This is a genomic window from Mesorhizobium sp. M0410 (genome assembly GCF_040321435.1).
Classification (GTDB): domain Bacteria; phylum Pseudomonadota; class Alphaproteobacteria; order Rhizobiales; family Rhizobiaceae; genus Mesorhizobium.
Genome location: NZ_JAMYRN010000008.1, coordinates 1 through 53,989 on the forward strand (window position 1 = coordinate 1; position 53,989 = coordinate 53,989).

Annotated in this window: 58 protein-coding genes, 2 tRNA genes and 1 pseudogene (1 of these 61 cut by a window edge); 26 read left to right on the forward strand and 35 right to left on the reverse strand. The window is 63.0% G+C overall.

What is annotated here, in order from left to right:
- Window positions 1–95: 95 nt before the first annotated feature.
- A tRNA-Arg gene (locus NKI63_RS13225) sits at window positions 96–172 on the reverse strand.
- Window positions 173–222: 50 nt separating this feature from the next.
- Window positions 223–528 (reverse strand): ETC complex I subunit, encoded by a 306-nt coding sequence (locus NKI63_RS13230; RefSeq protein ID WP_352479279.1) that lies wholly within the window; start codon window positions 526–528, stop codon window positions 223–225.
- 160 nt (window positions 529–688) lie between these two features.
- Between NKI63_RS13230 and NKI63_RS13235 the strand changes: the two genes are divergently transcribed.
- Window positions 689–765: transfer RNA gene (locus NKI63_RS13235), tRNA-Pro, on the forward strand.
- A 124-nt stretch (window positions 766–889) separates the two neighbouring features.
- Here the strand turns inward: NKI63_RS13235 and NKI63_RS13240 are convergent.
- Window positions 890–1,717 (reverse strand): alpha/beta fold hydrolase, encoded by an 828-nt coding sequence (locus NKI63_RS13240; protein WP_352479278.1) that lies wholly within the window; start codon window positions 1,715–1,717, stop codon window positions 890–892.
- 129 nt (window positions 1,718–1,846) lie between these two features.
- Between NKI63_RS13240 and NKI63_RS13245 the strand changes: the two genes are divergently transcribed.
- Window positions 1,847–2,848 carry a GlxA family transcriptional regulator gene (locus tag NKI63_RS13245; RefSeq protein WP_352479277.1) on the forward strand — a complete coding sequence of 334 codons (1,002 nt, stop codon included), beginning with the start codon at window positions 1,847–1,849 and terminating at the stop codon, window positions 2,846–2,848.
- Between the two features lie 198 nt (window positions 2,849–3,046).
- Here the strand turns inward: NKI63_RS13245 and hdaA are convergent, their stop codons facing one another.
- Genes hdaA through NKI63_RS13260 form a run of 3 tightly spaced genes read right to left on the reverse strand, consistent with a single transcriptional unit; the run spans window position 3,047 to window position 5,494 of the window.
- Window positions 3,047–3,748: a DnaA regulatory inactivator HdaA gene (gene hdaA, locus NKI63_RS13250; RefSeq protein WP_352507944.1), complete on the reverse strand. Its 702-nt coding sequence runs from the start codon at window positions 3,746–3,748 to the stop codon at window positions 3,047–3,049.
- Window positions 3,749–3,753: 5 nt separating this feature from the next.
- Window positions 3,754–4,965: an AI-2E family transporter gene (locus NKI63_RS13255; RefSeq protein ID WP_352752867.1), complete on the reverse strand. Its 1,212-nt coding sequence runs from the start codon at window positions 4,963–4,965 to the stop codon at window positions 3,754–3,756.
- Window positions 4,937–5,494, reverse strand: coding sequence for a CDP-alcohol phosphatidyltransferase family protein (locus tag NKI63_RS13260; RefSeq protein WP_023677645.1), 558 nt, complete (start codon window positions 5,492–5,494; stop codon window positions 4,937–4,939). Before NKI63_RS13260 ends, NKI63_RS13255 begins: the two co-directional genes overlap by 29 nt.
- Window positions 5,495–5,731: 237 nt before the next feature.
- Between NKI63_RS13260 and NKI63_RS13265 the strand changes: the two genes are divergently transcribed.
- The 5 genes from NKI63_RS13265 (at window position 5,732) to NKI63_RS13285 (ending at window position 9,278) form a co-directional block, all read left to right on the forward strand.
- A complete protein-coding gene (locus tag NKI63_RS13265) occupies window positions 5,732–6,388 on the forward strand; it encodes a glutathione S-transferase family protein (RefSeq protein WP_254820264.1) in 657 nt (218 codons plus the stop codon).
- Window positions 6,389–6,602: 214 nt separating this feature from the next.
- Window positions 6,603–7,667, forward strand: a complete 1,065-nt coding sequence (gene purM, locus NKI63_RS13270; protein ID WP_352472623.1) for a phosphoribosylformylglycinamidine cyclo-ligase — start codon at window positions 6,603–6,605, stop codon at window positions 7,665–7,667.
- Window positions 7,664–8,371, forward strand: a complete 708-nt coding sequence (gene purN / locus NKI63_RS13275; RefSeq protein ID WP_254820266.1) for a phosphoribosylglycinamide formyltransferase — start codon at window positions 7,664–7,666, stop codon at window positions 8,369–8,371. Before purM ends, purN begins: the two co-directional genes overlap by 4 nt.
- Before the next feature lie 49 nt (window positions 8,372–8,420).
- Window positions 8,421–8,753, forward strand: coding sequence for a hypothetical protein (locus NKI63_RS13280; protein WP_352507891.1), 333 nt, complete (start codon window positions 8,421–8,423; stop codon window positions 8,751–8,753).
- Window positions 8,754–8,762: 9 nt separating this feature from the next.
- Window positions 8,763–9,278 (forward strand): SixA phosphatase family protein, encoded by a 516-nt coding sequence (locus NKI63_RS13285; protein WP_352507892.1) that lies wholly within the window; start codon window positions 8,763–8,765, stop codon window positions 9,276–9,278.
- A 108-nt stretch (window positions 9,279–9,386) separates the two neighbouring features.
- Here the strand turns inward: NKI63_RS13285 and NKI63_RS13290 are convergent, their stop codons facing one another.
- The 7 genes from NKI63_RS13290 to NKI63_RS13320 form a co-directional block, all read right to left on the reverse strand.
- Entirely contained in the window at window positions 9,387–9,620 is a 234-nt protein-coding gene (locus NKI63_RS13290; protein WP_352507893.1) for a DUF680 domain-containing protein, read from the reverse strand.
- A gap of 377 nt (window positions 9,621–9,997) precedes the next feature.
- Entirely contained in the window at window positions 9,998–12,199 is a 2,202-nt protein-coding gene (locus NKI63_RS13295; RefSeq protein WP_502900472.1) for a cation:proton antiporter domain-containing protein, read from the reverse strand.
- Between the two features lie 171 nt (window positions 12,200–12,370).
- Complete coding sequence (locus NKI63_RS13300; protein WP_352507895.1) at window positions 12,371–13,069, reverse strand: DUF2270 domain-containing protein; 699 nt, start codon at window positions 13,067–13,069, stop codon at window positions 12,371–12,373.
- Window positions 13,070–13,125: 56 nt separating this feature from the next.
- Entirely contained in the window at window positions 13,126–15,234 is a 2,109-nt protein-coding gene (locus NKI63_RS13305) for a molybdopterin-containing oxidoreductase family protein (RefSeq protein WP_352507896.1), read from the reverse strand.
- Between the two features lie 69 nt (window positions 15,235–15,303).
- Window positions 15,304–15,711 carry an SMI1/KNR4 family protein gene (locus NKI63_RS13310; RefSeq protein ID WP_352507897.1) on the reverse strand — a complete coding sequence of 136 codons (408 nt, stop codon included), beginning with the start codon at window positions 15,709–15,711 and terminating at the stop codon, window positions 15,304–15,306.
- Window positions 15,712–15,847: 136 nt separating this feature from the next.
- Window positions 15,848–17,725 (reverse strand): ABC-F family ATP-binding cassette domain-containing protein, encoded by a 1,878-nt coding sequence (locus NKI63_RS13315; RefSeq protein ID WP_352689603.1) that lies wholly within the window; start codon window positions 17,723–17,725, stop codon window positions 15,848–15,850.
- Between the two features lie 464 nt (window positions 17,726–18,189).
- Complete coding sequence (locus NKI63_RS13320; protein WP_023677659.1) at window positions 18,190–18,369, reverse strand: hypothetical protein; 180 nt, start codon at window positions 18,367–18,369, stop codon at window positions 18,190–18,192.
- Between the two features lie 132 nt (window positions 18,370–18,501).
- Between NKI63_RS13320 and NKI63_RS13325 the strand changes: the two genes are divergently transcribed.
- The 3 genes from NKI63_RS13325 (at window position 18,502) to NKI63_RS13335 (ending at window position 21,318) form a co-directional block, all read left to right on the forward strand.
- Window positions 18,502–18,675: a hypothetical protein gene (locus NKI63_RS13325; RefSeq protein WP_352507899.1), complete on the forward strand. Its 174-nt coding sequence runs from the start codon at window positions 18,502–18,504 to the stop codon at window positions 18,673–18,675.
- Between the two features lie 94 nt (window positions 18,676–18,769).
- Window positions 18,770–20,851, forward strand: a complete 2,082-nt coding sequence (locus NKI63_RS13330) for an ATP-dependent helicase (protein WP_352507900.1) — start codon at window positions 18,770–18,772, stop codon at window positions 20,849–20,851.
- A 164-nt stretch (window positions 20,852–21,015) separates the two neighbouring features.
- Complete coding sequence (locus NKI63_RS13335; RefSeq protein WP_352452964.1) at window positions 21,016–21,318, forward strand: DUF982 domain-containing protein; 303 nt, start codon at window positions 21,016–21,018, stop codon at window positions 21,316–21,318.
- 12 nt (window positions 21,319–21,330) lie between these two features.
- Here the strand turns inward: NKI63_RS13335 and NKI63_RS13340 are convergent, their stop codons facing one another.
- The 3 genes from NKI63_RS13340 to NKI63_RS13350 all read right to left on the reverse strand — a co-directional run bounded on the left by NKI63_RS13340 (window position 21,331) and on the right by NKI63_RS13350 (window position 23,076).
- Window positions 21,331–22,119, reverse strand: a complete 789-nt coding sequence (locus NKI63_RS13340) for a GGDEF domain-containing protein (protein ID WP_352649748.1) — start codon at window positions 22,117–22,119, stop codon at window positions 21,331–21,333.
- Between the two features lie 130 nt (window positions 22,120–22,249).
- The gene (locus NKI63_RS13345) at window positions 22,250–22,549 is read right to left on the reverse strand and encodes a hypothetical protein (RefSeq protein ID WP_352752883.1); all 300 of its coding nucleotides are present in this window, start codon (window positions 22,547–22,549) and stop codon (window positions 22,250–22,252) included.
- A gap of 14 nt (window positions 22,550–22,563) precedes the next feature.
- Window positions 22,564–23,076, reverse strand: coding sequence for a DinB family protein (locus NKI63_RS13350; protein WP_352457652.1), 513 nt, complete (start codon window positions 23,074–23,076; stop codon window positions 22,564–22,566).
- A 76-nt stretch (window positions 23,077–23,152) separates the two neighbouring features.
- Here NKI63_RS13350 and NKI63_RS13355 point away from each other — a divergent pair, with 76 nt between their 5' ends.
- The 5 genes from NKI63_RS13355 (at window position 23,153) to NKI63_RS13375 (ending at window position 26,956) form a co-directional block, all read left to right on the forward strand.
- On the forward strand, window positions 23,153–23,863 hold the full coding sequence (locus tag NKI63_RS13355; RefSeq protein ID WP_352752885.1) for a glutathione S-transferase family protein: 711 nt from the start codon (window positions 23,153–23,155) through the stop codon (window positions 23,861–23,863).
- Window positions 23,864–24,328: 465 nt separating this feature from the next.
- Window positions 24,329–24,964 (forward strand): 5,6-dimethylbenzimidazole synthase, encoded by a 636-nt coding sequence (bluB, locus tag NKI63_RS13360; protein WP_352507903.1) that lies wholly within the window; start codon window positions 24,329–24,331, stop codon window positions 24,962–24,964.
- A 263-nt stretch (window positions 24,965–25,227) separates the two neighbouring features.
- A complete protein-coding gene (locus tag NKI63_RS13365) occupies window positions 25,228–25,416 on the forward strand; it encodes a DUF1905 domain-containing protein (RefSeq protein ID WP_352507904.1) in 189 nt (62 codons plus the stop codon).
- 242 nt (window positions 25,417–25,658) lie between these two features.
- Window positions 25,659–26,081, forward strand: coding sequence for a nucleoside-diphosphate kinase (ndk, locus tag NKI63_RS13370; RefSeq protein WP_023677669.1), 423 nt, complete (start codon window positions 25,659–25,661; stop codon window positions 26,079–26,081).
- A 266-nt stretch (window positions 26,082–26,347) separates the two neighbouring features.
- Window positions 26,348–26,956: a class I SAM-dependent methyltransferase gene (locus NKI63_RS13375; protein ID WP_352689598.1), complete on the forward strand. Its 609-nt coding sequence runs from the start codon at window positions 26,348–26,350 to the stop codon at window positions 26,954–26,956.
- Between the two features lie 74 nt (window positions 26,957–27,030).
- Here the strand turns inward: NKI63_RS13375 and NKI63_RS13380 are convergent, their stop codons facing one another.
- On the reverse strand, window positions 27,031–27,300 hold the full coding sequence (locus NKI63_RS13380) for a hypothetical protein (RefSeq protein WP_254820285.1): 270 nt from the start codon (window positions 27,298–27,300) through the stop codon (window positions 27,031–27,033).
- A 193-nt stretch (window positions 27,301–27,493) separates the two neighbouring features.
- Entirely contained in the window at window positions 27,494–28,261 is a 768-nt protein-coding gene (locus NKI63_RS13385; protein ID WP_352821774.1) for a YbaY family lipoprotein, read from the reverse strand.
- A gap of 195 nt (window positions 28,262–28,456) precedes the next feature.
- On the opposite strand from NKI63_RS13385, the gene NKI63_RS13390 reads away from it, so the two are divergent.
- Together NKI63_RS13390 and NKI63_RS13395 are read left to right on the forward strand one after the other, a co-directional pair.
- A complete protein-coding gene (locus NKI63_RS13390; RefSeq protein WP_352507907.1) occupies window positions 28,457–29,257 on the forward strand; it encodes an HvfC/BufC family peptide modification chaperone in 801 nt (266 codons plus the stop codon).
- Between the two features lie 5 nt (window positions 29,258–29,262).
- Window positions 29,263–29,755: pseudogene (locus NKI63_RS13395) on the forward strand (DoxX family protein).
- Window positions 29,756–29,773: 18 nt separating this feature from the next.
- Here NKI63_RS13395 and NKI63_RS13400 read toward each other — a convergent pair.
- From NKI63_RS13400 to NKI63_RS13420, 5 genes are all read right to left on the reverse strand, one after another.
- On the reverse strand, window positions 29,774–30,244 hold the full coding sequence (locus tag NKI63_RS13400; protein ID WP_352689597.1) for a molybdenum cofactor biosynthesis protein MoaE: 471 nt from the start codon (window positions 30,242–30,244) through the stop codon (window positions 29,774–29,776).
- 3 nt (window positions 30,245–30,247) lie between these two features.
- Complete coding sequence (moaD, locus tag NKI63_RS13405) at window positions 30,248–30,505, reverse strand: molybdopterin converting factor subunit 1 (protein WP_352507910.1); 258 nt, start codon at window positions 30,503–30,505, stop codon at window positions 30,248–30,250.
- Between the two features lies 1 nt (window position 30,506).
- Window positions 30,507–31,103, reverse strand: a complete 597-nt coding sequence (gene pgsA, locus NKI63_RS13410) for a CDP-diacylglycerol--glycerol-3-phosphate 3-phosphatidyltransferase (protein ID WP_254820290.1) — start codon at window positions 31,101–31,103, stop codon at window positions 30,507–30,509.
- A 100-nt stretch (window positions 31,104–31,203) separates the two neighbouring features.
- Complete coding sequence (uvrC, locus tag NKI63_RS13415) at window positions 31,204–33,282, reverse strand: excinuclease ABC subunit UvrC (protein ID WP_352752888.1); 2,079 nt, start codon at window positions 33,280–33,282, stop codon at window positions 31,204–31,206.
- The gene (locus NKI63_RS13420) at window positions 33,279–34,055 is read right to left on the reverse strand and encodes an SDR family oxidoreductase (RefSeq protein ID WP_352752890.1); all 777 of its coding nucleotides are present in this window, start codon (window positions 34,053–34,055) and stop codon (window positions 33,279–33,281) included. The genes uvrC and NKI63_RS13420 overlap by 4 nt, the downstream gene beginning before the upstream one ends.
- Window positions 34,056–34,474: 419 nt before the next feature.
- Between NKI63_RS13420 and NKI63_RS13425 the strand changes: the two genes are divergently transcribed.
- Window positions 34,475–35,125, forward strand: coding sequence for an outer membrane protein (locus NKI63_RS13425; protein ID WP_254820293.1), 651 nt, complete (start codon window positions 34,475–34,477; stop codon window positions 35,123–35,125).
- A 77-nt stretch (window positions 35,126–35,202) separates the two neighbouring features.
- Here the strand turns inward: NKI63_RS13425 and NKI63_RS13430 are convergent, their stop codons facing one another.
- A complete protein-coding gene (locus NKI63_RS13430; protein WP_352479252.1) occupies window positions 35,203–35,799 on the reverse strand; it encodes a glutathione S-transferase family protein in 597 nt (198 codons plus the stop codon).
- A gap of 642 nt (window positions 35,800–36,441) precedes the next feature.
- Between NKI63_RS13430 and NKI63_RS13435 the strand changes: the two genes are divergently transcribed.
- Window positions 36,442–36,747 (forward strand): hypothetical protein, encoded by a 306-nt coding sequence (locus tag NKI63_RS13435; protein ID WP_352821780.1) that lies wholly within the window; start codon window positions 36,442–36,444, stop codon window positions 36,745–36,747.
- A gap of 458 nt (window positions 36,748–37,205) precedes the next feature.
- Here the strand turns inward: NKI63_RS13435 and NKI63_RS13440 are convergent, their stop codons facing one another.
- The gene (locus NKI63_RS13440; RefSeq protein WP_352821783.1) at window positions 37,206–37,619 is read right to left on the reverse strand and encodes a DinB family protein; all 414 of its coding nucleotides are present in this window, start codon (window positions 37,617–37,619) and stop codon (window positions 37,206–37,208) included.
- Between the two features lie 177 nt (window positions 37,620–37,796).
- Here NKI63_RS13440 and NKI63_RS13445 point away from each other — a divergent pair, with 177 nt between their 5' ends.
- Window positions 37,797–38,432 carry a TetR/AcrR family transcriptional regulator gene (locus NKI63_RS13445; protein ID WP_352507914.1) on the forward strand — a complete coding sequence of 212 codons (636 nt, stop codon included), beginning with the start codon at window positions 37,797–37,799 and terminating at the stop codon, window positions 38,430–38,432.
- Between the two features lie 38 nt (window positions 38,433–38,470).
- On the opposite strand, the gene NKI63_RS13450 is transcribed toward NKI63_RS13445, so the two are convergent.
- The 5 genes from NKI63_RS13450 to NKI63_RS13470 all read right to left on the reverse strand — a co-directional run bounded on the left by NKI63_RS13450 (window position 38,471) and on the right by NKI63_RS13470 (window position 42,058).
- Window positions 38,471–39,223 carry a sulfite exporter TauE/SafE family protein gene (locus NKI63_RS13450; protein ID WP_352507915.1) on the reverse strand — a complete coding sequence of 251 codons (753 nt, stop codon included), beginning with the start codon at window positions 39,221–39,223 and terminating at the stop codon, window positions 38,471–38,473.
- A gap of 125 nt (window positions 39,224–39,348) precedes the next feature.
- A complete protein-coding gene (locus NKI63_RS13455; RefSeq protein ID WP_352507916.1) occupies window positions 39,349–39,801 on the reverse strand; it encodes a hypothetical protein in 453 nt (150 codons plus the stop codon).
- A gap of 124 nt (window positions 39,802–39,925) precedes the next feature.
- Window positions 39,926–40,774 carry a 23S rRNA (adenine(2030)-N(6))-methyltransferase RlmJ gene (locus NKI63_RS13460; RefSeq protein WP_352689593.1) on the reverse strand — a complete coding sequence of 283 codons (849 nt, stop codon included), beginning with the start codon at window positions 40,772–40,774 and terminating at the stop codon, window positions 39,926–39,928.
- Window positions 40,771–41,382 (reverse strand): hypothetical protein, encoded by a 612-nt coding sequence (locus tag NKI63_RS13465; protein WP_352507919.1) that lies wholly within the window; start codon window positions 41,380–41,382, stop codon window positions 40,771–40,773. Before NKI63_RS13465 ends, NKI63_RS13460 begins: the two co-directional genes overlap by 4 nt.
- Before the next feature lie 4 nt (window positions 41,383–41,386).
- Entirely contained in the window at window positions 41,387–42,058 is a 672-nt protein-coding gene (locus NKI63_RS13470; protein WP_254820301.1) for a TetR/AcrR family transcriptional regulator, read from the reverse strand.
- An 85-nt stretch (window positions 42,059–42,143) separates the two neighbouring features.
- On the opposite strand from NKI63_RS13470, the gene NKI63_RS13475 reads away from it, so the two are divergent.
- Window positions 42,144–42,611 (forward strand): carboxymuconolactone decarboxylase family protein, encoded by a 468-nt coding sequence (locus NKI63_RS13475; RefSeq protein WP_254820302.1) that lies wholly within the window; start codon window positions 42,144–42,146, stop codon window positions 42,609–42,611.
- Window positions 42,612–42,639: 28 nt separating this feature from the next.
- On the opposite strand, the gene NKI63_RS13480 is transcribed toward NKI63_RS13475, so the two are convergent.
- The 5 genes from NKI63_RS13480 to NKI63_RS13500 form a co-directional block, all read right to left on the reverse strand.
- The gene (locus NKI63_RS13480) at window positions 42,640–43,539 is read right to left on the reverse strand and encodes an aminoglycoside phosphotransferase family protein (protein ID WP_352507921.1); all 900 of its coding nucleotides are present in this window, start codon (window positions 43,537–43,539) and stop codon (window positions 42,640–42,642) included.
- A 119-nt stretch (window positions 43,540–43,658) separates the two neighbouring features.
- Window positions 43,659–44,108, reverse strand: a complete 450-nt coding sequence (locus NKI63_RS13485; protein ID WP_352705339.1) for a DNA polymerase III subunit chi — start codon at window positions 44,106–44,108, stop codon at window positions 43,659–43,661.
- A 38-nt stretch (window positions 44,109–44,146) separates the two neighbouring features.
- Window positions 44,147–45,643 carry a leucyl aminopeptidase gene (locus NKI63_RS13490; protein WP_352507923.1) on the reverse strand — a complete coding sequence of 499 codons (1,497 nt, stop codon included), beginning with the start codon at window positions 45,641–45,643 and terminating at the stop codon, window positions 44,147–44,149.
- An 81-nt stretch (window positions 45,644–45,724) separates the two neighbouring features.
- Entirely contained in the window at window positions 45,725–46,108 is a 384-nt protein-coding gene (locus tag NKI63_RS13495) for a VOC family protein (RefSeq protein ID WP_352821790.1), read from the reverse strand.
- Window positions 46,109–46,181: 73 nt separating this feature from the next.
- The gene (locus NKI63_RS13500) at window positions 46,182–47,348 is read right to left on the reverse strand and encodes a flavin-containing monooxygenase (RefSeq protein WP_352752900.1); all 1,167 of its coding nucleotides are present in this window, start codon (window positions 47,346–47,348) and stop codon (window positions 46,182–46,184) included.
- Window positions 47,349–47,702: 354 nt separating this feature from the next.
- Between NKI63_RS13500 and lptF the strand changes: the two genes are divergently transcribed.
- The 5 genes from lptF to pdxA all read left to right on the forward strand — a co-directional run.
- Window positions 47,703–48,905 (forward strand): LPS export ABC transporter permease LptF, encoded by a 1,203-nt coding sequence (gene lptF, locus NKI63_RS13505; RefSeq protein WP_352507927.1) that lies wholly within the window; start codon window positions 47,703–47,705, stop codon window positions 48,903–48,905.
- On the forward strand, window positions 48,902–49,987 hold the full coding sequence (gene lptG / locus NKI63_RS13510; RefSeq protein WP_352479326.1) for an LPS export ABC transporter permease LptG: 1,086 nt from the start codon (window positions 48,902–48,904) through the stop codon (window positions 49,985–49,987). Before lptF ends, lptG begins: the two co-directional genes overlap by 4 nt.
- A complete protein-coding gene (locus NKI63_RS13515) occupies window positions 49,987–52,404 on the forward strand; it encodes an LPS-assembly protein LptD (RefSeq protein WP_352507928.1) in 2,418 nt (805 codons plus the stop codon). Before lptG ends, NKI63_RS13515 begins: the two co-directional genes overlap by 1 nt.
- 112 nt (window positions 52,405–52,516) lie before the next feature.
- Window positions 52,517–53,443, forward strand: coding sequence for a peptidylprolyl isomerase (locus NKI63_RS13520; RefSeq protein WP_352479239.1), 927 nt, complete (start codon window positions 52,517–52,519; stop codon window positions 53,441–53,443).
- 13 nt (window positions 53,444–53,456) lie between these two features.
- A protein-coding gene (pdxA, locus tag NKI63_RS13525; RefSeq protein WP_352507930.1) for a 4-hydroxythreonine-4-phosphate dehydrogenase PdxA crosses the window boundary here: on the forward strand, window positions 53,457–53,989 show its 5' portion. 487 nt of this gene lie beyond the right edge of the window; only the first 533 of its 1,020 coding nucleotides appear in the window; it begins with the start codon at window positions 53,457–53,459; the stop codon falls past the right edge of the window.

Sequence of the window (53,989 nt, forward strand, 5' to 3'; positions counted from 1 at the left end):
TGCAGACCATCGACAACCCGTTCGGCACGAGGTTGTCACCCATGTCTTAGGTACATTCTGTTACCCATGTCTCCGGGTCGTACCCCTGAAGATATTGGCGATCCCGACAGGATTCGAACCTGTGACCATCGGCTTAGAAGGCCGGTGCTCTATCCAGCTGAGCTACGGGACCGCTGGCCGGCCGCATGACCGGCGGATTGTGCCGGCAGGGCCGGTATGGGATCAATGCGTCCAGGGCGTCCTGCGGTCATAGCGGAAATTCTCCGCATAGGAAATCTGGCGGCGCTTGATTTCCTTCGGCTCCTCGACGCGGAAAGCCAGGCCTTCCTTCTCGGCATAGGCGACCGCCTCTTCTCTTGTGTCGAAGGTCAGCCTGATCTGGCTTCGCATGTCGCCGGACGTGGTGTAGCCCATCAGCGGATCGATCTTCTTGCGCTGCTCCGGATCGAATTCCAGCACCCAATGGCCGGTCTTGGCCTTGCCGGACTGCATCGCGGTTTTGGCTGGGCTGAAAATGCGGGCTGACATGACCACCTCATTGCTGGTTGCAAGCGCACGACCGCGACACCAGATTACTGTTCTCTGGCCATGCACTAGCCCGTCATTACTGCGCAATGCCGCCGGCAGCAAGGCCGATGGCTTTTTACGCTTGCTTTGGTGGGCTGAAATCACTAGGCAACAGACCGTTCGGAGTGTAGCGCAGCCTGGTAGCGCATCTGGTTTGGGACCAGAGGGTCGGGAGTTCGAATCTCTCCACTCCGACCATTCCTCAAAGCGACTCTCTTCGGCAGCGCAAGCGGATCACGCTCGAGCGTGTCTGCCGCCGCCGGTGAGCGTAAGCGACGGACGGACAGCGCGAGCCTGCGCTGCCCGTCCGATACCCAAGCCGTCAGCCCTGGATGAAGGCCAGCAGATCCGGATTGATGATCTCCGGATGGGTGGTGCACATGCCGTGCGGCAGGCCCTTGTAGACCTTGAGCGTGCCATGCTTCACCAGCTTGATCGCAAGCAGCGCGGAATCGGCGATCGGCACGATCTGGTCGTCGTCGCCGTGCATAATCAGCACGGGCACGTCGAGCTTCCTTAGATCGTCGGTGAAGTCGGTCTCGGAAAAGGCCTTGATGCAGTCGTAATGGGCCTTGGCCCCACCCATCATGCCCTGGCGCCACCAATTGTCGACGGCGCCTTGCGAGACCTTGGCGCCCTCGCGGTTGAAGCCATAAAACGGGCCGGCCGGCACATCCCTGTAGAACTGGGCGCGGTTAGCGGCCAGGGCGGCGCGAAAGCCGTCGAAGACTTCGATCGGCAAGCCGCCGGGGTTGCTGTCGGTCTTGACCATAATCGGCGGCACGGCGCCGATCAGCACCGCCTTGGCAACACGGCCGCCGCCGCCATAAAGCGCGACGTAACGCGCCACCTCGCCGCCACCGGTCGAGTGGCCGATGTGGATCGCATCCCTGAGATCGAGATGCGCCGCCAGCGCCGCCACATCGGCGGCGTAGGTGTCCATCTCATTGCCGGTCGCGGTCTGCGACGAGCGGCCGTGGCCGCGGCGGTCATGTGCGATGACGCGGTAGCCCTTTTCGAGGAAGAACAGCATCTGGTTGTCCCAGTCGTCTGAGCTCAGCGGCCAGCCGTGATGGAACACGATCGGCTGGCCCTTGCCCCAATCCTTGTAGAAAATCTCGGTGCCGTCATGGGTGGTGAATGTGCTCATCGTCCTACTCCTTGATGGAAAAGTTGGGGGTAACAGGGAAGCTTTTAGCCCCCTCAGCTGGAAAAATTATAACAGTGCGGTCAGGGTGAGCATTGGCAAAACGGACATTCAACGTGGCAAAACTGACAAATGACGGCTGCGCGTGATCTGATCGAAATCGGCCTCGTCTTGTATCCCGGCGTGCAGGAAGCAGCCGTGCTCGGCCTGACCGATCTTTTCATGCTGGCAAACCGGCTGGCTGTCGAGCGGTCGCCGGACGCGGCGAGGCTTCGCGTCAGTCATTGGCAATTGGAGGACGCGGGCCACACCGTAGTCCGCAGCTTCGACAGCGAGCCCGGCGCCGACAATGAACCAGCCATGGTTATCCTCCCGCCGACGTTGGGGGATCCGATCGCTCGGGAAGCAGCCGCGCCCTATGCCGGCTGGCTCAGGGATCGCCACACGGCAGGCGCGACGCTCGGTTCGGTCTGCGCCGGCGCCTTCGTGCTTGCCGAGACCGGCCTGTTGTCCGGTCGCGCCGCGACGACGCACTGGGCTTATCGCGACGCGCTGGCGCTACGCTTTCCCGATATCCTGCTCGACGCCGACAGGCTGGTCATCGACGATGGCGATATCATTACCGCCGGCGGCTACATGGCCTGGACCGATCTCGGCCTGAAGCTGGTGGACAGGGTGCTCGGGTCACCCGTAATGATGGACACGGCGCGTTTCATGCTGGTCGATCCACCGGGCCGCGAGCAACGTTTTTACAGCCCGTTTGCGCCGCGATTGACCCATGACGACGAAGCGATCCTCAAGGTGCAGCATTGGCTGCAGGCGAACGGCGCGCGCGACGTGACGCTTGGCGCCATGGCCGAGCATGCGGGGCTGGAGGAGCGGACCTTTCTGCGACGCTTCCGCAACGCCACTGGCCTCAGGCCGACCGAATATTGTCAGCACCTGCGGGTCGGCAAGGCGCGCGAGATGCTGGAAACCACGATGCGATCGATCGACCAGATCGCCTGGGAGGTCGGCTATGACGATCCCGGCTCCTTCCGCAAGGTATTCGCCAGGATAACCGGCCTGGTGCCCGGCGATTATCGCCGACGCTTTGGCGTGGAACGAGCCGCGATTGCCGGAGGTGAAAGTTGAGACCTGGCCGCCGCAATGGCGCTACTAGATGCATCTGACGGCAAGCTCGCCGGGCGAGAACCCCAACCACTCCATCCCGGCGAGCCTACTACCTGATTTGATACGCAATCAGGACCGGGATTAGCCGGCAAGCTGTCATGTGCAAGACAGATGCCAGCCTTTTTTCCCAAAATGGGACGGCGGCTGAACTGGAATCCTCTAAATCTCGAACTCGCCCTGCCCTTCGTCCATGGCGCTGACGGTCTCGGCGGCGAGCGCTCGCGTGATCGGCGTCTTGCGCTCGAGCGCGGTGCGGTCGAGCCGCTCGACCACCCGCATTGCGGTGGCCAGCGAGCGTTCGATGCGGCGCACCAGATATTGCACGACATGCGGCTCGACCTCGACCTGCCGATCGGCGAACAGCTTTGTGATGACGCCGGCCAGCAAGAGGTCGTCGGGCTCGTGGATCTCGACGGTAGCCGCCGCCTTCAGCCGCGATGCCAGGTCGGGCAGCCCGACGCCCCAGGCGGAGGGAAAGCGGCGCGCCGTCAACAGTAAGGTCGAGCCGGCGCCGCGCACCGCATTGATCAGGTGGAACAGACCGTGCTCGTCGACCGGGCCGGCATCGACATCGTCGATCAGGGCCGGATGCGCGCCAAGATTTTCGATGCGCTCGCCGATGCGGCCGGCCTCCACTTTGACCGCGTCGGCGCGGGTCTGCCAGATCGAGGCCAGATGGGTTTTTCCGGAGCCGGCCGGCCCGGCCAGCACGACAACCGGCGACGGCCAGTCCGGCCAGCGGTCGACAAGCGCCGCCGCCTGGCTGTTGGTGCTGGAAACGACGAGCTCGTCGCGCGAATAGCCGGTGCCGTGGCCTAGATCGAGCGGCAATTGGCGCGGCGGATCGATCTTGTCCGGCATCTGGCTCAACCGCGCGCGCCCCCGCGGCGGCGCACCTGCAGCGGCGGCACCGGCTCGTCGGCATGGCCCTTGTAGAGCGGCGATTCGAGATAGCGCGCGATGGCGAAGCGCATCAGAACGGCAACGGCGGCGGAAGCCGGAACGGCGATCAGCAGGCCGACGAAGCCGAACAGCGCGCCGAAGGCAAACAGCGCGAACATCAGCCACACCGGATGCAGGCCGACGCTTTTGCCGACCAGCCGCGGCTGCAGGATATTGCCCTCGATGAACTGGCCGACGAAGAACACGCCGGCCACCGCCGCGATCATGGTCCAGTCCGGCCAGAACTGGACGAAGGCGACGCCGACGGCCAGCACCAGGCCGGTCAGCGAGCCGACATAGGGGATGAACGAGATCAGCCCGGCAAACAGGCCGATGAGGATGCCGAAATTCAGGCCCGTCAACGTCAGGCCGGTGGCATACATGGCGCCCAGCACCAGGCACAGCGTGCCCTGTCCGCGCACGAAGCCGGCGGTTGCCGTGTTGATATCCCTGGCGATCGCCCTGACGGTCTTGACATAGTCGCGTGGCACCCAGCTGTCGACGATTGCCACCATGCGGTCCCAGTCGAGCAGCATGTAGAAGGCGACGACCGGCGTCACCACGAACAGGCTGACGACCGAGACCAGCGCCACGCCGGAGCTCCAGATCGAGGTGAAGACGGTGGTCAGGAGGCCGAAGCCGGAGGTCAGCAGCGAGTTCAAGCCTTCACGCAGGCCATTGGCGTCGACGCCGAATTTCTCTTCCAGCCATTTCGGGTCGAAGCTGGTGATCAGGCTCTGCAGCCGGGTCAGATAGTCCGGCAGCTTGCTAGCGAAATCAGCCATCTGCGAGGCGAGCACCGGAACCAGGATGACGACGGCCAGCACCAGGACGACGATAAAGGCGACGAGGATGACCACCGTCGCCATCAGCCTGGACAGGCCGAGACGCTCCAGCCGGTCGGCGACAGGGTCGAGGAAATAGGCGAGCACCATGCCGGCAACGAAGGGCAGAAGGATGCCGCTGAAGACGTAAAGGAAGACGGCGAGGATGATGGCGCTGACCAGCCAGAAGCGGATCTGCCGGCGAAACGACGCCGATGCCGCAGCCTCCGCTGCCGCGGCTTCGGCCTCGGCGTCGATGGACCGTTCGTCAGGTGCCCGATGTTCAGGTGCCGGGTGTGGAGCCTTCGCCATAGCCGCTCATATGCCTCAGCCAAGCCACGAGATAGGCCGCGGCCGAAGCCACGGTCAAGACCCCGGACAGCAATATGAGGGCCGGCCTCAGCGGATCGAGACGGATGTCGAAGGCCAGTTCGCCCAGCACCACTGCCGCCAGTACGATCTGAATCGCGGTGTTGGCCTTCGACACCAGGAGCGGCTTCATCTCAACCGGATGCGCCATGACGGTGGATAAAAGCACGGCGCAGACGATCAGTGCGTCGCGCGATACCATGGTAACGACCAGCCACAGCGGCAGTTCGCCGCTGAAGCCCAGGACCACGAAAACCGAGACCAGCAGCAGCTTGTCCGCCATCGGATCGAGATAGGCGCCGAGCCTGGAAAACTGATTGAAATGGCGGGCGATGAAGCCGTCGACGCCGTCGGAAATGCCGGCAATGAGGAAGCCGGCAAACGCCCAGTCCCAGCGTTCCTGCAGCATGGCCAGCACCACTGCCGGCACCAGCACGAAGCGCATGATCGTGATCATGTTAGGGATGGTCAAACGCATATCCCGTCGCTCTTGTTTGTCGATACATGATGGAGAAGGAGGGTTACGGCAAGTGAGAAGCGACACAGAAGCTGCCAATCACCCCTCGAGGGCGCCAGCAATGAAATAGGTCAAGACAAATGAAATAGGTCAAGACAGATGTCGATTTCGGGGAGGCTCATTCGTCTCACGATGGGAAGCCGAAGAATTCGCCCAGACCTTCCTGGACCGCGAGCAAGGAAAACGGACGCGATGACAATCACTATCACAGCTTTTGAACGATCGCCCGATGGCGGCAAGGGACTGGCGCGCGATACGCGCGTTCGCTGGGCGCTCGAAGAAGTGGGGCAGCCGTATGAGGTTCGTCTTGTTTCCTTTGCAGAAATGAAGGCGCCTGGCCATCTGGCCATCCATCCCTTCGGCCAGATCCCCACCTATGAGGAAGGTTCTCTCTCGCTGTTCGAAACCGGCTCGATCGTCTTTCACCTTGCTGAGCAGCATACGGGATTGCTGCCGAAGGATCGCAATGCCCGCGCGCGTGCGATCACGTGGATGTTTGCCGCACTTAATACCGTCGAGCCGCCGATCCTCGAATTAACGACGGCAAGAATATTCGAACGTGACAAGCCTTGGAGCGAGGAGCGCTTGCCGTTGGTAAAGGACCGTGTTCGGGCTCGGCTGGACAAACTCTCGGCCCACTTAGGCGTCGCCGACTGGCTCGATGATACGTTCAGCGCGGGCGATTTATTGATGGTGTCAGTGCTGCTGCGACTAAGAATGTCCGGCATTTTGGACGAATATCAAAACTTGGCTGCCTATGTAGCGCGCGGGGAAGCACGGCCGGCCTATATCCGGGCTTTCACCGCGCAATTTGCGATCAACGCCCCATCAACCAGCATTACCTCATAAAGCTGAGCCGACAGCAGGGCTTTCTCATTGATCTGGAACCAGGTTGGGGTTTGACCTGGATGCGCAATGGTGCCGATCGGCAGGTCGGCGGGACAGCGCCCCTCTGGCCTGCCGGCCATCTCCCCCTCAAGTGGGGAGATTGGCAGTTTCAGCGCCGTTATCCTTGCGGACCGAAACCGTTCATGCGAAGAGCCCGAGAAAGCAGGGAAAGAGTATGAGCAAGCGCAAGAACGGGCTCACCTATGCCGAAGCGGGCGTCGACATCGACGCCGGCAATCTCATGGTCGAGAAGATCAAGCCGCTGGTGCGCGCCACCCGCCGGCCGGGCGCCGATGGCGAGATCGGCGGTTTCGGCGGCCTGTTCGATCTCAAGGCAGCCGGCTTTACCGATCCGGTGCTGGTCGCCGCCAATGACGGCGTCGGCACCAAGCTGAAGATTGCCATCGATGCCGGCAAGCATGACACGATCGGTATCGACCTCGTCGCCATGTGCGTCAACGACATCGTCGTGCAGGGCGCCGAACCGCTGTTCTTCCTCGACTATTTTGCCACCGGCAAGCTCGATCCCGACCAGGGCGCTTCGATCGTCGGCGGCATTGCCGCCGGCTGCCGGCAGGCCGGTTGCGCGCTGATCGGTGGCGAGACGGCGGAAATGCCCGGCATGTATCACGACAAGGACTACGACCTTGCCGGCTTTGCAGTCGGTGCCGCCGAACGCGGCCAGTTGCTGCCGACCGACGACATCGTCGAGGGCGACGTGCTGCTCGGCCTTGCCTCGTCGGGCCTGCATTCGAACGGCTTCTCGCTGGTCCGCCGCATCGTCGCCGTAAGCGGCCTTGGCTGGGGCGATCCGGCGCCGTTCAATGACGAGGCGACGCTGGCCGAGGCGCTGCTCGAGCCGACGCGCATCTACGTCAAGTCGATCCTCAAGGCGATCCGCAACACGCATGGCATCAAGGCGCTGGCCCATATCACCGGTGGCGGCTTTCCCGAAAACATCCCGCGCGTTCTGCCCAAGGATTTTTCGGCCGAGCTCGATCTCGGCGCCATCGAGGTGCCGCCGGTGTTTTCGTGGCTGGCCAAGACCGGTGGCGTCGCGCCGGAAGAGATGATGCGCACCTTCAATTGCGGCATCGGCATGATCCTGGTCGTCGCCTCGGGCCAGGCGGCGCAGGTCGCCGCCGTTCTGCAGGAGGCCGGCGAGACGGTGACGCCGATCGGCCAGATCGTGCCGCGCCGCGATGCCGGCGTCATCTATCGGGGCTCGATCGGCCTATGACCAGAAAACGCACCGTAGTGCTCATTTCGGGGCGCGGCTCCAACATGACGGCGCTGATCGCGGCGGCGAGCAACCCGGCCTATCCGGCCGAAATCGTCGGCGTCATCTCCGATCGCGCCAATGCCGCCGGCCTCGGCATCGCCGCGGCGCGCGGCATCGCCACCAGGGTGATTTCGCGCTCGGACCATGCCAGCAAGGAAGCGCATGACGGGGCGATCGACGCGGCCCTTGTCTCTTTTGGCGCCGAGATCGTCGCGCTGGCCGGCTATATGCGCATTCTCGGCGCGCGTTTCGTCGAGAAGTGGCAGGGCCGCATGGTCAACATCCACCCTGCCCTGCTGCCTGCCTTCAAGGGGCTGGATACACATGCGCGGGCGCTCCGCGCAGGCATGCGCATCCATGGCTGCACAGTGCATTTCGTCACGCTCGACATGGATGATGGGCCGATCATCGCCCAGGCCGCGGTGCCGGTGATGGTCGGCGACAATGAGGATACGCTGGCCGCGCGCGTGCTCAAGGCTGAGCACCAACTCTATCCACTGGCGCTGGGGCTGGTCGCCGAAGGCAAGGCGCGGATGGAAGGCGGCCGCACGGTGTTTTCGCGCTTCGCCGACGATGCCGACAACGCCACGTCGGTGGTGATCGCGCCCGACCCGCTGCGCGAAGAGACCGATCTCGAGCACCTGGCGCGGATCACCCCGTAAGGGTCCGTCGAAAAAGCCAATAAATCGTCGGGTCGGCAGAAATAGACCAATGGACGTTTTCGACAGCGCGATCCGGACAAAGCGTGATCTGGCCGGCGTCTTCGAGTACGACGAGGCGGACCATCCGAAAACTGCCACGGCATATTTTTATCTCTGTCGGATCGAGGACGGGCGAGTAGGTCCTGTCGTTGGTGCAATTCACGTTCGATCGGGCGATTGGGCCATTACTGAAGCAGACATTTCGGTCAGATGGGATAAAGATGAACGGTGCGTAGGCCTGTTTATCTTTGGTGCGCTTTGGGCGAGTTTTGATGCCGTCACGGGTGCAAGACATGGCGGCGGATATGGGAAAGACTTTCAGCCGGACATCCCTTGGATTTGAATTGAATCCATGAAGCAACTGCTGCTGCTGCGTCACGCCAAGTCGAGTTGGGACGATCCCGACCTCATCGACTTCGACCGGCCGCTGTCCGCGCGCGGGCTGAAGGCAGCGCCGCTGGTCGGACGCGAACTGGCCCGGCGCGGCTGGCTGCCGGAACTGGCGCTGGTATCGCCGGCGCTGCGCACCCGCGACACGTGGCGGCTGCTCTCGGCGGAATTGCCGGCGAAGGTGCAGGTCAAATTTGCCCAGGCGCTCTACGAGGCAGCGGCGGCGGACATCCTCGCCAAGGTGCGGCAAGTAAAGGCGGGAACCGGAACGCTGCTGCTGCTCGGCCACAATCCCGGGTTGGAGGAGTTCGCGCGCGGTCTTGCCGGGGCTGGATCGGATGAAGCGGCGCTGAAAAAACTGGCGGATAAATTCCCGACCGCGGCCCTGGCTCGGTTTGACGTCGATGGCGATTGGGACGGTCTCACCTTCGGCGGCGCCCGGCTGACGCACTGCATCTGGCCGAAGGATCTTCGCTAGGGATTGCCTGGCAGGCCGGGGATCGCCGACCTTCGGCCAAACCCGCTTCGCACCAAACAAGAGCGGCGGGCCAAGCCCGCCGCTCTTTGTGCTCCGGGGCCGTGATAATCAGCGGCCCCAGATGCCTTGGCCGGATTCAGGCGCCACCGACTCGGAAGTCGTCTTGGCACCAGCATGCTCGGAAGTAACCGGCTTGCGGATCGAGCCGGTAAACGTGTTGTCGACGTTGGCAGCAGGAGCGGCCGGCTGGTTGACGTTGTCCGAGCCATAGTGGTCGCTGCCGGCAAAAGCAGTGCCGGTGGCAACAAGGATGGCGGCGGCGGTAAGAGCGATCTTGGTCATTTCGGGTACTCCGGTAGTCTTTGTTCTGTCCGTCAAGTGGCGTGCCTTGGGAGGAATTCGCGTCGCTCGGACCACCCCGAGATGGGTCGGCAAGCCTGTCGTTTCCAATCACGAAAATTTTGTTCGGGTGCGCCAAATTGGCCGCTTGAAATTCGACATGCGGCTCCTTCCGCCACACTGTTCTTCTTTATTGTCAATTGGTTACGCGGTCATTGGTGATTTTCTTGGCGAACATTCTGGGAGCCGGCGTTCACCCTTTCCTGTACGCTCCGTCAACAGAACCGAACCGTTCGGTTCTAGTTCTTTACGTTTGACTGATCAGCGCTTCAGAGCCTCAATCGACATGTCTACCGACGGGTCAGTGCGCGCCATGAAAATCACGCCGCCAGCTCAGCGCCAGCGGCGTCATGCTTGGGCCGCGCGCTGGCCAGAAGCACGACGGGGCAATTGCAGGCGGCCAAAACAGCGCCGGCGGTTTCGCCGAAGAACAGGTCCCCACCCGGACGTTGGGTGACGCCCATCACGACGATCGCCGCGCCGTTGGCCGCCTCCCGGGTGATGGCCTTGTCGGGTGTGACGCGGGTATGGAACGCTGTGTCGATATGCAGGCCGTAGCGGCCCGCCAAATCGGCGATGTCTTTCAGCACGGCCTCTTCGCGGCTATGCGACACCGATGTCGACCTGCGGCCCTTGGCTGCCTTTTGCGAAACGTAGAGAACTTTGATCCGTGCCCGGTTTGGACGGGCCAGCGCCAGCGCCAAGTCGGCGGCGCGACGCGCCACCTGGGTACCGTTGACGGGGACGAGAATGCTGGTTCCGGCCTTCAGCGTCGGCATCTTTTCGCCAGCATTGCCGCCGTTCAGGACCAGGCAAAGCGGGCCGTCAAATCCTGCGGCAATGTCGTTGAGGGCCGGCGCGAAGGCGCCATCGGCGGTCAGCACATTGTCAAGGCCGACCAGCAACAGGCCGTATCCCTTGCGGGCCTCTTCGGCGATCGTCTCACCCGTGGCCTCCAATTCGGTGCGGGCCGTCAGATGGACTTTGTCGACAAGCGTATCTTCGATCCGTTTCACCGCCTGAGCGCTTTTTTTTGCACCCTTCTTGATTTCCTGCAGGGCGCGCTCCTGTCCCTTGCTGTCGGTCGGCCTGTCAACTCGGCCGTCTTTCGGCTGAAGCAAGGTGGTGGGCATGCCGCTGCCTCCACCGACCAGCCCGGCGAGATAGGCAGTGAACTTGCCGATCCTGCTGTCATCGACCAACACCAGCAGCCGCTCCAGCCTGGAAATGAAGCCGTATTCGTCCAACGCCTCGCGCTCGACACGCTGCTGCTCGTCATGCCCAACCGGCAGCCGGCCGAGCGCCCAGCGCAGCATCGGCGGCATGGCCAAGGTGGTGATCACGGCCATGGTGACGATCATGGTGAAGAGGTTGTGCGACAGGATGTTCATCGACAAGCCGATGCTGGCGACGATCACCTCGGTCGAGCCGCGCGCGTTCATTGCACTGCCGACGGCGAGTGCTTCCTTGAACGACATGGCGGCGAGCTTGGCGCCGATGAATGCGCCGCCAAACTTGCCGATGCTGGCGATGACCACAAGTGCGCCCGTCAGCATGGCAAGCGTCGGGTCGGCGAGCACTGTGAGATCGGCGGAAAGCCCCGCCATGCCGAAGAAGATTGGCATGAACAGCGCGGTGATGACGCCGCGCAGCTGGCCTTCGATATGGCTGGAGAGGATAGGCGATTCCCCGACAAGGATGCCGGCGACGAACGCCCCCAGCACCGTATGGACGCCTATCATGTTGGTGATCAGCGCCATGACGCCCATGATGATAAGGATCATGGTGATCACCGCAAACTCGCTGCGGAATTGATCGTTGGTCCAGCGGATCAAGGTGAAGACAAGACGGCGGCCAATGGTGAAGGAGAACACCATGAACAGTGCCACGGCGGCGATGGTGGTCACCAGCGGTACGAGCTGCAGCCTGCCATTGGTGGCGATGCCGAAGGTTACGGCGATGACCAGCCAGCCGATCGTGTCCTCGATGATCGCCGAGGAAATAATCACCTGTCCGAGGTTGCGACGCATGAAGTTCATCTCGCGCACCACCATGGCGACGATCTTGACTGACGAGATCGACAGCGCGGTGCCCAGGAACAGCCCGGCAACGGTGCGTTGCGTCGGGTTGGGCAGCAATGCGTCCGGCAGGAACTGCGCCAGCGCGAAACCGCAGATGAAGGGCACCACGACGCCGGTAGCCGAAATGGAAAAACAGGCCGCGCCAACCCGGCGTACCAGCCGCAGGTCCGTCTCCATGCCGGTCAGCAAAAGCAGCATCAGGATGCCGAGCTGCGAGACGGCGTCGATCATGCCCTTTTGCGCGGGATCGGTGGGAAAGATCAGGTGCTGGGCCGACGGCCATAGCCAGCCGAACAGCGAAGGACCGAGCAGGATGCCGCCGATCAGTTGGCCCATGATTGCCGGCTGGCCATAGCGCTGCAACACTTCGCCCAGGCCGCGCCCGACAAGCAGCAGAAGCACGATCTCGGCGACGAAAGCGCCTTCGCCCGAACCACCCATGCCGGAGGCCTTGGTCCCGGCAACAAGCGTCTGCGCTGCCCCGGCCGCGCCTGCGGGGACGAAAGCGCAAACCAGCAGCGCCAGGCTGGAACGTGTCGGAGCCTGCCAACCCATGAAACCCCCATCGCCCAAATGCACGTGTCCAACAACGCGCGACAGGGCGTTGCGTTGCTAGACGTGAACGTCACCGAACGAGAGTTCGCCGTCGTCGCTCTCCGTCAGAAAGGCTGTCACCAGCAGGCCCGCATAGAGGAGGGCGACCAGCACGACGATGGCGCCACCAGGAACTGGACCCAGCGCAGCACTGGCGACGGCCTCACGCATCGACCCGACGAAGCCGATGCGGACGCCTTCGGTCAGAAGACTGGGGGTCGACAGTTTGAGGATCCAGGCCAGCAGCAGAATCAGCAGCATGTAGATGTAATTGCGACGCAGGCGGCGCGCCAAAGCCACGCGTTGCGAAATCAAGAATTTCGGGGCGCGCAGGCTCTCGCCGACGATCAACAGCCAATCGGACGCGAAGTCCGGCTGCGGCGAGAATATCTGCGCGAAATAGTGCCGTTCGAACTGGCGCACGCGAGCCCGATAGAAGTCGAAGAAGCGATATCGGCGGGCCTCTATCCACAGCAGCAGCAGGACAAGCAGCATGGCAAACAGCAGCACGCCATGGTGAGCGCTGGCTGTCGAAAGCGAAACGGAGAGCATCGCCGCGACAACGGTTATCGCCCAGTTGCTCGTCCGGTCCAGGCGGTCGCGCCACCCAGCCATGCGCGCAATCTCGGCGCGATGAAAGTGGGACATCGTGGTTACGAGTTCGCCGGACGACAGTGTCCTTCCGATGGGATCCGGCGCCGGCAACACTTCCGCCATGACAATGCCTCCACCCGCCACGCGAAAACGGCCGGATGGAGATATCGTTCCGACGCTCAACCCGCCGGGCGCAGCCAGACCTTGTTGTCGTGGAAGGCGGCGCCGCCATAGGGCGCCGGCGCATCGGCGCCGGTGAGCACGTTGATGCCCTCGCCGCGCTCATGGGCGCTGTTCGGCCAGATGCCTTCGGCGACGACCACGCCACGCTTGATGCCGTCGAACAGTTTTGCGTGCAGCACCACTTCGCCACGCTGGTTGCCGACTTCGACACGGCCGCCGTCGGCGACGCCGAGTGCCGCCGCATCATCGGGATGCAGGAGCAACTCCGGCCGGCGCTCTTTCGCCTGCGACACCGGCGTTTCGGCAAAGGTCGAATTGAGGAAATTGCGCGCCGGCGAGGTCGTCAGCCGGAACGGATGCGCCTCGTCGGCGACCTCGATCAGGTCGACATGATCGGGAAATTCCGGCAACTGCTCCACAGGCCCGAACAGGCCCATGCTTTTCGGCGGCCGGTTGGGCGCCGCCTGCCCCGTCCAGTCGGCGCGAAAATGGAATTTCTTGTCGGCATGGCCGAAGCCGTCCAGGAAATGCGCGGCCGCGAAATCCGGCTGCAGGTCGAGCCATTTTTCGTCCTTGAGGCTCGAAAAGCTGCCCAGCCCGCGCTTGCCCAGGATGATATCGATATGCTGCTGCTCGGTCATGCCGAAGCCTGGGCGATCGGCGACACCGAGCCTTTTGCCAAGCTCCTCGATGACGAAATGGTTGGTGCGCGGGCCTTCCGGCGGGTCGATCAGCTTCGGCCCGAGCGTGATGTGCTGGTTGCCGCCACCCTTGTAGACGTCGTCATGCTCGAGAAACATCGTCGCCGGCAGCACGACATCGGCGAGCTTTGCCGTGTCGGTCATGAACTGCTCGTGCACGCAGGAAAACAGATCGTCGCGCAGAAAACCCTGCTTCACCAGCCGCTGCTCGGGCGCGACATTCACCGGATTGGTGTTCTGGATCAGCAGCGCCGTCACCGGCGGACCGCCATAGAGCGCATCCTCAGCCCCGGTCAGCACCGGGCCGATCCGCGAATGATCGAGATGACGGATCGCGGGGTCGCGCATCCGTGTGCCTTCGAGCAGTTCCTGGTTGAGCTTGAAGATGCCCGAATTGGAATGGAAGGCGCCGCCGCCCTCATATTGCCAGCAGCCGGTAACCGCGGCGATCGAGGCTGCGGCATGCATGTTGACCGAACCGTTGCGCTGCCGCGAAAAACCGTAGCCGAGGCGGAAATAGGTCTTCTTCGTCGTGCCGACGAGACGGGCGAAGGCCTCGATTTCGTCGACGGAAAGCCCGGTGATGTCAGCGGCCCATTGCGGCGTCCGCGTCTTGAGATGCGCTTCCAGACCGTGCGGATCGTCGGTGTATTTTTCCAGATAGGCGCGGTCGGCCATGCCGTCACGGAACAGCACGTGCATCACCGCGCAGGCCAGCGCGCCGTCGGTGCCGGGCTTCAGCACCAGGCCGAGATCGGCCTGCTTCATCGTTGCATTTTCGTAGACGTCGATGACGACGATCTTGGCGCCGCGTTCCTTGCGCGCCTTGATGGCGTGGGTCATGACGTTGACCTGCGTGACCACGGCGTTGGTGCCCCAGATCACCACGCAGTCGGACTTTGCCATTTCGCGCGGGTCGGAGCCGCGCAGCGCGCCGGCGCCCATCATCCAGCCGGTCCAGGCCAGATTGGTGCAGATCGAACCGAAGAAGCCGGAGTATTTTTTGGCGTGCCTGAGCCGCTCTATGCCGTCGCGCTGCACCAGCCCCATCGTGCCGGCATAGTAATAGGGCCAGACCGTCTCCGAGCCGTATTTTGCCTCCGCCGCGATGAATTTTTCAGCGACCAGATCGAGCGCCGCCTCCCAGCTCGCTTCCTTCCAGGCGCCGTCGCCCTTGGCGCCGGCCCGCACCAGCGGCTTCAGCAGGCGGTCGGGATGATGGACGCGATCGGCGTAACGGGCGACCTTGGCGCAGATGACGCCGGCCGTATAGCTGTTGGCCTTGGCGCCATGGACGCGGCCGATGCGCCTGGCGTCGAGCAGTTCGACCTCGAGCGCGCAGGTCGAAGGGCAATCATGCGGACAGGCCGAATGGCCGATTTTGAGCTTGGCGTGCTGATTCATGGGAGCAAACTAGCCGGTTGTTATGGCGACGTGTAGGGCCAGATGGGCGGGCCTACATCCCCCTCTGGGCTATTCGTCGGAAAGGCCGATCAAGTCCAAGAATGCATCAAAGTCCGGCGCAATGGGCCAAACGCTTTCGACAAGATCAATATTTGTCATGTCAAACGCAACGAGCGGATAAAGCCCCACTGTGCGTAGATCGAACGCAATCGCCTCGCCGCCCCCGTTGCTGCCGATAACGAAAAAACCCGGAAAGAACTCCTTGAATGTCCCCTGTTGCTCTATTTCGATCACCTCTTCCGCAGCGTGCAAGGCAAGCCATAGCGGCTGGACTGGCAGGGGGCCCTCACCACCGTTGCTGAAAGAGAGAAGGGCAGCATAGCTTTCAGGCAGGACCAAAGGGCCCACTCCCCTGAGTTTCTCGATCGCTTCGTCTGACGCTCCATCTTTTTTGCGCCACTCCCGACCTTCAAGCATCTCATTCACCTCCTACCGCGAACCATTTGGGTATCCGGGAACGTACCCGGCCACATGACCGCGACACGCTTGAGCAACGCGTCGTAGGCGCGGCATTTCGGGCATCTCCCCCGCGAGGGGGGAGATTGCGCTCTTCCTACTCCGCCGTGCCTTCCTCGTACTCCGCCGACATCGACAGCCATTTTTCCTCATGGCCGGCCAGCTGTTGCGCGAGCTGGGAGCGCTCCTTGGCCAGCCTTGTCGCGCTCGAGGGGTCCTTTTCGTAGACGGCCGGGTTGGCGAGTTCGTCCTCGATCAGGTCGATGCGCTTGCGGATGCGGTCGATCAGCGCTTCGGTGGCGCGGATTTCCTTGGCCAGCGGCTCGAAGGCGGCGCGGCGCGCGGCTGCATCGCGGCGGCGGTCGGCCTTCGACGCTTTGTCCGCCTCGCGCTTGCCGCGGCGGTCCCCGGAGACGCCGGTGACCAGCGTCTTGTAATCCTCGAGATCGCCGTCATATGGATTGACCGCGCCGTCCTTGACCAGCCACAGCCGGTCGGCGGTCGCTTCGAGCAGATGGCGGTCATGCGAGATCAGTATGACGGCGCCGGGAAAATCGTTCAGCGCATGGATCAGTGATTCACGGCTGTCGATGTCGAGATGGTTGGTGGGCTCGTCGAGGATGAAAAGGTTCGGCCCCTCGAAGGCCGACAGGCCCATCAGGAGCCGCGCCTTTTCGCCGCCGGACAGATCCTTGGCGGCGGTGTTCATCTTTTCGGTGGTCAGGCCGAACTGGGCGACGCGGCCGCGCACCTTGGATTCCGGCGCATCCGGCATCAGCCGGCGGACATGCTCATAGGCGTTTTCGTCGGGCCTGAGATCGTCGAGCTGGTGCTGGGCGAAGATTGCCACCTTAAGCCCGGGCGCCACCGTCATGCTGCCGGTCTCCGGCTTCAGCCGGCCGGCCAAAAGCTTGGCGAAGGTCGACTTGCCGTTGCCGTTGGCGCCGAGCAGCGCGATGCGATCGTCGGCATCGATGCGCAGCGTCATCTTCTTCAGGATCGGCTCGCCCTCGGTGTAGCCGACGTTGACGTTGTTGAGCGCAATGATCGGCGAGGCCACCGTCTTCACCGGCTCCGGAAAGGAGAATGGCCGCACCGTGTCGTTCACGATCGCGGCGATTGGCTTCATCTTCTCCAGCGCCTTGATGCGCGACTGCGCCTGCCTCGCCTTCGATGCCTTGGCGCGGAAGCGCTCGACGAAGGATTCCATGTGCTTGCGCGCGGCTTCCTGCTTGACGCGGCCCTTCTCCTGCAATTCGCGCTGCTCGGTGTATTGGCGCTCGAACTGGTCGTAGCCGCCGCGCCAGAAGGTCAGCTTCTTCTGGTCGAGATGGACGATCGAGTTGACGGCGCGGTTGAGCAGGTCGCGATCGTGCGAAATCAGCAGCACGGTGTGCGGGTATTTCGACACGTAGTTTTCCAGCCATAGCGTGCCTTCGAGATCGAGATAATTGGTCGGCTCGTCGAGCAGCAGCAGATCGGGCTCGGCAAACAACACGGCGGCCAGCGCGACGCGCATGCGCCAGCCGCCGGAGAAGGACGAGGCCGGGCGCCGTTGTGCGGCGTCGTCGAAGCCGAGGCCGGCGAGAATGGTGGCCGCGCGTGACTCGGCCGAGTGCGCATCGATATCGGCCAGCCGCATGTGGATGTCGGCGATGCGGTGCGGGTCGGTCGCCGTCTTTTCCTCTTCGAGCAGGGCACTCCGTTCGAGGTCGGCCTTGAGCACGATCTCGATCAGCGGCTCCTCGGTGCCCGGCGCTTCCTGCGCGACCTGGCCGATGCGCGTGTTCTTGGGCAGGCTGACCGAGCCGGTCTCGGAGGCGAGGTCGCCGGTGATCGCCTTGAACAGGGTCGTCTTGCCGGTGCCGTTGCGGCCGACAAGGCCAGCCTTGCTGCCGGCCGGCAAGGTCAGTGAGGCATGGTCGAGAAGCAGGCGTCCGGCCATGCGGAGCGAAAGGTCGTTGATGATCAGCATGGCCGGGCTTTTGCACGGGACAACCATGCTTCGCAAGGCCTTGAGCCCCGGTTCCCCGCAAAGGTGCGAAAACCGGCAAGCAGGTGACGTCGACCCCGCGCACCACAACGTCCCGCAAAACGCAAAAAGAACCCGCTATCCTGAGGGGGGACAAGGAGAGCGGGCTCTTTCGTGAACGGCGGCCTTGGGAGCGTCCGATCGACATCCAAACACGCAGCAGCTTGGTTTGTTCCATGGGAAGAACGAACTATGTGATGAACAAACGCTGCTGTGGCCCGCAGGTTTGTCCACAGGGGCGTGCCGTCTGTACGCTATCGACCATGACGCTGCGGAAAGACTCGGCTATCCTTGGATGTGCGGCGGGCCTGATCTCCGCCTGGCCGGCGCCATCAGCTTCCTCCCAAGCGGCGCCGGCCACCTTCCTTGACCGGCGCCGCTTGCCCGATCGACGCCATCTGAGGCGGTCATTGTTTCGGCGGCGTGCCGGGCTGATCGCCGCCGGTCGTCGATTTCGGCACCGGATTCTTGTCGACCTGCGGGTTCTGATCGACCGTGTCGCCAGGGGCCTTGGTCGGCTGGATATTGTTGTCGCAACCCGCAACAGTCAGAGCTGCCATAAGCAGCAGGATTGAGCGCTTTTTCATCGCAGTCTCCTCTCGCCCGACAACGAGGCGTCGGCGATTTGGTTGCGCGGCCGGTGTCGTTCCCGCATTCGCCAAGGGGCCTGGGAACAAAATGCCGCGTCTCCGGTTGCTGCACAATCAATGGAGGAAGGCATGATCCGTCTGCTCATCGCCGGGGCAATCGTCTATGTCGCCTATCGCGTCGCCAGGAAAGTGATCGATGAGGTGCCCGACGATTTCGATCCGCTGCTGCTGCCGCCGCCGCAGGACGATCGCGAGGCGCTGCGGCGGCAATCGGCAAGGATGGGCGTCGAGCCCGAGCGTTAGTCGACAGGCCTGCCCGCAAGGCTTCTTCGCTCACGGGCCCTATTCCGGCTCCGCAAACCGTTGCGAACAAAGCAGAAACGATGCTTGATGGGCGATGAACCTCGCCGCCCGTGATTCGTCCTTCCAGCCGGCCTATCTGGCGAAGCTCAACGCCGAGCAGCGGCTTGCCGTCGAACATGGCGACGGCAAGATCGCCGGACCGTTGCTGGTGATTGCCGGCGCCGGCTCCGGCAAGACCAACACGCTGGCGCACCGGGTCGCGCATCTGATCGTCAGGGGTGCCGACCCGCGCCGCATTCTTTTGATGACATTTTCGCGCCGTGCCGCGGCGGAAATGGCCAAGCGGGTCGAGCGCATCGCCGGCGAGGTGCTGGGGCGCGATGCCTCGGTGATCACCGATGCGCTGAGCTGGGCTGGCACGTTCCACGGCATCGGCGCCAGGCTGCTGCGCGATTATGCGCTGGAGATCGGTCTCGATCCGGCCTTCACCATCCACGATCGCGAGGATTCCGCCGACCTGATGAACCTCGTCCGCCACGAGCTTGGGTTTTCGAAGACCGAAGCCCGCTTCCCGACCAAGGGCACCTGCCTGGCGATCTATTCGCGCGCCGTCAACGCACAGGCGCCGCTCGGCGAGGTGCTGGGTTCGGTGTTCCCGTGGTGCGCCGGCTGGGCCGAACAGCTGAAGCAATTGTTCGCCCGATATGTCGAGGCCAAGCAGGCGCAGAACGTGCTCGATTACGATGACCTGCTGCTCTACTGGGCGCAGATGGCCGGCGAGCCGGAAATCGCCGCGCATCTGGGTGCACGTTTCGACCATGTGCTGGTCGATGAATACCAGGACACCAACCGGCTGCAGGCCTCGATCCTGACGGCCCTCAAGCCCGACGGATCGGGGCTGACGGTGGTCGGCGACGACGCGCAGTCGATCTATTCGTTCCGCGCCGCGGAAGTGCGCAATATCCTGGATTTTCCGAAGCAGTTCGCGCAGCCGGCCGAGGTCGTCATGCTGGAGCGCAACTACCGCTCGACCGAGACGATCCTGGCGGCGGCCAATGCGGTGATCGGCGAAGCGTCGGAGCGTTTCACCAAAAATCTCTGGACCGAGCGCAAATCTGCGGAAAAGCCGAAGCTGGTGAGTGTGCGCGACGAGACCGAGCAGGCGAGCTATGTCTGCCAGGCGATACTCACCGAACGCGAGGCCGGCACCGTTCTCAAAGCACAGGCGGTGCTGTTTCGCGCCTCGCACCATAGCGGCCCGCTGGAGATCGAGCTGATGCGCCGCAACATCCCCTTCGTCAAGTTCGGCGGGCTGAAATTCCTCGATGCCGCCCACGTCAAGGATATGCTGGCCGTGCTGCGCTTTGCCGAAAACCCGCGCGACCGCGTCGCCGGCTTTCGCGTGCTGCAACTTCTGCCGGGCATCGGCCCTTCGGCCGCCAATGCGATCGTCGAGACCATGGCAAATTCGCTCGACGAGACGATGGGGCTTGCCCGCTATCGGCCGCCGCAGCGTGCCGCCGACGACTGGCCGGGCTTTGTCGCGCTCTATAGCGGCCTGCGTGCCGGCGCGCAAAAATGGCCGGCCGACATCGAACAGGTCAGGCTCTGGTACGAGCCGCATCTGGAACGTATCCACGAGGATGCAACGATGCGCCGGGCCGATCTCCTGCAGCTCGAGCAGATCGCTTCCGGCTATGCGTCGCGCGAGCGCTTCCTCACCGAGCTGACACTCGATCCGCCGGACGCGACCAGCGACGAGGCCGGCCCGCCGCACCGCGACGAGGATTATCTGATCCTGTCGACGATCCATTCGGCCAAGGGCCAGGAGTGGAAGAACGTCTTCGTGCTCAACACCGTCGACGGCTGCATCCCGATCGATCTCGGCGTCGGCAGCAAGGAGGACGTCGACGAGGAGCGGCGGCTGCTCTACGTGGCGATGACGCGGGCCAAGGACAGCCTGCACCTGGTCATGCCGCATCGCTTTTTCGTCCACGGCCAGACGGCGCGCGGCGACCGCCATGTCTATGCCTCGCGCACGCGCTTCATCCCGCGCTCTATCCTCGGCGCCTTCGAGCAGGTGGCTTGGGCCAGCGTCCAGGCCAGAGACGATCCGCGCCGCCAGCCGCAGGTGCGTGTCGACCTCGGCGCCCGCATGCGCGGCATGTGGAAATAGGCACCCGCCTCGACGCCGGCGCTGCTCGCCCGGCGACCGCTCCCGGAGCCGGCGAAAAAACAATACCGGCAACATGGAACCTCGCGCCGTGATCCGCGTTTCTGCCCGACCCCCAGACCGGAGAACGGCGTCCGCCGTGACCTCCGCCCATTCGAGAGGCCAGAATGCACGACAGGACGTTTTCCACCCCGGTCGCCCTAACCGTTGGCGCCGGCTACAAGCGTACGATCGCATCGTTCTCCGAGATGCACGAATTCCTCACCGAGTTCCCGCCTTCGCGCCGCCGGCTGAGCTATGGCGCCGCGGTGAAGGCCTGCGAGGCGGCACGTGCCGGCGAGATCTCGGCCGAAGCGGCACGCGACGCTCTGATCACCTTCGCCGTGACGGCAGGCATCCTCTGGCCGGCCGCCCAGCCGGCGGTCTCGGTCAAGCCGGTCGCCCGGGGCCTCGGCGGCTACGCCGCCTGACCGAAACGACCATCAATGGACCGTCATCGGGCCGCTGCCCGGCGGGTCGCCCGCTGCTGCGGGTTCGAAACTGACCTGATCGCGGCCGTTCGATTTGGCCTTGTAAAGGTGCTTGTCCGCCACCACGAACATCTCGGCGTAGGTGGTCGGCCCGCTGAAGGCGACGCCGCCGATGCTGACCGAGAGAGGACAGGGCCGGCCGTCAGGCGAGAACTCCGCCTCACGGACGCGTCGGCGAATTGTCTCCGCCACCAGCCAGGACTGCGAAGGATCTGCGCCGGGAAGGAAAACCGCAAATTCCTCGCCGCCGATCCGGCCGACGATATCGGCGCCGCGTAGCTGGCCCTGGATTGTCTTGGCGATCAGCTTGAGCGCCTGGTCTCCGCAGTCGTGGCCGAGGCGGTCGTTGACGGATTTGAAATGGTCGGCATCGACGATCAGCAAGGCGCCGGCATTAACGACAGAATGGCTGCGGGCCTGTTCGAGATAGGCCTCGACGAGCATGGAAAACGCACCCCGGTTGAACACCGCCGTCAGGCTGTCGGTCGCCGCGACGACGGCCAGTGCCTTCTGCGCGATCGCCAACTGGCGCATTTTCCACATCAGGAAAAAGAAGAAGGAGCTGGCCAGGATAAGCGGCAGCAGCAGGTCGGTCAGCTGCGCCCGCCACAGCGCTTCCGGCGACAAATATGGGAAATTGAAGGAGTCGACGAGGAATGCGGCTGCAATGCAGACCGCCGTACCCGCGACGGTAACCGCCACGACCCTGCCCCAGCTCGTCGGGGACAAATCGATCTGCATGCTTTTGCTCCTGCTTCAGCCGGCTACCTTGAAGCAACAGCACAAACGAAGTCCTAAGACTTTGCTTTCAATTCGATCGCAGTCGAAGCGAACCAGCCGTCGAGATGGCGGCCAGATAAGAAGATCGGTCCTAAATCAGCTGCCTTCTGATGCTCATCCGCGTCACCGCGGTCACAAGAATGGCGCCGATCATGAAATAGATGGTCGCGACAATGTCGCCCTGGTGGAAATAATAACCGGAGTTGAGAAGCGCCAGGACCACGGCGAAGAACGCCACAAGGCGCAAGGGTTCATTGGGCATGCGTGCCAATTCTCGCTGTTGCTGCTGAATGCTGCTGGAGCGGCCGCCCTCACGACCGTCCGCTCCATAAAATGTTTTGGCGCGTTTTGCAATCTCGGCAGATTGTCCTCTATCCACCGTCCGCTTCACCAGCCGCCCCAGGTTCAGGCGAAAGCCCTGCCCTCCTCGCTACGCTGGAACATCGTCAGGTCCAGTCCGAGGCTTGGCTTGCCCAGAATGGTCAGGATCGCATGCGCCTGGCCGCGGTGGTGGGTCTGGTGGTTGAAGAAGTGGTCGAGCGCCGGCGCCAGCCGCTGCGAGACGGTGCGCATATCCGAGACGGTCATGTAGGAGAAGCGGCCCGACAGCGCCTTGTCGCTCAGGCCGTCGACCCAGTCGATGATCCGTTTGTCCTCGGCCTCGCGCGCCAGCCGCAAGCCTGGCAAGGCGCGGTGCAGGATCGTGTCGAGCCTTGCCGGCGCGTCGCCCTCGCCGGTGAAGCGTTTCATCCAGATACGGTCGGCTGCCAGGAGGTGGTTGAGCGTTCCCATCATCGAACCGAAGAAGACGCCGATATTGCGGTCGAACTCTTCCTCGTCGAGATCGGCGGCGGCATCGTAGATGCGGCCGTTGGCCCATTGATTGTAGGCCGCAAACATCCTGAAATGCTGTTTCATTTTCTCTCGACCTGCGAGACCCTGTTTCGCGCGGGTCTGTTTCGGCCATAGTTAGACTGCAAGGACGCTGCCGCCAATGACCATTCTGCTCTACGACCTTGTTGGACGCGACGCCGCTCGCCCGTTCAGCCCACATTGCTGGAAGGCGGCGATGGCGCTGGCCCACAAGGGACTCGACATCGCCAGCGTGCCGACCTGTTTCCTCGAAGTGCCGAAGGTGGAAGGCGGCGTTTCGAAGCTCGTTCCGGTGATCCGCGACGGCGAGACGGTGGTCGCCGATTCCTTCGCCATCGCGCTCTATCTCGAGGAGACCTATCCCGAGCGGCCGACATTGTTTTCCGGCGACGGCGGTAAGGCGACGGCGCGCTTCATCGAACGCTGGTCGCAGCTGACCATCCATCCCTACGTCACCACCGCGGCGCTACTGGACCTGCATGCCATGCAGGACGAAGCGAACGCCGCCTATTTCCGGCAGAACCGCGAGCAGCGCTTCGGCAGGTGCCTGGAGGCGGTTTGCGCCACCCGCGACGCCGGGCTCGCCGGCTTCCGCGCCTCGCTGGAGCCGCTCCGCTCGATGCTCGGCTATCAGCCCTTCATTGGCGGCCCGTCGCCGCTATTTGCCGATTACATCGTTTTCGGCGCGCTGCAATGGGCGCGAATCGCCACGCCCTACCGGCTGCTCGACGACGGCGACGTCGTGGCGCAATGGTTCGAACGATGCCTCGATCTGCATGGCGGCCTCGGCCGCAACGTCGTGGCGGCAGCGATCTCCCGCCTCGAGAGTTGAAATCGGCAGTTTTCATCGGCGGCGGCACATTTTGTTCTTGCTTTGTGCCGGCAGCTATGCTACTAATTTCGGTATGGTGCTGATTCGTACCGACGACCCGCCCGGCTTGCCGAGGCGGGTTTTGTTTGCCGATCAAGGTTCAACGGCGTAGATGACGGCAACGTCGCCCGGCCTCGGCTAAAGCGCGTCGCGTTCGACCGGCCTCATGTGACGCGCTTTAGGTTCTTGTTTTGATGCATGTCGTTACCGCAAAACCGCTGCACACCTTTGCGCGGCATGCACTTGTTTGTCGTTGCCGCAAAACCGCTGCACACTTTTGCGCGACATGCATTAGAATTCCCGCCCGGCGAAATGCGACAACGCGGGTAGACGAAGTGTCGCTTGAGGCGCCGCATCACTGCCCGGATCGAAGCAAACAAGACGAAAAACCGGCGAACCGGGCAACCACAACAGAGGCAGCGCGCCATGACCGCAAACCCAGAGTTCCCGGCCGATTTTCGCGCCGGGCTTGCCAAGCTCTTCCTGTGGCGGCGCGACGTCAGGCGGTTCAAGCCGACGCCGCTCCCGGAAGGGGCGCTGGAGCGGCTGCTCGAGCTTGCCAGCGCCGCGCCGTCCGTCGGGCTGAGCCAACCTTGGCGCTTCGTCATCGTCGAGAGCGAAACATGCCGCGCCGCCGTCAGGGCATGCTTCGAGCGCTGCAACGCGGAGGCACTCGCAAATTTTTGCGGTGAACGCGCCGCGCTGTATGGGCGCCTGAAACTTGCCGGCCTGAACGAGGCGCCCTGCCAGCTTGCGGTTTTCGCCGACCGCGCAACCGAGCAAGGGCATGGGCTTGGCCGCCAGACCATGCCAGCCACCATAGACTATTCCGCTGTCATGGCGGTCCACACGATGTGGCTGGCGGCGCGCGCCGAGGGAATAGGCATGGGCTGGGTCTCGATCCTCGACCCGGCCGAGATGGCGACGATCCTGGACGTGCCGCCGGAGTGGACACTGATCGGTTACTTCTGCATCGGCTACCCCAGCGAGAACCACAGCGTGCCGGAACTGGAACGGGAAGGCTGGGAAACGCGGCGGCCGTCTATCGTGACAAGGCGGTAGTGGAATGGCAGCGCTGCCATCCTCCTTGCGGGGAAGAATGACTCCTCCCCAGCAGGGCTGTGGATATCATGGATGGTTCGCCGATCGTCAGCATGCCAGCAAGACACCATGGCAAAGCCGGTCGTGAAGGCCTTGACCTGAGGAAGTGCATAGAATGTTTCGCTACGACATGCAGGCCGAGATCTGGGTCTATCAGGGCAAGGGCGGCTGGCATTTCGTGACCCTGCCGCCGGAGCTTGGAGCCCGGATCAAGGCGGCGATGGTTGGGATGGCAAGGCCCCTGGGGCTCCCTTGGCGTGGAGGCCGTCATCGGCCAGACCAGATGGCGGACATCGCTGTTTCCCGACAAGAAATCCGGCAGCCTGCTCTTGCCGATCAAGACCGCGGTGCGGGTCCGCGAAGGCCTCGGGGCTGGCGACACGGCCAACTTGACGATCGAGATGCAGTTATGACGACGTCGGGTCAGGCTGACGACGACGCGCTATAGGGCGGCCAGTCGATCGGACCCAAGTGGGTACCGGTTGTCGGAAAATCCGATCTCAACAAAAAGATGAGCGGCGGCATGGTTCGACTTGAAAGTCCGCCGCCCCACCGCAGAAATGCGCGCTGCGCCGGCCTCCCCTTGGCAAGGCGGCGGGCGGCTTGTATAGAGCCCGCCACCCTCAATTCCACTCTCCATCACAAGGACGACCCCATGGCGCTCGAACGCACCTTTTCCATGATCAAGCCGGACGCGACCCGTCGCAATCTCACCGGCGCTATTACCAAGATACTGGAAGATGCCGGCCTGCGCGTCGTGGCTTCGCGCCGGGTGTGGATGAGCCGCCGCGAGGCGGAAGGTTTCTATGCCGTGCACAAGGAACGTCCGTTCTTCGGCGAGCTGGTCGAATCCATGTCGTCGGGCCCGACAGTCGTGCAGGTACTGGAAGGCGAGAACGCCATTGCCAAGAACCGCGAAGTGATGGGCGCCACCAATCCGGCAAGCGCCGCCGAAGGCACTATCCGCAAGCTGCACGCACTGTCGATCGGCGAGAACTCCGTGCACGGTTCCGATGCGCCGGAAACCGCCGCGCAAGAGATCAAATACTGGTTCTCGGATACCGAGATCGTCGGCTAAGCCGGCATTCCGAACCCCATCAAAAGGCCGGCGCAACGCCGGCCTTTTTCGCTAAAGCGCGTCGCGTTCGATCGGTCTCATGCGATGCACTTCAGGTTCTTGTTTTGATGCATGCCGGTATCGCAAAACCGCTGCACGCTGCTGCGCGATATGCAGTAGCGGACATTTTCAGCTTCAGGCTCCTCGACGGGTCACCGGTGCGTTAAGCTCGGAGGGCGGATCAAACGCCGTCCCGACAATGAGGATTTTGGGGAGCCGACAAGGCCATGACCAGCGCCATTCCCGGCTTCTTCCAGGGCACCGAAATGCCAACCAGCGGCTGGTGGGAAGCGCTGTGGCCCGAGCCCGCCAGCGTCCTGGCGGCAGTAGGCATGAAGCCCGGCACGGACGTGGTCGATCTCTGCTGCGGCGACGGCTGGTTCACGCTGCCAATCGCCAGGGTCGCCCGTCATGTAATCGCTATCGACATCGATGCCGATCTGCTCGAAGTCGCAAGGCGGCGGTTGGCCGAAGGCGGCGCGGGCAATTGCGAGTTTGTGGCGGGCGACGCCTATGAGCTTGCCGGGCTGGTGCCTCAGACCGTCGACTTCGTTTTCATGGCCAACGCTTTCCATGGCGTTCCGGACCGGCCGCGCCTTGCCCGCGCCGTGCGGACGACGCTTGACCCTGCCGGTCGTTTTGCCATCGTCAACTGGCACCAGTATCCGCGCGAGCAAACCACGCTCTTGGGCGAGCCGCGCGGGCCAAAGACCGAGCTGAGGCTGTCACCCAAACAGACCATCGCGGCGGTGGAAGCGAGCGGGTTCAAGCTTGCCGAATTGGTTGATGTGCCGCCCTATCACTATGGCGCGGTATTCAAACAAGCGACAAATTGAGAATGCCGGGCGTATGCGACTTTGTCGCTAGGATGTGTGTCGCCCGCCGCCCCCTAGCGGCGGGTTCTGTCAGTCTATTTCGCCTGGCGTTCCTTCACGTTCGCATGTTCATTCGCCGCCTCCGTGTCGGTGGACGGGGTCTTGGTCTCTTCACCTGAAAACGGGCTGCCCTGCCCCGGTGCGAGATCGCCGCTATGGCCGGCCTTGTTGGTCTGGAACGGTTGGCTGTCCGCTTTGAGACCGTGGTCAAGAGCATTGACAAGATGGTCGTCCGCCTTGGCAAGGCCGGTAAAGGCAAGGAGCGATGCACCGGTGGCGGCAAGGATAAGCGTGTGCGTTTTCATGTCTGGACTCCTTTGAGTTAAGGCCAGAACGAGCCGCAGCCATTCTGGCGGCTTCAACGAAGGGACAAATGTCCCTTTTGCCTTACCCGCCATTTATGTGGAACTAACGCGCCCTCTGCCCGGCCTCTTCCCGCTGAAACACATCGTGATCGACATGCGGCTGCCGCGCGGGCCAATCGGCGCGGACTAAGCGCTAGCTCGCGGCATTGAAGCGCAGGATGTCGCGGCCATCTCTGTCGGCGATGACAAGCTTGCCGGCGTCGACGTGGTAGGATGCTGCTTTGGCCAGCGCCTCGAACAGCGCCTTTTCCTCGGCCATGACCTGAGGCGCGCAGGCCTTAAAGGTCGAGCCGATGTCGCTGATAGCGATCGTCGAGCCGTTTATCCTGGCGGTGGCGAAATAGACGTTGCAAGGGCCGCTGCCGCCGGCCTTGCCGGCTTCGCTGATGCGGAATGTCGCCCGCGGCTCGGCAATCACGCCGACGCCGTCGATATATTCGACCAGCCAGCTTTGGCCGAACACGGAAGGTGCCGCCGGCTCGTCGCCCGGCGCCGCCATTTTCAGCATGATGGTCTGTGGCGCGTCGCTGAGCGGGTCGACCTGATGGCGCGTATCGGTGACGAATAGCAGCCGGTCATCGACGGTGATGCGCGCCTGCAGCGCGTAGGTCATATCAGGCCGGATCACCCGCGGGTCGAAGCTGATCTCGAACTTGATCGGCACCTGGCCGGCCGGCACCACCTTGCGCTCGCCGATGATTGCTGCCGGCGCGTCGGCCAGCGACACGTCGGCAAGCTGCACGGAAAGCACGGCATTGGGCGACAGCGCGATGCGCTCGCGATACATCACCTCGCCCTTGAGGGTCTTTTCGGCAGCCACGGAACGATCCGGAACGGCAAGTATGCCAACGGCCAGCGGCACCAGTCCGAAGATGAAGAACTCGGCGATCCTGTCCAGCATGATCCTGCTCCCCTTCGGCAAAGGGTTTCGCAGGATTGCGGTCAATGAATGGCCGGCGGCGTATGGGCATGGCTGTCCCAGGAATTTGTTTGGACGGCGGGGCGCTTCCAGCGGCCCGCCGCCTTGTCGTCGGCCTTCTTGGCCGCTCCGCAAACTCTGTTCAGTCCACGCTCGGCGACTGTCTCGGAAAAGCCCATGCCGCAGGATGAGCTCCAGTCGGGCGATCTCGGCCGCCGGTTTGACTATGCGGCGGCATTCACCGCCGGTTTGCTCGATCCTGACCGTGCCCCGCCTGACTCTGTCTCGGGGCCGAACGGGAAGGCTGCGATCAAGCGATATGCCGTCTACCGCAACAACGTCACGGTCAGCCTGATCGATGCGCTGGCCGCCAGCTTTCCAGCGACGCTGCGCATCACCGGCCCGGATTTCTTTCGCGCGATGGCGCGCTTTCACATCCGCGAAACGCCACCCACCTCGCCGCTTCTATTCGAATATGGCCGCGACTTTCCCGATTTCATCGAGCGCTACGAACACGCGCAGTCGATGCCGTGGCTGGCCGACGTGGCGCGCATCGAGCGGGCCTGGCTCGATGCCTATCATGCCGCCGACGCGGAGGCGCTGTCGGCTGAGGCACTGGCGTCGATCCCTCGCGAGAGGCTTGCCGACACCGTGCTGCGGCCGCATCCGGCGACGCGGATCGCGCGCTCCCGGTTCCCGGCAGTCACAGTCTTCGCGGCAAACCGGAACGACGCTCCTGTTGGGCCGATCCGGGCAACGGGCGCTGAAGATGCGCTGGTCACGCGGCCCGGCCTCGAGGTCTTCGTCCGCCACCTACCGCCCGGCGGCGCAGTATTTATCTCGCATCTGGTCGCGGGCGAGTCGCTCGGTGCAGCGGCCGCGGCAGCGTTTGCGGAGAGTGCCGAATTCGAGCTTTCCGCCAACATTGCCGGTGTGCTGGAAGCGGGAGCCTTCACGACGGCACATCAGGAAAGGTGAGCACGATGAGCCATAGGCAGAACGCGAGCACCGAACCGCGAGGGTTCGCCGCTCTCGTCGAAAGGCTGAATGCCGCCCTGCGCACGATCGCGACGCCATCGCTGACGCAGCTTGTCCTGCGCTGCGCGCTCGCTGTCCCGTTCTGGCGGTCCGGCGTCAACATGGGACGGTTTTCTACAGTTGAACGATGTCGCAGTGCTGCTTTTCAGCTCGGAACTCAAATTGCATCTGCCGGGCGGTCCTTATGATTTTCCGGCACCCGCGCTGGTGGCGTTCGCTTCAGGGTCAGCGGAGATCGTGTTGCCAGTTCTCCTTGTTTTCGGCCTGGCGACGCGACTGGCGGCGTTCGGGTTGCTGCTGATGACGCTGGTCATCGAGCTCACCGTGCCGGACGGCTCGCCGCTGCACATTACCTGGGCGGCGATGGCGCTTGGCATCATGGCCTGGGGACCCGGCCGGATTTCGCTCGATCATCTGATCGGCACTGACAAAGGTTGAGGGCTCGCGGAAGCCTGGTCAGTCTCGCTTCCAGCGGCTCGCCGCCTTGTCGTCGGCCTCCTTGGCGTCGACCCAGCCGCCTTCGGAACCGTCGCTATGGTGTTCCTTTTTCCAGAACGGCGCCCGTGATTTCAAATAATCCATCAGGAAATTCGCGGCCTCGAACGCCGCCTGCCGGTGGGCGGAAGCGGACACCACCAGCACGATGTTTTCGCCCGGCGCGATCTTGCCGTGGCGATGGATGACGGTGAGCCCCTGCAGCGGCCAGCGCTCGATTGCCTCGCCGGCGATGCGGGATATCTCGGCTTCAGCCATTCCGGGATAATGTTCGAGCTCGAGCGCGGAGAGCCTGCCTTGCTCGTCGCGGCAAAGGCCGGAGAAGGTCACCACAGCGCCGATGTCGTTGCGACCCCTGGTCAGCCTGGCGATCTCGGCGGCGACGTCGAAATCCTCCGCCTGGATGCGCACGACAGGCACCACCGCGGACATGGTTCAGCCACCGGTCATCGGCGGGAACAGCGCGATCTCGCGCGCGCCGGCGATCTTTTCGCGGTGCTCGACATGTTCCTGGTTGATGGCGACGCGGATCACGTCAGGATATTGCAGCGCGTGCTCGTATTCCTCGCCGCGCGATTTCAGCCAGCGCAACAGGTCGGCGACCGTTTCGATGCCGGCCGGCAACTCGACGTCTTCTTCCGGTCTGCCGATCCGCTCGCGCACCCAGGCGAAATAAATGAGCTTCGTCGACATGCTACTCGTCCATGATGTGCTTGAGGCCGGCGCGGAAATAGTCGTAGCCAGTGTAAAGCGTCACCAGGGCGGCGATCCACAGCAGCACCAGCCCGGTCTGGGTGGTCAGCGGAAAGAGCTTGTCGCCGGCCGGGCCCGCAAGCAGGAAGGCGATGGCGATCATCTGGATGGTGGTCTTCCATTTGGCGAGCTGCGTCACCGGCACCGAGACCTTCAAAGCCGCCAGATATTCGCGCAGGCCCGAGACCAGGATCTCGCGGCACAGGATGATGATCGCCGCCCACAGCGACCAGCCGGCGATGCCGGCATGGCGGTCGGTGTCGGCGGCAAGCAGCAGCAGGCAAGTGGCGACCAGCAGCTTGTCGGCGATCGGGTCCAGCATCTTGCCGATGTTGGAGGTCTGCTGCCAGGCGCGCGCCAGATAGCCGTCGAAGTAATCGGTGATCGAGGCGAGCAGGAAAATGATGAGCGCCGACCAGCGCGCGAAGTCGCTCGATTTCAGATGCCCCTCTAGGAAGAAGCATAGCACCACCAGCGGCACCGCCAGGATGCGGGCGTAAGTGAGCATGTTGGGCAGGTTGAACGCGCGCTGGGACATGTTTTGGGAACTCTTTCTGCCTGCTTAGTCAAATCAGAAGCGAATGTGGGGGGTCAACAGGCCAGAATCGATTAGCCAGCCGAAATATCGGCAATAAGTCTTAGCTCTCGTGAAAATGATTGTAGACCAATTTCGCCACCTGTTCGGAAATGCCGTCGACCTTGACCAAGTCTTCGACGGCGGCACGGCTGACCGCCTTGGCCGTACCGAAATGCATCAGCAGCGCGCGCTTGCGGCCCGGGCCGATGCCGCTGATCTCGTCGAGCGGGCTCTTGACCATCTCCTTCTTGCGGCGGGCGCGGTGCGAACCGATGGCGAAGCGATGGACCTCGTCGCGCAGCCGCTGGACGAAATAGAGCACCGGATCGCGAACGGGCAGCGAGAATGGGGCCCTGCCCTTGACGAAGAAGCGTTCGCGGCCGGCATCGCGGTCCTGACCCTTGGCGATGCCGATGGCGACAACGCGATCCTCGATGCCGAGATCGGCGAGGATCTTGCGCACCGCCGTCATCTGGCCCTGGCCGCCGTCGATGAGGATGACGTCGGGCCAGGCGGGGAAGCCGCCCGCGTCCTCGATATCGTCGCCCGGTTCGGTAGGGCTCGCCTCGCCCGTGCCCTCGGTTTGCGGGGCATCGCCATGTTCCTTCAACAGCCGCGAGAAGCGCCGCTGCATCACCTCGCGCATCATGCCGAAATCGTCGCCCGGCGTGATCTCGGTCGAGCGGATGTTGAACTTTCGATACTGGTTCTTCACAAACCCTTCCGGCCCGGCGACGACCATGGCGCCGACGGCGTTGGTTCCCATGATGTGCGAGTTGTCATAGACCTCGATGCGCACCGGCGGCTTTTCCAGGCCGAAGGTCTCGGCAAAGCCAGTGAGCAGCCGCGCCTGAGTTGAGGTTTCGGCCAGCCGCCGGCCGAGCGCTTCGCGCGAATTCTGCAGCGCATTGTCGGTCAGGTCCTTTTTCTCGCCGCGCTGCGGCACCGAGATCGACACCTTGCGGCCGGCCCGGGTGGAGAGCGCCTCCGCCAGCAATTCCTGGTCCTCGACGCCATGCGACAACAGGATGGTGCGCGGCGTCGGCTTGTCGTCGTAGAACTGCGCCAGGAACGATCCCAGCACCTCGCCGGCTTCGAGCGCCGGATCGGCCTTGGGAAAATAGGCGCGGTTGCCCCAGTTCTGGCCGGTGCGGAAGAAGAACACCTGGATGCAGACCTGGCCGCCCTCCTGATGGATGGCGAAGACATCGGCCTCGTCGACGGTCTGCGGATTGATGCCTTGATGGCTCTGCACATGCGACAGCGCCGCCAGCCGGTCGCGATAGATGGCGGCGCGTTCGAAATCGAGGTTCTCCGAAGCCTGCTGCATGGCGGCGGAGATCTCCGTCTTCACCTTCTGGCTGCGGCCGGAAAGGAAATCCTTCGCCTCGGCGACAAGCCTTGCATAATCGCCATGCGAGATTTCGCCGGTGCATGGGCCGGCGCAGCGCTTGATCTGGAACAAAAGGCAAGGCCGGGTGCGGTTCTCATAGAAGGAGTCGGTGCAGCTCCTGAGCAGGAAGGCGCGCTGCAGCGAGTTGATGGTACGGCCGACGGCGCCGGCCGAGGCGAAGGGGCCGAAATAGTCTCCCTTGCGTGAGCGCGCGCCACGATGCTTGTAGATACCGGGCGAGACATGATCGCCGGTCAACAGGATATAGGGGAACGACTTGTCGTCGCGCATCAGCACGTTGAAGCGTGGCCGCAAGCGCTTGATGAGGTTGGCTTCAAGCAGCAGCGCTTCGATCTCGGTGCGGGTGACGACGAACTCCATCGTCGACGTCTCGCGCACCATGCGGCCGATGCGGCTGGTGTGGAACCGGCCTTGCGCGTAGCTGGTGACCCGCTTCTTGAGGCTGCGTGCCTTGCCGACATAGAGCACGTCGCCGGCGGCATTCATCATCCGGTAGACGCCGGGCGCATTGGGCAGCCGCTTGACCAGCGTCTGGATCACCTCGGCGCCGACCATGCCGTCGGCGTCGCCGGCATGCGGGGTCCAGTCGATGGCGGTGAAGGTGACGTCCGGACCGCCGGCCGCAGGCTCGACGACCTCTTCGGCCGCCTCGTCCTCGAGGTCGATTTCGGGCGGCAGGTCGTCGGCGCCACCGCGCGTTTTTTGTTTCTGGTCCATGGGGCTCATTCCGCCATGCCTGTCACATCGGGCGTCTGCCATGCAAGGTGCTGGCCGCCGTCGAGCGCAATCATCTGGCCGGTGACCGAGCGTGCCGCCCAGAGATAACGGATGGTGGCACCGAATTCCGGCAATTCCGGGCCGCGTTTCAGGATCAGCCCGGCAATCTGGGCATCGAAATCGCTGTCGTGCTGGCGCGTGTTCTTCAAGGTCGGGCCAGGACCAATAGCGTTGACGCGGATGCGGGGACCCAGCGCCTGCGCCATCATCTCGGTCGACGCCCACAATGTCGACTTCGACAGCGCATAGGAAAAATAACGCGGCGTCGGGCGCCAGACGCGCTGGTCGATCATGTTGACGATCAGCCCCTCACTGTTCTGCGGCAAGGCCCGGGCGAAAGTCTGCGCCAACAGCGCCGGCGCCTTGACATGCACGGCGAAATGGCGATCCCAGGCCGGCCAGTCGAAATCCTCAACACTGTCGTGCTCGAACAGCGAGGCGTTGTTGACCAGCAGCGACACCGGCCCGAGCGCCGCCGCCGCGCGGCCGACAAGGTTGCCGACGGCATCCATGTCGGTCAGGTCGGCAGCAACCACGGCGGCCTGGCCATGTCGACCAAAATGACCACCGTTGATTTCGGCCGCGAGCGCCTCCGCCTCGGCCAGCGAGCGATTGCAGTGAATGGCGACGGCAAAACCATGCCCGGCAAGATCTTCGACGATCGCCCTGCCGATCCGCCTCGCCCCGCCCGTCACCAGTGCCGTCGCGGCGACCTTGCTCATCTGTCAATCCTTAATCCGATGCCGATTCCGACCTGCCGGGATAGCGCCGGCAAATTATGGCCCGCCAAGCGTTAAATCCCATTTCCACCTGGGGCAAGATTGTGGCAAAGTGGCCGGTGGGCGTTCTGGTTCGACCGGAATTCGGGCCAGCCCGTCCGCAATATAGGGCGCTGGAGCCCTTATACCAAGCCGTGTGCAGTGCAGCACGGCGAACCTGCTGACATTCGCTGTTGCGAAGATGCAACGTCAAGGTTCTGCCTCATTCGTGCCAGGGAATGACCCAAGTTCAGGTTCGCTTCAGCCGCATTTCGACACGACATTTGCAACCGTTGAACGCCGGATCCGTTTCATCCCCCGGACGGGTTGAGGGCGCTCATGAAAAACAAGCCTGTGTCCTGTGGCTTAAGGAGTAAAGAACAATGCAAGCCAATCTTAAATTTGCGCGACCGCTGGCGGTGGCGTTTGGGCTGTTCGCCCTCGGCGGAACTGCCTATGCCGCGGACGTGGTTCAGGAAGAGCCGCCGGCACCTGCCCCGATTGCAGAACTTCCGGTCGCATCCTGGGCCGGTCCCTATGCCGGTGTGAGCGTCGGCTACGGCTTCGCCGGCCATGCCAAAGCCAAAGACATTGGCGTCGACGTCGACACCAAGGGTTTTGTCGGCGGCGTCTTCGGCGGCTATAATTGGCAGCAGGAGAACTTCGTCTACGGTGCCGAAGCCGATATCGGCTACAACGGCGTCAAGGGCGACGATGCCGGCATCGAGGCCAAGGGTGGCTTCGAGGGCTCGCTGCGTGCCCGCCTCGGCTATGCCGTCAGCCCGGACATCCTGCTCTACGGCACCGCCGGTGGCGCGCTGAAGAACCAGAAGATTGAAGCTGCCGGCGTAAGCGACACCAACACGCAGTTCGGCTGGACAGCCGGCGTCGGTACCGACATCAAGATCACCGACAATGTGTTCGGCCGTGTCGAGTATCGTTACACGGACTTCGGCAGGAAGGACTTCGACGGTATCGGCAAAGTTAAGTCGACCGACAATCGCGTCACTTTCGGCGTCGGTATGAAGTTCTGAGTCGTCCAAGCCACGACACGAAAAAGCCGGGCCTCGCGCCCGGCTTTTTTTGTGGCACCGGTTGAGGCCGCCCGCCCTCAAGCCGGGATGGCGGGCTTCAGTTCCGGGAACTTCTCGTCGAAGCGTGCCGCCCAGCGCGTCAGCCGGCCGCGGCCCTTTTCCCATTTTCCGGCGAAGCGCAGCGAGAGATAGCCAAGGCAGGCGCGCAATGCGATTTGGCCTAAGGTGATTTTCTTCGGCAGCTTCGGCGGATTGGCGTTGAGCAGATCGAGCGCGGCCGAAATCTTCGTCCACTGGCGCTCGAGCCAAGGCTGGTAGACCATCTCTTCCGGCCGCGTGCGCCGCTCATAGACCATCGACAGCGCGCAGTCGCAGATACCGTCGGCCAATGCCTCCAGCACCTCCGCCTCAAGGCGCCTGTCGGGATTGCGCGGAAACAATGCGTTCTTCGACATCCGATTGAGATGCTGGGTGATGGCGCGGCTGTCGTGGACCGAGCGGCCGTCATCGAGCACCAGCACCGGGATCTTGCCGAGCGGATTGGCGCCGATCAGTTCGGCCGGCCTTTCCTCCGTCTTTATCGGCACGAGATCGACCGCGATGCCAGCATAAAGTGCTGCCATGCGCACCTTGGAGCTGTAGGGGGAAGTAGACGCGTAGAGCAGTCTGGGCATTGTCGATTCCTGTTTGGCGGCTACAGCTCCATATGCCCCGTTGGACGCGCAAAAGGACGCGGTAGCATTGTGACTTCGCACATGACCCTCACCGAAAATCGATTCCGACAGGGGCTCGTGCGTGGGCACTGTTGACCGATCATGCAGGGTTCATCAACGGCCAGAGGCGGAAAACCGCGCCGCCAGCGTACAACCATTGTCTCGACGTCAATCGCGATGCGATAAGCCGCAGTGCGGCGGCAGACGCGAGCGGGTCGGACAATCCAAATCCGATTGGCTACCAACTCGGCCTTGCACCGAAGGTTAGCCTTTGGCAGCCACGAAAATCCCACCGGACTTCGCCGCATGGCGAAGCCCTGGGAGCTGCGAAAAGACGTCTTCCTCCCGCCTCTTTCTCGTTCTGCCCGACCGTCAACCAAGAAGCGAGGCGCCTGTCCGGCATCCCGCCCTGACTGTCTTGAGTATTGTCCCCGACGGTAGCAGGGCGGCGACTACTTCTTGGCCTTCGCCTTTGCGGGCGCTGCTTTCGGCTTGGCCGCGGGCGCTGCTTTCTTCACTGCCGCAGAAGATTTCGCAGCGGCGGCCTTTGCCGGTGCTGCCTTCTTCGCAGCTGGCTTCGCGGCCGCCTTTGCAGCCGGCTTCTTGGCCGGTGCCGCCTTCTTTGCGGGTGCAGCCTTGGCCGGTGCTGCCTTTGCCTTAGCAGGTGCTGCTTTCTTCACGGCCGGTTTTGCCGCGGCCTTGGCGGCCGGCTTTTTGGCCGGCGCTGCTTTTGCTTTAGGCGCGGCGGCCTTCGCTTTGGCAGCGGGTGCCGCTTTCTTCACAGCAGTTGCGGCCTTTGCCGCGGCTGCTTTTGCTGGTGCTTTCTTTGCCGGTGCCTTGGATGCCGGCGCCTTGGATGACTGCTTAGCCATATCATGCCCCTTCCGTTGTGCCGACGGCCGTTATTGACCCGGCGCGCATTGCATATCTGACTCGCGGCTTGCTAGCCAGCGAAGCATTAGAATGATTTTTGCAGCTTAAGTTTCGGTTACGGCGAGCGCACGACCATTTTACCCTCGCAAAAACCGGCTGCGAATCTTTGTCTCCCGCAGTGAAGTTCTGCGACAGAAATTCTGGCCGCTCTATCTCGACCGGTCTTCTCGTCAAGCTCAGGACCTTTTCGACCAGCTTTGCGCTTCAACGTCCGGCGCTCAGCGCGAACATTGTCCAGAACGAAGGCGGTCGCCCGCCTCGTCTTGTTTGAAAAGATAAACTACAGGTAAGAAGGAAGCAACGCGACGAGCACGCCGCTGCACTATCTTGCACGGCGCGATGAAAGTAAGCAGACAGCTCACATTTCTGAAGGACAGGATATCGTTCGATAGATCCGGTCGAGCCGACCGGCGTGATCGAAAGCGCTTGGCCGTTCAGGCGCCGGGCGGCTCACGGCTCATCTGCAGCCGGCGCGAAGGCTCGGCCCTGTGGAGATGGACGGCGAAGGTATCCCATGGCGGCATGACGGAAATCTGTGCCAGGATGCGCCCCGCTTCACCGCGATGATAGCCGCCGTGCAGTACGACGTGGGTCAGCATTTCCTGTCGCGACATCAATACCTTATCCCCGTCGGTGAACACGAAGGCGAGGGGCTCGGACAGCTGCCGCGACGAAACGGTTTCGAGATAATCGGGATACCAGCGATCGGTCGCTGCGACCGCGGCGCGAAGTTCGTCGAACGCCGGCGTGTCCTCAGTGGTGGCGGCGGAGTAGCCATGGCTTGCGTCAACCAGGTGCGCCGAGAATATCCGCGACACCACATCGCTGTGATCGACGAGCCGTATCACGGCCTGCCGTTCCTTGCCGTGAACATGCGGGTCGAGACTCGCGAGCTTTCCAGCAGTTCGTCATGGCCCAGGCCTGATAGGCAAACAGGCTGCGAACCAGAGCGAGCGCACTCATGGTCGGTGTCCTTTTCCGGAAATGCGAGTATGTTGTTTATATTTTCAGGAGAATGAGAGGGCGTGTCTACTCGCATTGCAAGACCGCATCCGCGCATGCGCAAGCAGCCGCGCCAGGCGCGTTCCAGGGCAACCGTCGAGGCGATCATCGAGGCAGCGGCTCATGTTCTGAGCGGGCTGGGCTGGGCCGGCTTCACCACCAACAAAGTGGCCGAGACAGCAGGTGTGAGCATCGGCACGCTCTACCAGTATTTTCCCGACAAGCTCTCCCTGCTCGCAGCCGTCCGGCGCCGTCACTTCGATCATGTGCTGTCGGTCATTCGCGATTCGGCGGAAGACCAAAAGCCGCTCAGGACATTCGCGCAGGAGCTGGTGCGCGGCATGATCGCGGCACACAGCATTCACCCGACACTACACCAGGTGCTGCTCGACGAGGCGCCTGGCGATCGTGGCTCCAGGGCCGCCCATGCTTCGTTCCAGGCACAATACCTCAATCACTATGCGGCTGCTGTCGCCAGTTATCGCAAGCCAAGGAAAGGCGCCGACACGGAGGCCGTGGCGCGGGTGCTGTCGTCAGCGATCGAAGGTGTGATCCACAACGCGGCACGCCGGAACATGCTCGCCGCGCCGGAGCTGCAAAAGCAACTCGTCGAACTGATCTGCGCCTACCTATCGGGAGCGGGCCGTACCGGTCGATAGCGCATGGCACGGCGGAAGTCGGGATTTCTGTGTGTCGTTCAAAGCCGGCTTATGAGGTGCGGCAGGGACGATGCCAACAATGCCGCACCTGATGCGGCCAAGAGTGTGAGGACGATCTTTCGAAAAGTCGCCTCGCTAACGCCGATGTAGAGTCTCGCGCCAAGGAGTGTCGGTATCAACATCGCCGGCGCGACGACGGCAAACATCGGCAGCATTTCGAGCTTGATCTTTCCGGCCGCAAGATAGGCGGCCATCGTCATGGAGAGGGTCACAAGGTTGAAATTCTGGATGACAATACGCTGCCTGTCCTTTTCCCATTGGCGCAGCACGCACCACAGCGTTGGAACCGGGCCGGTGAAGCCGCCAAGTCCACCCATGATGCCACCGACCAGACCTATTGCACCGTCTGCAACAGGACCCCCGACCTTGATGGGAGGGAGGCGACGCGCAAAGAGCATCAAGGGACACCAAACGACCAGCAGCGCGCCGAAGACCAGCTTGAACAACTGCACATCCAGCAAGGGCAGGATGGCGACACCGACCGGAATCCCTATGGTCCCGCCAATCAGGAAGGGCAGCAGAAGCCTGAGGTCGAAACCCCGGCGGACGGTGACGGCAGCGATGATCTGACCGGTGAGCGCCCCAAAGACCGCCATGGCAGCAGCCAGTTGGGGTTCCACGGTCCAAACCCAAATCGACATGGCAACCAGGCTGAAAGCGAACCCGGAAAGCCCCTGGACGAAGCCAGCAACGACCGCGCCGAGAGCAACAGTATAAACAAGCAAATCCATGTGGTGCTGTTTCCCCGCAAACTCGTGACAGCAGATCGCGCTTCCCGCGAATGCTGCGCCGCATGGAAACGGTGACGGTCGATCAGGTGGCCGGTGCTAAAAAGTCGGAATCAGCGAGTGCGCGATCAGCGCAGGACGCGGCAGCGGCCGTTGTAGACCATCCAGCGGTCGAAGCCCGACACGCAGAATTCGACATTGTCGCCGATCGAGGCAAAGCCCTGGCCTTCCTCGATCAGGTACCAGATGGTGCGGGCGCGGCCGTCGGAGAGGCTGACGGTGGCGCCGCAATAACGGCGGCCGATCGGCCAGGTGTCGTCGGCCGGCAGATAGCGATGCTGGTGGATGCGCTGGAAGTCGACGATCTGCACATCCGGCAGATGCGGCACGTGATGCACCTGATAGGAGAAGCGGTCGGTGATTTTGTTCAGCACCCAGGCCTCGCCGCACACGCCGCTGTCCTCATCAGTATAGATTGCAAGGTCGGCGGCCTGCACCGCCTGAGTAACGCCAAGAGGCGCAGCCAGCGGCGTGCAAACGGCGAGCAGTGCGGCAAGGGCGGATTGGGCGAAGCGAGTCATGGCAGCCTCTCAAGGTCGACTGCGCGCACTGTGCGGATTCGCTGACGCGCGGTCAAGCGGTTGTAGCGACTATGGTTGTGGTGACGCGGTTGCGCTGAGGGAACGACAACGACCGCATCTCAAACTACTCTCCCGCCAGCCAGTCCAGCGTCCAATGCGATGGCTGCTCGACAGCAAGCAGCCGGTGCAGCGCCGGCAGCAGCGTCCGCAACTCGCCCTCCAGGGTGAAGGGCGGATTGACCACCACCATGCCGCAGCCATCGAGGCTCGGCTCGACAGAGGCCGGCCTGATCTCAAAACCGATGTCGAGCAGCCTGGGAACGCCCGTCTGCTTCAGCGCCTTGCGGAAGGCGGCGACCGCCTTGCGGTCCTTGAACGGATACCAGAGCGCGTAAATCCCTCCTGGCCAGCGCCGATGGGCTCTTTGCAGCCCGTCGACCAAGCGACCGAACTCGCCCTCTTCCTCGAAAGGCGGATCGATGAGGACGAGGCCGCGCTTCTCCTTTGGCGGCAGATGCGCGCCGAGCGCCAGCCAGCCGTCGAGCTCGATCACCCGGGTCTGGAAGTCGCCGTCGAACAGCGACTTCAGCCTGGCGGCATCCTTGGGATGCAGCTCGACCGCCGACAGCCGGTCCTGCTTGCGCATCAGGTGCCGAGCGATCAGCGGCGAACCCGGGTATTTTTTCACGCCGCCGTCCGGATTAAGCGAGCGGACGGCTTCAAGATACGGCGCCAGCAGTGCTGCCACCGGCGCATCGAGGGCCGCATCGACCAGCCGGCCGATGCCGCCTTGCCATTCGCCGGTCTTTTGCGCTTCGGTCGAGGACAGATCGTAACGGCCGATCCCGGCATGGGTGTCGATGACCCGAAACGCCTTGTCCTTCTGCTTCAGATATTCGATCAGCCGGCTGAGCACGACATGCTTGACGACGTCGGCGAAGTTTCCGGCATGGTAGGCGTGGCGATAGTTCAATTGGAGCCCCTGCCCCAGCGAGGCGCTGGCGGCTGCGAATTCGGATTTTCCGGCCGACGGCCGCCGAAACGGAATGCCAGCACCAGCCCGGCCAAGCCGGCCGCCATCAGGGAAAAACCGACCGGTCGCGCCCGGCGGTCGACCTCGCCGGCAGCCGAGCGCAGGACGAGGTCGACGGCCCGCATCGGAATGCCCTCGGCGTCGCCCGGACCAACGGTAAAAATATAGGGGCCGGCGGTAACGGTCGGGATCAGGCCGGCCTCGTCGCGAAAGATCCTGTCCGGCAGTTGCGGACTGACCTGCCGAGGATTGTCGGAATGGTTGAACTGCAGCGTCGAGGCGAGCACCGTCCTGCCGGCGGTGGCGGCAGTGAGGGTCAACACGGTGCGCTGCTGCGAGACGATACGCTCGGCTCTTGCCGTAAGGTCGACCAGCACGCGTAGCGGCCCGTCGCGTGCGCTAAGGGCCACCGTCACTGGCTTGAACCGGCCCTGGTCGTAAACCCTCCAGGTGCCGATCTCACGGCCGGAGAAATTGGTCATCGCCCAGGGATAGACGACGCCGATGCCGGTACCGATGAGCAGTATCAGGGCGAACAGAGAGCGCATGAGGTCAAGACCCGGTATTCGGCGCGCTGGTGCCGTCGCGGGCGCGTTCCATTTCGTCCAGGAGCATATCAAGGCCGAGATCAAACGTCCGGTCAAATTCGGCGGTGCCGAAATAACGCCCGGCCGCAGCTACTTTTGGAAAATCCTGCGCCAGTTGCTCATCGCTGACCGTGGTCACGGCCGAAGGCCCCTTCGCATAGCCGGCAGTCTCGTCGAGGATGGCACCCATCAGATAATAGCCGGTGGTACGGAACAGCCGCGCACCAAGTTCCGGTCCGAAGCCGCCGGCCTCGAACAGGCCGAGGATGCCGTTCAGCCACGCAAGGCAGGTCGGCGAGTTCATCCGGTAGGTAACGAAGAAGCTGGCGAAAGCCGGGTGCTCACGCGCGACGCGGCGGAAATCCTGCACGGCGATGCGCAACCTTTGTCGCCAAGGTAGGTCCGTGTCGGGCATTTCGAGGGAGCCGATCAGCCGGTCCACCAAGGCTTCGAAGAGATGCGCCACCGAAGGAAAGTGGTGATAGATGCTCATCGCCTCGCAGCCGAGTGCAGTCGCCAGCTTGCGCATCGAAAAACCGGCGAGGCCCTCGCTCTCGATCACCTTCAAAGCGGCAGCCTCGATCATCTCGCGAGACAGTCTGCCGCGCGGTCGCTTTTTTTTGATCGATGTGTCCATGGTGCCGCTTGACAACTTACACTGTAAGGTTCATTTTCGACATTACCTTACACCGTAAGGTCTACAAACGCCAGAGGAGAACGTCATGTCTGTGTATCGTACTCTTTCATCAACGCATTCTTCCATCCGCCGTGCCTGCCTGCTCGCCGCCGCCTGTGTGCTGACGCTGGCTGCAACTCCTTCTTATGCCGATGAGTATGACGCAACCGTCAAGGACATCCAGTCGACCATGGGCGGGGTGCCCGGTTTCGTAAAGCAGTTCCCGAAAGCCGGTCTGCCCGGTGCATGGGCCGAGGTCAAGGCTATCCAGCTCAGCGACAAGACGGCGCTGCCGCCGAAGGTCAAGTCACTGATCTCGCTGGCGGTGGCGGCGCAAATCCCGTGCAACTACTGCATCTGGTCGGACACGCAGGACGCCAAGCGGGCCGGCGCTACCGACGAGGAGATCCAGGAGGCGGTCGCCGTTTCAGCGCTGACCCGCCACTGGAGCACCATCTTCAACGGCATGCAGGTCGATTTCGATACATTCAAGAAGGAGATGGGCGGGCAGTAATGCCTTTCGTTGTTAGAGCGGGATGCATTCAGACTGAATTAGCCATCCCGCTCCGACTGTTTGTGTGATCCGCCAGCACCTCATTGATGACCCGCCACGATTTTTCCGCCTCGCGCTGGTTGCCGTCATGTCCCGAAGCGACGATCAGCGCCTTCCACAACGCCCAGCCCCGAGCGCGCGCCCAGCTGTGCTCGTCAAGCGCAATGGCGTCGCGGAACGCTTGGCGGCTCTCGCCGTAAAATTCCGTCCACGCGATCACCAGATCACAGGCAGGATCGCCGATAGCCGAACTACCGAAATCGACCACCGCGCACAGCTTGCCATCTTCGACGAGCAGATTGCCCGAGGCGACGTCGCCATGGACCCAGACCGGCGGCCCTTTCCATCCCGAGGCAAGGGCCGTCGCCCACACGGCCTCGGCTGCGGCCTTGTCGATGCGGCCACCGAGCGCCGAGAGCGCGGCTCGGGTCTCGGCGTCGTAGACCGAAAGCCGGCCGCCGCGGTGGAAATTATGCTGCCCTGCCGGTGGCCCATCGGCAGCGTCGATCCGGTAGAGCGCCACCAAAAAGCCGGCCAGCGAACGGGCGAGCTCAGTAAGATCGGCAATCAGTCCACCAGCCGCCGGTCTGCCGCCAAGCCAGCGATAGACGGACCAAGGCCATGGATAGCCTTCCCCGGGCGCGCCTTTGGCCAGCGGCACGGGTATGGGCAGAGGCAGGTGAGGCGCCAGGCGGGGCAGCCAGCGATGCTCCTTCTCGACCTGGGCGACGTAGGCGGCGGCGCTCGGCAGCCGCACCGACATGTGATCGCCCAGTCGGAACGTGCGGTTGTCCCAGCCGCCAGGCTCGACCGGCTCTACCGGCAGGTCCGCCCATTTGGGGAACTGCGCGGCAATCAGCCGGCGAACAAGTGCGGCATCTATCGGCATGCCTGGTGTTCGTTCATCGGGCGGCATCGGGCTTGCTCAGGTCTTTTGAATAGCCGGCAGTCCATCTTTTTGGCGTCGCATTCTTGCGGCGCCAGTGATTCCACTAGGCGGCAAATTCCCTAAGCCTTGCGTTCCCAGCGCCGGTCGGGCGTTTGCTGCCAGTAGGTCACGGTGTGGCCCGCCTCCTTCATTGTCTTCCAGTGCGTGCGTGCCGCCTCTAGCTGGGCTGCATCGTGACCGTCGAACAGGAACACGGCGCGCTGGTAGCCGCCAAGCTCCGGCGGCACCGCCCCATCGACCAGGAAGCGTATCTGCGCCTGGTTCGGATTGTCAGGGCTGACGGTCAGAAGCACCGGCTGCTCGGCGGGACGGGCTTCGCGGTCCGTTGCGTGGGCCAGGAATGAATCGTCCCGGAAAGTCCACAGATGCTGGTCCAGCGCGTCGCGCCGTTCCTCGGTGCCGGTCTGCACCACGGCGCGCCAGCCGCGATCGATACTGCGCTCCAGGAGGCCGGGCAGCGCATCCTCCAGCGTCGATTCGGTCAGGTGATAAAACAGAATCTCGGCCATGCGTTCAGTCTACATTTTCGGAACCCCGCCCCAGCCGCTCATTGCTCGTAATGATCGCGCAGCAGCCGGTCGAGCAGCCTGACGCCGAAGCCGGAAGCCCATGACTGGTTGATCTCGTTGGAGGGCGCGCCCATAGCGGTGCCGGCAATGTCGAGATGCGCCCAGGGCGTGTCCTTGACGAAACGCTGCAGGAACTGCGCGGCGATGATGGCGCCGCCGTGGCGGCCGCCGATGTTCTTCATGTCGGCATTCTTGGAATCGATCAGCTTGTCGTATTCGGCACCGAGCGGCATGCGCCACACCCGCTCCTGCGTCGCCTGTCCGGCCGCCGTCAGCCGGTCCGCCAACTCGTCATTGTTGGAAAACAGGCCGGCATAATGCTGGCCGAGCGCCACCATGATGGCGCCGGTCAGCGTCGCCAGATTGATCATGAATTTCGGCTGGAAGCGGTCGTTGCAGTACCACAGCGCATCGGCCAGCACCAGGCGGCCCTCGGCGTCGGTATTGAGCACTTCGATGGTCTGGCCCGACATCGAGGTGACGATGTCGCCCGGTCGCTGAGCGTGGCCATCGACGGCGTTTTCGACCAGCCCGACAATGCCGACGACATTGACCTTCGCCTTGCGCGCGGCTAGCGCGTGCATCAGCCCGGTGACGGCAGCAGCGCCGCCCATATCCCCCTTCATGTCCTCCATGCCCGAGGCCGGCTTGATCGAATTGCCGCCGGTGTCGAAGGTGACGCCCTTGCCGACGAAGGCGACCGGGCTTTCCTTGGCCTTGCCGCCGTCCCACCGCATGACCGCGATGCGGGCGCCACGCGGCGAGCCCTGCGCTACGCCCAGCAGCGAACCCATGCCGAGCTTCTTCATCTCCTTCTCGGCCAGGATCTCGACCGTGACGCCGAGCGCCTCCAGTTCGGCGATGCGGGTGGCGAATTCCACCGGCCCCAGAACATTGGCCGGTTCATTGACCAAATCGCGCGCCAGCAAGACACCGTCGATCACCGCCGCTTCATCGGCGAAGGCCTTCTTTGCAGCTGCCGGATCGGCGGTGTGAATAGTCACCTTGACCGGCTTTTTTGGCTCGCGCTTGTCGTCACCATTGTTCTTTTTGGTCTTGTACTTGTCGAAGGAATAGCTGCGCAGCAGGATGCCTGCTGCGAGCTGAACGGCTTGCCTGCCGCTGATGGCGGCACCGGGAAGATCGAGCACGACGGCCACTTCGGTTGCCTTGCGAAAGGACGCGGCAATCGTGCCACCGAGCTTCAGCCAACCATAATCATCGAGATTGGAGCCCTTGCCGGCACCGACCGCTACCAGTCGATCGAGCGATGTCCCTTCCGGTGCCAGCACTTCGACCAAGCTGGCGAATTTGCCGGTGAAGTCAGCGACCGGAAAAGCCCGCTCAAGGGTCTTTGCCGGATCACAAGCCCTGGCGGCATCGCTGAGGTCGCCCTCGTCGGCCGCCAGAACGAAAACGCTGCCCTTTTTGGGCGCGGCGAATTTGGCGAAGGCGATCGAGGGTCTCGAATTCATGATGTCCTGCTTTCGGGAAGTGCGTTGGATTATCGCGAGAAGCGTTCGATTGGTCGGACCGAAAGGTGCCGTGTTGTTGCGTCAGTGAGCGGCGGGTTGAAACAGCTCGATGACATTGCCCGATGGGTCTTCGAGCAGGGTCTGGGAACCGCCGACGCCCGTTATGATATCGTTGCGAAAGACAAGTCCAGCACTCTTGAGGCGCGCAACCTCTTCTTTCAGGTCCGGCACCACCAGCAGGATGCGGTTCCAGCCTCCCGGCACCGGCTGCCGGCCATCCGGCACAGCCCGTGCACCCGAACTGCCGGGTCCGCTCAGAAGGAGCCGTAACGCGCCGCGCGTGACGGAAGCAAAAGCCGGTCGCGCGTCCTGTTCGACGGTAAAGCCCAGTTGTCCACAGTAGAAATCGATCGAGGTGGCGACATCATCGACCATGTAGCGAATGCTGACTGGCGTCATGATCATTGACCTTTCGGTTCGAGCACGCTCCAACAAGGCGTGTCTATTGCGGGCGGAACAATCGGCATAGTCCTGCTCACTATCGCTGCTTGACAATCCGCGCCGCTATCGCCCTGGCCTGAATGCGGGCATTGGCGAAACAACCGCGAATGCTCGGCCGCATGCCGGTAAACCACAGGCCGGGCAATTTCGGATCGGCATCGCCGCCGTTGAAAAGCGGAACGCCCTTGCCGTCGAGAACGCCGAGCTTGCCGACCATCTGCTCCAGACCGGTGCGATAACCAGTCGCTGCAATGACGATATCGGGCGTGATAAACCTGCCGTCATTCAACACGACGCCGTCTTGGCTAAATTCCCGCAATGGTGGCACCACCACGATCGTGCCTGCCGTGATGGCGCGAACCGCGCCGTCGTCGGCTGCGATCGCGGTGTAGTCGGCGCTCAGACGGCTCGCACCGCCTGTGGGAGCCGGCGGAAGCCCAAATTTCGTCAGGTCGCCGAAAACCAGGCGCTGGGTTGTCGCCATCACCGCATCGGCCAGCCGCACCGGCAAGCTCGCCATTAACGGTGAAAGCCTGTGGACGGCGACCTTGCCGATGCGTTTCGGCAGCAGAGAGGGGCCGTTGCGGGCCGACAGCCAGATGCTTTGGGCATCTGCATTCGCAAGATGATTGAGTGCGTCGAACCCCGAATTGCCGGCACCGACCACCAGCACCCTTTTGCCGGCGTAGTCCTTCGCATCGCCAAAATCGGCCGAATGGATAATCCGGCCTGCAAAATCCTTCATGCCTTTCCACGCGGGAATAAACGGCTGCCGGTCGCGCCCGGTGGCGACGACGATATGGCGCGCCAGACGACGTCCGGCGTTCGTCCGCACGGTCCAGTGATCGCCGTCGAACGTGACCTCTTCAACGGCAACGCCGAATGCGACCGGCAGACCATGCGTCTGGCTGAAATCGTTCAGATGGCGAATGACGGCCGATTTATGCGGAAAAGCCGGGGTGCCTGCGGGATAGCCGACACCGGGGAGCGTCGAGAGATCGCGATGGGTATTGAGGTGTAGCCGCTGGTGGCGCCGATGCCAGGGTTCGGCAAGCCGGCTCTCCCTTTCCAGGACGAGCGTCGGTACGCCGGCCTTCATCAAGGCGTGGGCGGCGGCAAGGCCGGCCGCGCCGGCGCCGACCACGATCGCGCCGTCAAAGACGGTTTCTCGACCGGTTTGACTGCGCAATTTTTCCGCTTCCATGCTGGGGCTCAACAGATCCTGACCCGTCTTATCACGCCGCGGCGGTCGCGACCGGCGCGACATTTGGTCGTTTTGCCGCATTTGACAAGACTTTGGCCGAAATCGCTCCCATATGCGATATCGAACCACCCACGATTCGTCGCGGCACGGCCCCGCTTCCAGCCGCAACCTGTTGTTAACCAACAATGTTCGCCCTTTCTTATCCATTGCCGCCGACACTCCGGCCCAGCGGAATGTACGATACGGGACAGAACCCGGATCGAACCGCCAAACTGAGCCAGTTGTGCAGCCGGCGCCGGACGACTACCTTGTTCCAAGGCATGATGCCGTTCGAAATCGCCGAGAAAAGCCTTCATGAAGGTCGTTGAACGTTACATCATGCGCCGTGCCTTCGCGGTATTCGCGCTGGCGCTCGTCTGGACGCTGGCGATCGTCTGGACGACTCAGGTCCTCGCCCGCATCGACCTCGTCACCGATAGCGGTCAATCGGCCCTCACCTTCTTCGAAGTCGCAGCGCTGATCATCCCGACGATCGTTCCGATCGTCGTACCGTTCGCCCTGGTGGTCGCGGTTGCCCAGATCCTCAGCGTGATGAATTCGGATTCGGAGCTCGCCGTCATCAATGCCGCCGGCGCTTCACGCTGGACAATCGTCAGGCCGATCATGCTTCTGGCACTAGCAGCCAGCGTTTTTTCGTTCGCGGTCGACAATGGCGTCGACCCCTACGCGCGCCAGAAGAACCGCGAGCTGATAGCATCTTCGCGTGCGGATCTGTTGTCGTTGATCATCCAGGAAGGCACCTTCCGCAAGATCGATGACGGCCTGTTCCTGCAGGTTGGCGAACGGCTTCCCGACAATCGCCTCGGCGGCATCTTCGTCGCCGATTCGCGCGAAGAAGGCGTCAATCTCGTCTATTATGCCGAGTCCGGCAGCATCATCGAACGCGGCGACGAGAAGGTGCTGATGATGAATGACGGGGTGATCCATCGCAAAACCATGACCGGCGACCTCTCGGTGATCCGGTTCACCTCCTATGCCTTCGATTTGTCCGCTTTCATGTCGGCATCATCCGACATCCTGCTTTTGCCGAAGGACCGGACGACCCAGTATCTGCTCAATCCCAGTCCGAACGACAAGATGTACCAGCAAAAGCCGAACAGGTACCTAGCCGAGCTCGACCAGCGTTTTTCCGAGTGGTCCTATTCGCTCGTCTTCGCGCTGATCGCGCTCGCCGTCGCCGGAGATGCACGCTCGCATCGTGAGGCGCGTGTGCACCCGCTGATCACGGCAATCGCGATCGCGCTGTTCGTGCGCTGGCTCGGGTTCTTTGCCGCCGGCAAGGCCGACAAGGTGCCGCAATATGCCTATATGGTCTACGGCGTCCCGATCGTGGCATCGGCGATCGCCATCTGGTTCATTGTTTCCAACCGGACCATGGAACTGCCTGTTGCCTGGGCCGACTGGGTGACCAATCTTGCCGGCCGCTTCAGTGAGGGCTGGAGCGCCATCAAGCTCCGTTTTGCTGGGCGCGGCGCTTCCGGACAGGGAGCCGGCTGATGGGCTGGACTCTGGGTCGATACTTCTTCTTTCGCTATGTGACGATCACCATTTGGTTCTTCATCGGTCTTTTGGCGCTGGTGTTCCTGATCGATTTCACCGAGCTTTCCGGCCGCACGACCGGCGTGCCAGGCTTCACTTACGGAACTGCCTTCGCCATTTCCGGGCTCAGGATGCCGATGATCATGCTGCAGACGGTGCCGTTCGTCGGCCTGTTCTCGGCGATGGCGACCCTGGTGTCGCTCAACCGCAAATATGAATTGGTAATCGCCCGTTCCGCCGGGGTTTCAGCATGGCAGTTCCTGCTGCCATGCTGCATCGGGGCGCTGCTGTTTGGTGCCTTGTCGGTCGGCGTCATCAATCCGATAGCCGCGCACGCCTATTCCTGGTCCGAGCAGATCGAGACCCAACTCCGTTCGGGCAAGTCGAATACGGTCTCGGCCGATGCCGCACCCTGGATCAGGCAGAAAACCAGTTCCGGCGATACCATCATCGGAGCGCGCGCCATTCTCAATCAAGGCTTGGAGATGGCCGACGCGGTCTTCTTCAGCTTCAGTCCGCAAGGCGATATCATCGAGCGCAAGGATGCGGCGCGCGCCTTTTTGCGGGACGGCTACTGGGAATTGCAGGACGTCAAGGTGTTCCGGGACGGCACCATCCAGTCGTTACCCAGCGATCGGCTGCCGACCAATCTCAAGCCGGAATTCGTGCAAGAGCGGTTGGCGCGCCCTGAGACTATCCCCTTCTACGATTTGCCCGGCAAAGTCGAGGTGGCCCGCTCCTTCGGCCTCAAGGCAAATGCCTTCGCCATGCAGTTCGATTCCCTCGTGGCGCTGCCCTTCCTGCTCGTCGCGATGACGCTGATTGCGGCAACGGTATCAATGCGATTTGCGAGGATGGGGCAGTCGGCGACGATGATTCTGGGTGGCATCGTGGCCGGCTTTCTGCTTTATGTCGTTTCGGTGCTGGTCAAGGCATTCGGCGTAGCGGGATTCGTACCCACAGCCGTAGCGGCTTGGGTCCCGGTTGTCGTGGCTATGTTCTTCGGGGTGACATTCCTGCTATACAAGGAAGACGGCTAGTGAGGGAGGCGGTTTTGCGCAGCCATAGGCACGCCGGTTTGGCACGCCTCTCTGCGGCGAGCGCCTTGGCATGCCTGCTTGCCAGCGTCGCCCCGGCTGCTCCGGCTTTTGCCCAGGACGTCAGTGACCTGGCGACGAAGGTTCCGAGTGGCACGCAAATGCTGCTGGCAGCCGATACGCTGGTCTACGACAACGACAAGCAGACCGTGACGGCCGTCGGCGGCGTCCAGATCGACTACGGCGGCAACCGTCTCGTCGCCCAGCGGGTCGAATACAACCGCAACACCAAACGCCTCGTCGCCAGCGGCAATGTCGAACTCGTCAATAGCGACGGCACCAAAATCTATTCGCAGCATGCCGACATCACTGACGATTTCGCCGACGGCTTCGTCAACGCGTTGCGGGTCGAGACCATAGACAAGGCGTACTTCGCCGCCGAAAGCGCGGAGCGCATGGGCGGCGTGCTGACGACGTTCCACAATGGCGTCTATACCGCGTGCGAGCCGTGCGAGGACAAGCCCGACAAAGCGCCGACCTGGCGTATCAAGGCCAGGAAGATCATCTGGAACGGCGAAAAGAAGACGGTTCGCTTCGAAAACTCGAACTTCGAGTTCTTCGGCTTTCCGCTGGCCTATCTGCCGGCTTTCGAGATCGCCGACCCAACGGTCAAGCGCAAGAGCGGCTTCCTGATTCCCGGCGTCGCCTACAAGAGCGACCTCGGCGTGGGTATTAAAGTCCCCTATTATTTCGCGCTCTCGCCGACCTACGATCTCACTGTCACCGGCAGCGGCTATACCAAGCAAGGTTTCCTCGGTGAGGCCGAGTGGAGGCAGCGCTTCAACAATGGTCAGTACAGCCTGAAGATTGCAGGCATCCGGCAGGAGAATCCCGACGCCTTCATCGACGACAATGGCCACAACGTCAATTCGGGTACCGAAGGCGACCCGAACAGGTTCCGCGGGATGATGGGCACCCAGGGCCAGTTCGCTATCAACCCGCGCTGGGACTTCGGTTGGGATATCCTGCTGCAGAGCGACAAGAATTTCGCGCGCACTTACGACATCGATGGCTTCAACGACAGCGTGCACCGCTCCGAGGTGTATCTGACGGGACTCAACGATCGCAATTACTTCGATGTGCGCGCCATGCACTTCGACGTTCAGGAAGACACTCTCGCCAGCGATCCGACCGCACGCGCCGCCAAGCAGCCCTGGGTGCTGCCCTCGCTCGACTACGCCTATATCCCCGACATGCCGGTGGCCGGCGGGCAGCTCTCGTTCGACGTCAACGCGCGGGTCATAGACCGCGACAGGCTCGATACGGCTCTTGCAGATTCGGGCGTCCCTTCGTCCGTCAACAACGTTCGTGGCATCGACGGTCAATCTGGCCGTCTTACCGCGGAAGCCGAATGGAAGCGCACCATCACCACCGATGGTGGGCTGCTGCTGACGCCGCTCCTGGCGCTGCGCGGCGACGCCGGCTATGTCAACGCCTCCTCCGCCTCGCTCGACGCCATCAACCAGATGGCGACCAATCTCGGCGTTGAGGACGATATGCGTTCATCGCTTGCCCGCTATATGGCGACCGCCGGGCTTGAGATGCGCTGGCCGGTGCTGTTCTCGATGACCAGTTCCAGCCATGTCTTCGAGCCGATGGCGCAAGTATTCATGCGTCCGAACGAGCAATATGTCGGCGGGCTGGCGGTTCCCAACGAGGACGCCCAGAGCTTCGTCTTCGACGCCACGACGCTGTTTGAGCGCGACAAATTCTCGGGCTATGACCGCATGGAAGGCGGCACACGCGCCAATGTCGGGCTCCGCTATTCCGGCGCATACGACAATGGCTGGGGCACCAACGCGGTGTTCGGCCAATCCTACCAGCTCGGCGGCCAGAACTCGTTCGGCACGCCGGATCTGGTCAATGTCGGTGCCTATTCGGGTCTTGAAACTGCAACCTCCGACTATGTCGGCCTTGTCGGCTTCAACAGCCCCAGCGGGTTTTCCGGCTCGGTCAGCGGCCGTTTCGACGAGCAAAGCTTCGAGATCCGCCGCGCTGAGGTAAAGGCCGCCTTTTCAGGCCTGCCAGTATCGCTGAGCGCCAAATACGCCTTCATCCAGGCGCAGCCGCTCTATGGCTTCTCCACGGATCGCCATGAGGTCACGCTCGGCGCCTCGACGCATCTTGCCGAGAACTGGCGCGTCTTTGGCACCGGCACATATGATCTTGAGCAGAGCGTGCTGGTCAAGGACGGCGTCGGCTTTGCCTATAGTGATTCGTGCTTTACCTATTTGATGACGTTTTCGGAAAGACGTGACCTTAACACCAGGGAAGTGTCGCAGAACGTCGGCTTCAACCTGTCGTTCCGCACGCTCGGCGATTTCGGCTCGTCGCAACGCTCAATCGACACCATCCAATAACGGAAGTCGGCAACGGGGTGCTGGCGGACGACATTGTTTCGCCGCATAGAGCAGGCACGGATTTCGGCGACCTGAACTGGGATGGGTTGGGTCGAATCGGGATGGAACTGGGATGCTTTCGATGAGGAAATACCTCTTTTCGGCAGGGTTCGCGCTGCTGGTGGCGTTCTCGACCACCGCAGTGACGCCGCCGGCTTTCGCCACCGAGATCAAATACGTCGTCAACAACGTACCGATCACCACAGGCGACATCCAGCATCGGGCCGCTTTCCTGCGCCTGCAGCGCAGAAAGGGCGATGCCGGCCAGGAAATGATAGATCAGACGCTGCGCTCGGCCGAGGCCCGGCGCCTAGGCATCCGCATCAGCGATGCGCAGGTCGATGCCGCCTATCAGCGTTTCGCCACGAACAACAAGATGCAGCTCAAGCAGCTTGACGGTGTGATGGCGCAATCAGGCGTCACCAAGGAGCACTTCAAGGAATTCATCCGAGCGCAGATGGCCTGGAACCAGGCGCTGTCCGCGCGCTACCGCTCCGCCGACGGGGGCGGCGCCATAAGCGAGCAGGACGTCGTCAAGCGCATGCTCGAAAAAGGCGGCAGCAAGCCGAGCGCCACCGAATACATGCTGCAGCAGGTCATCTTCGTCGTGCCGGCAGCCGAGCGCAGCGCGACGCTGGCCAAGCGCAAGCGCGAAGCCGACGCCATGCGCGCCCGCTTCAACGGCTGCAACACCACGCGCGAATTTGCCAAGGGCCTGATCGATGTCACCGTTCGCGACCTCGGCCGGGTGCTGGCGCCGCAACTGCCGCCGGACTGGGCCGAGCAGATCAAGGCCACCAAGGTCGGCGGCGCCACCGCGACGCGCGAGACCGACCGCGGCGTCGAATTCGTCGGCATCTGCTCGTCGCGCGAAGTGTCGGACGACAAAGTCGCGCAGATGGTGTTCCAGAGCGAGGGCTCGAGCGACAAGAACGCCGACGAGCTCTCAAAGAAATACGTCGAGGAGTTGCGGAAGAAAGCCCGCATCATCGAGCGCTGAAGTCGCGATCGCCATGCCTGACGCAGAGCTTCCGCTGGCGTTGAGCGTCGGCGATCCGTCCGGCGTGGGGCCGGACATCGCCATCGCCGCTTGGCAGGCCCGCGACAGCGCCGGCGTTCCGTCTTTTTATCTCCTTGCCGATCCGGCGCTGATTGCCGCGCGGGCGCACGGGCTCGGCACCGATATCGCGATTGCCGAGACGACGCCGGCGCTAGCGCCTAGTATGTTTTCGCGCGCGCTGCCGGTGGTGGCGCTTTCCGCCCGTTTCGTCGACAGTCCCGGCCGCCCGGATCCAGCCAACGCCGCCGGAATCATCGAGGCGATCGACCGCGCCGTTGCCGACTGCCTGGCCGGCCGCGCTGCCGCGGTCGTCACCTGCCCCATTGCCAAGAAGCCGCTCTACGATGCCGGCTTTCGCTTTCCCGGCCACACCGAATATCTGGCGCATCTGGCATCGCTTCACACCCGCACCGAAGTGACGCCGGTTATGCTGCTTGCCGGTCCGGACCTGCGCACCGTGCCGGTCACCATTCACATCGCACTGGC

What these genes read in the sequence shown, in the direction of transcription:
- lptF (WP_352507927.1), top strand. Translation starts at nt 47,703, where the DNA reads ATGAAGGTCGTTGAACGTTACATCATGCGCCGTGCCTTCGCGGTATTC.
- ndk (WP_023677669.1), top strand. Translation starts at nt 25,659, where the DNA reads ATGGCGCTCGAACGCACCTTTTCCATGATCAAGCCGGACGCGACCCGT.
- NKI63_RS13425 (WP_254820293.1), top strand. Translation starts at nt 34,475, where the DNA reads ATGCAAGCCAATCTTAAATTTGCGCGACCGCTGGCGGTGGCGTTTGGG.
- pgsA (WP_254820290.1), bottom strand. Translation starts at nt 31,103, where the DNA reads ATGTCCCAGCGCGCGTTCAACCTGCCCAACATGCTCACTTACGCCCGC.
- NKI63_RS13310 (WP_352507897.1), bottom strand. Translation starts at nt 15,711, where the DNA reads ATGCTTGAAGGTCGGGAGTGGCGCAAAAAAGATGGAGCGTCAGACGAA.
- NKI63_RS13255 (WP_352752867.1), bottom strand. Translation starts at nt 4,965, where the DNA reads ATGGCGAAGGCTCCACACCCGGCACCTGAACATCGGGCACCTGACGAA.
- NKI63_RS13340 (WP_352649748.1), bottom strand. Translation starts at nt 22,119, where the DNA reads ATGCAGATCGATTTGTCCCCGACGAGCTGGGGCAGGGTCGTGGCGGTT.
- NKI63_RS13290 (WP_352507893.1), bottom strand. Translation starts at nt 9,620, where the DNA reads ATGACCAAGATCGCTCTTACCGCCGCCGCCATCCTTGTTGCCACCGGC.
- moaD (WP_352507910.1), bottom strand. Translation starts at nt 30,505, where the DNA reads ATGTCGACGAAGCTCATTTATTTCGCCTGGGTGCGCGAGCGGATCGGC.
- NKI63_RS13500 (WP_352752900.1), bottom strand. Translation starts at nt 47,348, where the DNA reads ATGGAAGCGGAAAAATTGCGCAGTCAAACCGGTCGAGAAACCGTCTTT.
- NKI63_RS13385 (WP_352821774.1), bottom strand. Translation starts at nt 28,261, where the DNA reads ATGCTGGACAGGATCGCCGAGTTCTTCATCTTCGGACTGGTGCCGCTG.
- NKI63_RS13390 (WP_352507907.1), top strand. Translation starts at nt 28,457, where the DNA reads ATGCCGCAGGATGAGCTCCAGTCGGGCGATCTCGGCCGCCGGTTTGAC.
- NKI63_RS13330 (WP_352507900.1), top strand. Translation starts at nt 18,770, where the DNA reads ATGAACCTCGCCGCCCGTGATTCGTCCTTCCAGCCGGCCTATCTGGCG.
- NKI63_RS13295 (WP_502900472.1), bottom strand. Translation starts at nt 12,199, where the DNA reads ATGGGTGGTTCGGGCGAAGGCGCTTTCGTCGCCGAGATCGTGCTTCTG.
- NKI63_RS13335 (WP_352452964.1), top strand. Translation starts at nt 21,016, where the DNA reads ATGCACGACAGGACGTTTTCCACCCCGGTCGCCCTAACCGTTGGCGCC.
- NKI63_RS13375 (WP_352689598.1), top strand. Translation starts at nt 26,348, where the DNA reads ATGACCAGCGCCATTCCCGGCTTCTTCCAGGGCACCGAAATGCCAACC.
- hdaA (WP_352507944.1), bottom strand. Translation starts at nt 3,748, where the DNA reads ATGCCGGACAAGATCGATCCGCCGCGCCAATTGCCGCTCGATCTAGGC.
- NKI63_RS13430 (WP_352479252.1), bottom strand. Translation starts at nt 35,799, where the DNA reads ATGCCCAGACTGCTCTACGCGTCTACTTCCCCCTACAGCTCCAAGGTG.
- NKI63_RS13490 (WP_352507923.1), bottom strand. Translation starts at nt 45,643, where the DNA reads ATGAATTCGAGACCCTCGATCGCCTTCGCCAAATTCGCCGCGCCCAAA.
- NKI63_RS13305 (WP_352507896.1), bottom strand. Translation starts at nt 15,234, where the DNA reads ATGAATCAGCACGCCAAGCTCAAAATCGGCCATTCGGCCTGTCCGCAT.
- NKI63_RS13240 (WP_352479278.1), bottom strand. Translation starts at nt 1,717, where the DNA reads ATGAGCACATTCACCACCCATGACGGCACCGAGATTTTCTACAAGGAT.
- purN (WP_254820266.1), top strand. Translation starts at nt 7,664, where the DNA reads ATGACCAGAAAACGCACCGTAGTGCTCATTTCGGGGCGCGGCTCCAAC.
- NKI63_RS13315 (WP_352689603.1), bottom strand. Translation starts at nt 17,725, where the DNA reads ATGCTGATCATCAACGACCTTTCGCTCCGCATGGCCGGACGCCTGCTT.
- purM (WP_352472623.1), top strand. Translation starts at nt 6,603, where the DNA reads ATGAGCAAGCGCAAGAACGGGCTCACCTATGCCGAAGCGGGCGTCGAC.
- NKI63_RS13245 (WP_352479277.1), top strand. Translation starts at nt 1,847, where the DNA reads ATGACGGCTGCGCGTGATCTGATCGAAATCGGCCTCGTCTTGTATCCC.
- uvrC (WP_352752888.1), bottom strand. Translation starts at nt 33,282, where the DNA reads ATGAGCCCCATGGACCAGAAACAAAAAACGCGCGGTGGCGCCGACGAC.
- NKI63_RS13475 (WP_254820302.1), top strand. Translation starts at nt 42,144, where the DNA reads ATGTCTGTGTATCGTACTCTTTCATCAACGCATTCTTCCATCCGCCGT.
- NKI63_RS13450 (WP_352507915.1), bottom strand. Translation starts at nt 39,223, where the DNA reads ATGGATTTGCTTGTTTATACTGTTGCTCTCGGCGCGGTCGTTGCTGGC.
- NKI63_RS13300 (WP_352507895.1), bottom strand. Translation starts at nt 13,069, where the DNA reads ATGGCGGAAGTGTTGCCGGCGCCGGATCCCATCGGAAGGACACTGTCG.
- NKI63_RS13265 (WP_254820264.1), top strand. Translation starts at nt 5,732, where the DNA reads ATGACAATCACTATCACAGCTTTTGAACGATCGCCCGATGGCGGCAAG.
- NKI63_RS13480 (WP_352507921.1), bottom strand. Translation starts at nt 43,539, where the DNA reads ATGCCGATAGATGCCGCACTTGTTCGCCGGCTGATTGCCGCGCAGTTC.
- NKI63_RS13280 (WP_352507891.1), top strand. Translation starts at nt 8,421, where the DNA reads ATGGACGTTTTCGACAGCGCGATCCGGACAAAGCGTGATCTGGCCGGC.
- NKI63_RS13355 (WP_352752885.1), top strand. Translation starts at nt 23,153, where the DNA reads ATGACCATTCTGCTCTACGACCTTGTTGGACGCGACGCCGCTCGCCCG.
- NKI63_RS13465 (WP_352507919.1), bottom strand. Translation starts at nt 41,382, where the DNA reads ATGCGCTCTCTGTTCGCCCTGATACTGCTCATCGGTACCGGCATCGGC.
- NKI63_RS13285 (WP_352507892.1), top strand. Translation starts at nt 8,763, where the DNA reads ATGAAGCAACTGCTGCTGCTGCGTCACGCCAAGTCGAGTTGGGACGAT.
- NKI63_RS13520 (WP_352479239.1), top strand. Translation starts at nt 52,517, where the DNA reads ATGCTTTCGATGAGGAAATACCTCTTTTCGGCAGGGTTCGCGCTGCTG.
- NKI63_RS13495 (WP_352821790.1), bottom strand. Translation starts at nt 46,108, where the DNA reads ATGATCATGACGCCAGTCAGCATTCGCTACATGGTCGATGATGTCGCC.
- NKI63_RS13400 (WP_352689597.1), bottom strand. Translation starts at nt 30,244, where the DNA reads ATGTCCGCGGTGGTGCCTGTCGTGCGCATCCAGGCGGAGGATTTCGAC.
- NKI63_RS13420 (WP_352752890.1), bottom strand. Translation starts at nt 34,055, where the DNA reads ATGAGCAAGGTCGCCGCGACGGCACTGGTGACGGGCGGGGCGAGGCGG.
- NKI63_RS13350 (WP_352457652.1), bottom strand. Translation starts at nt 23,076, where the DNA reads ATGAAACAGCATTTCAGGATGTTTGCGGCCTACAATCAATGGGCCAAC.
- NKI63_RS13320 (WP_023677659.1), bottom strand. Translation starts at nt 18,369, where the DNA reads ATGAAAAAGCGCTCAATCCTGCTGCTTATGGCAGCTCTGACTGTTGCG.
- NKI63_RS13455 (WP_352507916.1), bottom strand. Translation starts at nt 39,801, where the DNA reads ATGACTCGCTTCGCCCAATCCGCCCTTGCCGCACTGCTCGCCGTTTGC.
- NKI63_RS13325 (WP_352507899.1), top strand. Translation starts at nt 18,502, where the DNA reads ATGATCCGTCTGCTCATCGCCGGGGCAATCGTCTATGTCGCCTATCGC.
- NKI63_RS13485 (WP_352705339.1), bottom strand. Translation starts at nt 44,108, where the DNA reads ATGGCCGAGATTCTGTTTTATCACCTGACCGAATCGACGCTGGAGGAT.
- bluB (WP_352507903.1), top strand. Translation starts at nt 24,329, where the DNA reads ATGACCGCAAACCCAGAGTTCCCGGCCGATTTTCGCGCCGGGCTTGCC.
- NKI63_RS13380 (WP_254820285.1), bottom strand. Translation starts at nt 27,300, where the DNA reads ATGAAAACGCACACGCTTATCCTTGCCGCCACCGGTGCATCGCTCCTT.
- NKI63_RS13470 (WP_254820301.1), bottom strand. Translation starts at nt 42,058, where the DNA reads ATGGACACATCGATCAAAAAAAAGCGACCGCGCGGCAGACTGTCTCGC.
- NKI63_RS13230 (WP_352479279.1), bottom strand. Translation starts at nt 528, where the DNA reads ATGTCAGCCCGCATTTTCAGCCCAGCCAAAACCGCGATGCAGTCCGGC.